Genomic DNA, 57,671 nt, shown 5'->3' with positions numbered 1-57,671 from the left:
GAGCGGAATGTGGAGGCGTGGCATGACGAATGATCAGGCCACATTCCGCGTCCGCAAAGACCACTGCCACGCAAGGACCCCCGCAACCGTTGGTGGACGGCTCGGGGGCGTGGACAGACGCCAAGAAGGAGCGCTGACGTGATCCACGGTATCGCGAGACTGTTGGTGCCGCTGCTGCGGCTGTTGTTGCCCGCCCGGGGCTGCCATCGCGCGGTCGGCGCACTACCCGCCGCAAGGCGCGAGGATGCGCCGACGCTCGTGCTTCCCCGCTTTCCCGTCCGGCAGACGGGGCCGCTGCGGGGTGAAGACGTTGCCCTGATCCGCCCGTATGTCCTCGCGCCCGAGGAACGACGGGACCGCCGGGTGCAGCGCGGGCGACGGCGCGCGCTGTGGCTCGCGTCGCACGGCGTCGACGCGGGGCCGCGTGGGATTCACGGTGTGGAGGTGATGGGTTGATGCCCGGCATGAGCGGTCCGGTGTACTTGAGGGCTCCGGTTCCGGGGCCGGATCCTGAGCCGGTTGCCGGGTGCGATGTGTGTGCGGCGTTGGCCCGGCAGTGTGCGGCGGCGCGTTCGCTCGGTGACAAGTCCAAGGTGGTCGACTGCAACGTCGAGATGCGTCGCCATCCCCACCCGAAGCGGGAGGGGCGATGACGACCGAGGTGCGCACGGAAGCTCAGTTGGCAGCGGACACCTACGGTGATCTGCAACTCGCCTTGGCTGACGCGAAGATGATGTTCCCGGAGATGACCTTCAGCGACACCGCCGAGGGAGATGTCCGGATCAACCTCGCACGCGTCGGCATCGGCACGGTCGGCGAAGCCGGCCCGTGTTCTGAAGGCGGCGCGGTCATGAGCACGGGCGTGTGGTCGCGGCTGCGGGGCCGGGTCGGGCCGGACCGGGCCGAGGAAGCGTGGAACCGGCACGTCAGGTATCGGGGGTTGTACCGGCAGCTTGATCACGTGCAGGCGGCCCTCAAGGCCCGTACCGCGTGGATGGATGAGCTGGCCGAGGGGGATCTCGCGGAGATGCTGCGTGGTCTCACCGGGTGCATCGATGCCGTTCGGGCAGCGGGCAGCGATGCCCCGGACCGACCGGAGGGCACACATTGAGGACGCGCTACCGGTTCGCGGAGTGGACGCTGATGGCCGACGGGGATTGCTCGGTGCGGTACGTCGGTGCGTGCCTGGACTGCGGCGAATTCTGCGTCGATGCCGCATCCGCCGACGAGGCTCAGGACTGGTGCCTCAAGCGCGCGGGACGCACTGGGGAAACACACTTTGAGATGCGGGCCTTGCAGTACTTCACCGCCCACCTCACCGACCCGGCGGCGGACGGCGCCCCGCCGGGCACGTAGGGCCAGGGCGGGCCGACCGTCCCGGCCCGCCCCCCGTGCCCGGTCGTACCCGCCGCGCCCCGTTCGGCGGAACTGACGGTGCGTCAGTAGCGGAACCGGGTAACGCTCGGAAATGGATCATGCATCAGGAACCCGGCCGCGTACCGGGCTTGCGCTCCTGCTGGCCGTGGCGATGGGCACCGTGCTCTGGGCCCCGGCGGCCGCGGCGACGACGGACCCCGGGGGCGGCGGGCGTACCGGTTCGGCCTGGCTGCCCTACTGGGGTGACGTCGACGCCGGCTACCGCGACGCGCTGCGGCACGCCTCCCAGCTGCACACCGTCAGCCCCTTCTGGTACGAGACCTCCTCCGACACCACCGTCACGGGGCACGAAGGCGCGGGGCGGCGCGACATCATCGACGGGCTGCACGACGCCGGGATCGATGTCGTGCCCACCGTGACCGAGACCCTCGGCGCCGAGAAGATGGCCGGCTTGATGCACGATCCCGAGCGGCGGCGGGACCATGTCGACACGCTGCTGGACCTGGTCGCGAGCCGTCCGTACGACGGGATCGACCTGGACTACGAGGCGATGGCGGTCACCGGCGACCGGGAGGCCCGCGACCGGGTGCGGACCGGGTACAACGCGCTCGTCAAGGAGCTGTGCGCACGGCTGCACGACCGTGGCAAGCAGTGCGTGGTCACGGTGCTCGCGAAGGTCCGCGGCAGCGGCCAGGCCTTCGACTACGAGCAGCTCGGCAGGTACGTCGACCGGTTCCGCATCATGGGCTATGACCTGCACTGGTCGGGCGGCGAGGCGGGCCCGCTGTCCGCCAAGGACTGGTACGAGGAATTCCTGCGCTACGCCACCGACACCGTCCCCCGGCACAAGATCGAAGTGGCCTTCCCGGGCTACGGCTGGGACTGGGTCAGCGGGGTCACCGGCCATGCGGCCCATGTGACCTGGAAGGAGGCCGAGGCGCTGCGCGAGCGGGAGGACGCGGACTACCTCTTCGACGAGCGGTCCGGCACCCCGCACTTCACCTATCGCAAGGACGGTGAGGAGCACGAGGTCTGGTACCAGGACGGGCGCGGAGTCCGCGCGCAGCTGCCGCTGCTGAGGAAGTACGGGGTGCGGGGCACCGGACTGTGGGCGCTCGGATTCGAGGACCCGGACCACTGGGCCGCACTCCGCGGAGAGTAGCCGCAGCGCCGCCCCGGACGGTGGGCCCGGAGCCGCCGTGTGCTTCGTCGCCTCCGTCCCGTGCCGTCGGGCCCGCTGCCGTTGCCGGGCTCCGGGGCTCGGCCGGCGGAGGCGTCAGGGGCGTCGCTGCGAGGTGGCGGAGACTGTTCCCTGGGGGATACCGACCGCTTAGTATGTCGCTGGCGAGGGCGCCGCTGCGCCCTTTGCCCCACCCGCGTATCCAAGGTTGTGGAGGCACCAGGTGAAGGCATGGCGCGTACACGCGAACGGCGAGCCGCATGAAGTGATGCGGCTGGAGGAGGTGCCGGACCCGCAGCCGGGACCGGGGCAGCTGCTGCTGCGGGTGCGGGCCGCCAACGTGAACTTCCCCGACGCGCTGCTGTGCCGCGGCCAGTACCAGGTGCGCCCGCCGCTGCCGTTCACCCCCGGCGTGGAGATCTGTGGCGAGGTGCTCGCCGTGGGGGAGGGGGCGGCCGGCGAGACCGGGGCACGGGTGCTGGCCCAGCCGCCGCTGCCCGACGGCGGGTTCGCCGAACTCGCGTGCGTCGACGCGGCGACGGTACGCCCGGCCCCTGAGGCCCTGGACGACGCCGAGGCCGCGGCGCTGCACATCGGCTACCAGACCGGCTGGTTCGGCCTGCACCGCCGGGCCAGGATCCAGCCGGACGAGACCCTGCTCGTGCACGCCGCGGCCGGGGGCGTCGGCAGCGCCGCCGTACAGCTCGGCAAGGCCGCGGGCGCGCGGGTCATCGGTGTCGTGGGCGGCGAGGACAAGGCCCGCACCGCCCGCGCACTGGGCTGCGACCTCGTCCTCGACCGGCGCAGTGACGACCTCGTCGCCGCCGTGAAGGAGGCCACCGGCGGCCGCGGCGCGGATGTGGTCTACGACCCGGTGGGCGGTGAGGCATACGCCCGGTCCGTCAAGTGCATCGCCTTCGAGGGCCGGATCATCGTCGTCGGGTTCGCGAGCGGTGCCATCCCCACCCCGGTCCTCAACCACGCCCTGGTGAAGAACTACGCGATCCTCGGCCTGCACTGGGCCCTGTATGCCGCCAAGGACCCGGTCGCGGTCGACGCCTGCCACGAGGAGCTCACCAAGCTCGCCGCACAGGGCGCCGTCAAGCCGCTCATCGGCGGCAGGTTCCCGCTGGAGGGCGCCGCCGAAGCCGTTCAGCGGGTCGCCGACGGCACGTCCACCGGACGGCTCGTCGTCCTGCCCGCAGCGGAGGAGACCCGATGACCGACGCCGCAGATCTGCGCCGGCGCACCGCCGAGCTGCTCGCCGCCCGGCCGCCCGCCACCACCGGCCGGCTGGCGTTCCTGCGCGCCCGCTTCGACGCCGGACTCGCCTGGGTCCACTTCCCCGAGGGCCTCGGCGGACTGGCGGCGCCACGCGCCCTGCAAGCCGTCGTGGACGCGGAGTTGGCGGCCGCCGGCGCCCCCGGCAACGACCCCGGACGCATCGGTATCGGCCTCGGTATGGCCGCACCCACCATCCTCCGGTTCGGCACCGACGAGCAGAAGCAGCGGCTGCTGCGCCCGCTGTGGACCGGCGAGGAGGTGTGGTGCCAGCTGTTCAGCGAACCCGGCGCCGGCTCCGACCTGGCGGCGCTGGCGACGCGGGCGGTACCGGACGGCGACCACTGGGTCGTGGACGGCCAGAAGGTCTGGACGTCCAGTGCACATCTGGCCCGCTGGGCGATCCTGATCGCCCGTACCGATCCCGGCCTGCCCAAACACCAGGGCATCAGCTACTTCATCTGCGATATGACCGACCCCGGTGTCGAGGTGCGCCCGCTGCGGCAGATCACCGGCGAGGCCGAGTTCAACGAGGTCTTCCTCACCGGCGTCCGGATCCCCGACACGCAGCGCCTCGGTGCGGTCGGCGAGGGCTGGGAGGTCGCCCGGACCACGCTGATGAACGAACGGGTCGCCATCGGCGGCGCCCGGATCCCGCGCGAGGGCGGCATGATCGGCGTGGCCGCCGCCGACTGGCGCGCACGGCCCGAACTGCGCACCCACGATCTGCACCAGCGGCTGCTGACACTGTGGGTGGAGGCCGAGGTTGCCCGGCTGACCGGTGAGCGGCTGCGCCAGCAGCTCTCCCAGGGCCAGCCCGGCCCGGAGGGCAGCGGGATGAAGCTGGCCTTCGCCCGGCTCGCCCAGGAAATCAGCGGCTGGGAGGTGGAGTTCCTCGCCGAGGACGGTCTGACCTACGACGACTGGACGATGCGCCGCCCCGACGGCGTCGACTTCACCGGCCGGGAGGCCGGTTACCGCTATCTGCGCGCCAAGGGCAACTCCATCGAAGGAGGCACCTCGGAGGTGCTGCTCAACATCGTCGCCGAACGTGTGCTGGGGCTGCCGCCCGAGCCGCGCACCGACAAGGACGTCGCGTGGAAGGACCTCCCCCGATGAACGACGGGACACCCCTGGCCGGCACCCCGGCCGCCGACCCCGATCTGCTGTACTCCGAGGACGAGGAAGCGCTCCGCGCCGCCGTACGGTCACTGCTCGCCGACCGCAGCGATCCGGCCACGGTGCTCGCCGGCCTGGAGTCGGACGTCGCCCACGACACCGGCCTGTGGCGCGCGCTCGCCACGGAGATCGGTGCCGCGGGGCTGCTGGTGCCCGAAAAGCTCGGCGGAGCGGGGGCGAGCGCACGCGAGGCGGCCGTGGTGCTGGAGGAGGTGGGCCGCTGTGTCGCCCCCGTCCCCTATCTGACCAGTGCGGTCATCGCGGTGACCGCACTGCTCTGCTGCGACCACGGTCAGGAGGACGTCGCGGCGGCGCTCGCCGCGCTCGCCGGGGGCCGCACCGTCGGTGTGCTCGCGGTCCCGCTGCCCACCGCTCCGGGCGGGCTGCCGGCGGCGGCCGTACGGGCCGGGGCGGACGGCGCACTGACCGGCCGGGTCACCTCGGTCGCCGACGCCACGGGCGCCCAGCTCCTCCTGGTCCCGGCCCAGGGTCCCGACGGCCCGGCCCTCTATGCGGTCGAGGCCGCGGCGGACGGCGTCCGCACCGACCCCGTCACCCCGCTCGACCTCACCCGCCCCCTCGGCCGCCTCACCTTCGACGGCGCCCGCGGCCGCTTGCTGGCCACCGGCGACCGCGCCCGCGCCGCCGTCGAACGGGCCCTGCTCACCGGTGCCGGGCTGCTCGCCTCGGAACAGCTGGGCGTCGCCGAATGGTGCCTGTCCAAAACCGTGCGCCACACGGCGCAGCGCACCCAATTCGGCCGTCCCGTCGGCTCGTTCCAGGCACTCAAGCACCGGATGGCCGCCCTCTGGCTGGAGGTGGCCTCGGCCCGCGCCGCCGCCCGTAACGCCGCCGACGCACTGGCCACCGGCAGCCCGGACGCTCCGGTGGCGGTGGCCGTTGCCCAGGCGTACTGCGCGCCGGTGGCGGTGCGTGCCGCCGAGGAGTGCATCCAGCTGCACGGCGGGATCGGCATGACCTGGGAGCACCCGGCCCATCTGTTCCTCAAGCGGGCCAAGAGCGACGAGGTCGCCCTGGGGTCGCCGGGCCGGCACCGGGAGACCCTGGCGGGGCTGGTCGCTCTCGACGCCCCGTAGGGCAGTCACGGCCGGCGGCCTCCGGTCACTCGGTGATGGCGAAGGTCCGGCTGACATCGCCGACCGTGCCGTCACCGGCGGTGGCCACCTCCAGGAAGTAGCGGGGGCCCGGCGGTACCTCGGGCAGCGTCACGAGCGCCTCACCGGTGCGGGTGGCGGGCGCCCGGGGTACCACCAGGGCCACCCGCTGCGACCGGCCGTGGCCCGTCGCGGCCCGCAGCCAGACGTCCACCTCCTCGCCCGTGCTGTTCTTCCAGGCCACCGTGAAACTGCCGTTCGCCTTGTAGTCCACACCGGGCTGTGGCGCGGTCACCTCGATCCGCCCCGACGGGGGCGAGGCGAACTCCTCGGGTTCCCCGGGGCCGGCACTGGCGGTGGTCGCGCCCAGGGCGGAGGTGGCGGCCCGCGCCGCCGAGCCCGCATGGCCGGACGTGGCGGCCATCGGACCGCCGGCCGGGGGCCGGCCCGCGCCGGAGTCGGGGTGCGACGGTGCCAGCGAGACCACCAGCATGCATCCGACGGCGGTGGTGGCGACGGCGACGGCCAGATTGGTGGCCATCGAGGTGGCCCTGCACATCGTCTCCTCGTTTCCTCGGGGGAGTGGCGAGCCGGAACATCCCCGGCACTTTGATCATCAAAAACGACGCGCGGAGCGATCACCTGGATGGACATCTCCGGCACGACAGCCCCCGGTGCACGAGGGAAAATCCCCCACTGCGGGCCGGATCGGCCCCTGCACCGGTGATGTCCTGAAAGTGCGGTTCAGGTAGCGTCGAACGCATGAAAACCGCAACGCGTCGTGCGCTGATCGGACCGGTGCTCGTGTGGGTGGCCGCACTGCTGGCCGTGGTCGCCGCCATGGCACCGGGAGCCCATGCCGCCGGCGGGCTCGACGAGGCCGCGGCAGCCCTCGAGAAGGGCCCGGTCTATGTCGATCCGCGCGCTTCGGACCAGCTCTCCTCCGCGCAGGCGGACGCGCTGGCCAAGAAAATCAAGGACGCGAACAAGCCGGTCTTCGTCGCCGTGCTGCCCCGCGCCGCCGAGTACCAGCCCAGCACGCTGCTGCGGGATCTGCGCACCAAGGTCGGCATCAGCGGCGTCTACGCCGTCGAGCTGGGCAGTGGCTTCAACGCCGGCGCCGACCCGCGGGTGATGCCGCACAGCGCGGTGCAGAACCTCGTCGGCTCGGTCAAGCGCTCCGCCTACCCGAGCGTCAACACCCGGCTGAACAGCTTCGTCGACACCGCGATCCAGTCGGCGAACGGCCAGGCTCCCGCCTCCTGGGGCAGCTCCGGCGGCTCCGGCATCAACACCGGAACGGCGATCGGTCTCGGTGTGCTGGTGGTCGTCGGCGGTGGCGGCGCGTACGCCATTGCCCGCCGCAACCGCAGCAGGCGGCTGGCGGAGGAGCGGGCCGCGCTGGAGGATCTGCGGGTCGTCGTCGACGAGGACATCACCGCCTTCGGCGAGGAGCTGGACCGGCTCGACTTCCACCCCGGTGAACCCGGCGCCGACGACGCGATGCGTGCGGACTACAGCCATGCGCTGGACGCCTACGAGGGCGCCAAGTCGGCGATGGCGGCGGCCGAGCGCCCCGGCGAGGTGCAGGCCGTGACCAAGGCCCTGGAGGACGGCCGGTTCTCGCTGGCCACGCTCGCCGCGCGCCGCGAGGGCAGGGCGCTGCCCGAGCGCCGGCTGCCCTGCTTCTTCGACCCGCGGCACGGGCCGTCCGTCGTGGACGTGACCTGGGCGCCGGCGGGCGGCGCGGAGCGCACCGTACCGGTCTGCGCGGCGGACAAGAGCCGTCTGGACGACGGCCGGGAGCCGCTGGCCCGTACGGTGCGGACCGCGAGCGGCGACCGCCCCTACTGGGACGCGGGCCCGGCCTACGGCCCCTGGGCCGGCGGCTACTTCGGCGGTGGCCTGCTGCCCGGCCTCCTGGTGGGCACGCTGCTCGGCAACATGATGATGTCGAGCGACGCCTACGGCGCCGACTTCGGCGGCCCCATGGGCGGCGACTCCTCCGGGGCCGACTTCAACCCCGATGACTTCGGCGGCGGCTTCGGTGACGGTGGCGGGTTCGACGGGGGCGGGTTCGGCGGCGGAGGCGACGGGGGCTTCGGCGGCGGCTTCTGAGCGCAGGCGCCCGCGCGGTGAGCGGTGAGCGGTGAGGGGTGAGCGGTGCGTGCTCCGCGCTCCTGAGCGGATGAGACCTCCGCGCTCCTGAGCGAGAGAGCGTTCCCCGCGCCTTCGCGCCGGGCGTTCCCCGCGCCTTCGCGCCGGGCCCCTCGCCCCTCCCCCTCAGGCGCTCAGCGGTCCGCCGCGCTCACCGCCCGCTTGGCGCCGAGGAACCGCCCGTAGCGCGGCCGCGCCGCGAAGTCCGCATAGCGCCATACGGCGGGCCGGCCGGCCTCCCGGCACAGATGCAGGACCTGGTCGGGCCCCAGGTGTACGCCCACATGCGCGCCGTACCCCGGTGGCCGGTCCGGGACCGGCCCGCCGTCGAACAGCACCAGGTCCAGCGGCCGCGGCCGGCCGGTCCGCCGGGTGGCCCGTTCGTCCGCCCAGAGTTCCGCCGAGCGCAACGGCGGTATCAGTAGGCCGAAGTGGCGGAGCACGGCATAGGCGTAGCGCTGGCAGTTGGCCCCTTCGGCCAGGTCGGCGAAGGTGTCAGGAGCACCGCCGCCGGCCGCACCGTCCGCCCCGTGCGGGGAGTGTGACGGGCATTCAGGTGTCGCCGCTCCCGGATGGCGGGCACCCGAGTAGGTCACCTTGCGCAGCGCCTCCGGCAGCTGCCGGAACGCTACCGCGCCGTAGGCGGCGGGGACTTGACGGCCGGGATCACCACTCACCCGGTCATGATGCAGGAGATCTCCCTCATGCCGCACGCTCCGGTGTCGAGCAGGCTCGACGCATCGGATCCGACGTGCACCCGACATCGCGAGGAGACCCCCGATGGAACGCCGCTTTCGCAAGGCAGCTCTCTGGGGCGCGACCGTCGCCGCCGTCCTGGCGGCCACCGGCCCGCTCGGCCCGGCGCACGCCGTACCGCGGTCCGATCCGTCTCCCCAGCCCTCGCCGCGCGCCCTGCTCGACGCGATGCGCCGGGACCTCGGGCTGACGGCGGAACAGGTGCGCACCCGGCTCGCACAGGAGGCCGATGCCCAGCGCGCCGCGGCCGCGGTACGCCGGGCGCTCGGCGTACCACCCTCCGGGATGTGGTTCGACAAGACGACCGGCAAGCTCGTCGTCGCGGTTACCGGCGCCGCCGATGCACAGCGGGTACGGGCCGCGGGGGCGGTGCCCAAGAAGGTGCCGCACAGCCATGCCGCCCTCACGGCACTGGCCGGGCAGATCAGCGGCCGGGCCGGCAGGGGCGTACCGGGCGTCACCGGATGGGGCGTGGACGAGCGCGCCAACGGCGTCGTGGTCCGTACCGACCGCAGCAGGCGCACCGCCCGGACCGACGCCTTCGAGAAGACCGTCCGCGCCCTCGGCGCGCACACGAAGGTCCCGGTCACCGTCGAGCGCGGCGACCGGACGCCGCATCAGCAGGGCGGCTCGGTGGTGGGCGGCGAGCGCTGGATGCCCGGCAACGAGGGCATCTGCTCGATCGGCTTCTCGGTGACCGGACCGGGCTCCTTCCAGGGATTTCTGACGGCCGGTCACTGCACCCTCACCGCCGACCAGACCGCGTACGGCAAGGACGGCAGCCGGATGGGAACCTCGAACCAGGGCGGCAGGCACAGCGTCAATGACCGTGAGGGCGACTTCGGGCTGGTCGGCGTGGACCAGCCGGGCTGGACCGTCAGCTCGTACGTGGCGGGCCAGGGCGGGACGCCGGTCACCGTCACCGGCTACCAGGAGGGCCTGGAGGGCATGTCGGTCTGCCACTCCGGACAGAGCAGCGGCTGGCACTGCGGGGAGATCACCCGGGTCGGCCAGACCGTGGACTACGGAAACACGGTCATCGAGGGGCTCTCGTTCACCAACGCCTGCTCGGCGCCCGGCGATTCGGGCGGCTCGTACGTCACCCAGCCCAACGCCCCGATGGCCGTCGGGGTGCACTCCGGTGGCGGCGCCGCCACCTGCGGCAACTTCGGCGGTGCCACCCTCACCATTTTCCAGCCGGTCGGTGAGGCGCTGGCCAAGTGGAACCTGCGGCTGAAGACGGGCAGCCCCTGACCGCCGACCTGCCGCGCCCGACGCCCGCCGGCTCCCCGTGCCTACGAGGGGAGCGCGGTGGCGGGGAGGCCGGCGGTGGCCCGCAGAAGTTCCGTGACTTCTTCGCCGCCGCCGGCCGCCCCGACCTCGCCGAGGACCCGAGGGTGGCCGGCCCGGCCGTCCCGAACGGGTGAATCCGTCACCCATTGTGACGCCTCCAGGCCGCCGCACACACGATGCCGATCCTAGGTTTGAGGCGTTCGGGGGCATCCGCACCCTGCCCAGGGAAAGGCCTTCGATGGACACACAGATCGCCCAGGTGAAGATCCACCCCGCCATCGGCATCGCCCGGATCGGCAACAGTGACAAGCCGCCCTTCCTGGGGCCGGAGTCACCGGACCAGCCGCCGCTGCCGGCCGGTTCCCACAAGGACGGCTCGGGGAAGATCATCCGGCAGGCCGCCCGTTTCCGGGTCTACGGCTACAACCAGGCGGGGGAGGTCGTCAGGGAGCTCAAGCTGGGCGACGAGGACGTCACCGAGATCAAGTGGTCGGTGCATCTGGCCAACAAGAAGGCCGCCTGGTACCAGTTCCACCTCCCGCTCGACATCCCCGAGGCCGCCACCCTGCCGGACACCCAGCGGCGCCGGCGCAACTTCGGCGTCAGGGGAGCGGAACGCACGAAGCTCGTCATCGACTCCGGCCTCCAGACCGTCCGCGCCTCCCGGCACGAGACCGCCACCTTCGCCGGAAAGATCATGAACCGGCCGGTCTCCCTCGGCTCCCTCGCCACGCAGACCGACGGCCGCCTGGTGGTCGTCGGCGGGGCCGGCACCTCGGCCTCCTACACCACCCCCGAAACGCCGATCTCCGGCGTCGCCAACAACGACACCTGGTACGACGACGTCTCCGACGGCCCCGTCACGGCGGAGGTCACCCTGAGGGGCATCACGAAGACCGCGACCCCGGCCTGGGCCGTGGTCGCCCCGCCGCACTACGCACCCGGGGTGAAGACCGTCCGCACCCTCTACGACCTGCTCCACGACGTATTCGTCACCGAGCACACACTGCCCGCCGAACCGCAGATTTCCTACCCGGACCACATCGAACCGATCCTGCGGCGGTTCTGCGAGCTGCAGTGGGTCAACCACGGTTTCGCCGCCCAGTTCGGCTGGGACGGCCCGCACCACTTCCTCGACCCGGCCCTGCGCAAGCGGCTCGCCGACCCGGGCGAGGCAAGCCAGGAACTCCGCCGCCAGGTCTATGTCCACATGCGCGACTACGACCGGGACGGCACCTCCCCGCTGCCCTGGCCGTGGCTCTACGGCGACGCCATGTCCAGCGGCAAGCCCACCTCCGTGCGGCAGCACATCACGCTCTCCGCCGCCCAGGACCGGATGCTGGCCCTGTGGGCCGACGGCCACTTCACCTCCGGCCCGCCCCGCACGGGCTTCCCGGCCGTCGACGAGGCGCCGCCCGCCGAACAGCCCGGACTGCTCGACCGGGCCGCGCTGGAGAACTGTGCCGCCGACGCCTTCCACCCCGGCTGCGAGGTGACCTGGCCGATGCGGCACAAGACCCTGTACTCCGAGCCGTTCCGCGTGCTGCACCGCACACCGGACAACCCGGAACGCGACTACGGCGACGTGCTCACTCTCCAGGACGCCCTGGGCAAGAACGGTCCGCTGTACGCGCAGGGACCGGGCGACCTCACCCGCTGGATGGCCGCCCCCTGGCAGTGCGACACGGCGAGCTGCCGCTCCGGCTACCAGGTACGGTCCGGGCTCGGCCCCCGCTACAGCCCCTATCTGCCCACCTTCTGGCCCGCCCAGATGCCCAACCATGTGCTCAAGCAGTCGGACTTCCGCACCGTCAACACCCCGCCCACCGGCTCCGACGACAGCGCCAGGGAGAAGGCCTTCGAGAACCGCGCGGTGTGGCTGCGCGGCCTGCAGGGCACCGACTTCAACAAGCAGCGCCGGCAGATGATCGACGACTGGTTCAAGTTCGGCATCGTCGAGCCGCACGAATACACCGTGGGTGACGCGAAGTTCCCCCGCTACCTCCAGGTGGAGTCCGAGCCCGGCTATCCGCCGGCCCCCGACCACGCCAACCTCGTCAACATCCAGGTACCCGAGGCGGGCGTGCCCCAGCTGGCCGGCGTGGCCGGCGTCTGGACCGGGGAAGTCCCGGCCGAGACTGTCGAAGCCATGCTCGTGCAGCAGGCGGTCCAGGAGGTCAAGGAGGCGACCGGCCGGGACGAGACGGCGATCGCCGCCGGATATCTGGAGAAGCTCGATCCCTTCCACGGCGCCCGGTGAGCCCCGTACCGGGCTATGACGTCGTGGTCGCGGGCGGCGGCCCGGCCGGCTGCGCCGCCGCGCTCGCCCTCGTACGGGCCGGGCGCACCGTCCTGCTCGCCGACGCCGGTACCGGCCCGCCCAAGACCGGGGAGGCGCTGGTGTCCATGGGGCGGCTGCTGCTGGCCGACCTCGGCGTCGAAGCACCGGTCCTGGGCAGCGGCCATCTGCCCTGCCACGGCAACCTGTCCGCCTGGGGCTCGGCCGCACTGCACGCCGTGGACTCCATCGGCGACCCGTACGGCCACGGCTGGCATCTCGACCGGCCGCTCTTCGACCGCCGGCTGCGCGCCGCCGCCCGCGCGGCGGGCGCCGAGGTCGCCGAGCACACCGCCGTACGGTGCCCCTCCCGCCGGCCGGACGGCACCTGGCGGCTCGCTCTGCGCGACCGCTCCGGCGGCGCGCGTACGGTCCGTTGCCGCTGGGTGGTGGACGCCACCGGACGGGGCGCCGCGATCGCCGTCCGCTCCGGCGCCCGGCGGCGCACCGGGGACCGGCTCACCGCCTTCCACCTCACTCTCGACCCGGCCCCGCAGACCACCACCGACGGCCGTTCGCTGGTCGAGTCCGACCCGGACGGCTGGTGGTACACCGCTCTGCTGCCCTCCCGGCGCCGCCTGGTCGCCTACTTCACCGACCCCGATCTGCCCGCCGCCCCGCGCGGCGCCGAGCGGTTTTGCGACCGGCTGCTGGCCACCCGGCACATCTGCCTCCGGGCCCGCCCGCACGGTCTCACCAGCCTGCGGCCGCCCCGCCGTGCCCCCGCGCACAGCGCGCATCTGGACCGGGTGCACGGCGACGGCTGGACGGCCGCCGGGGACGCGGCGGCCGCTTTCGACCCGCTCAGCTCCCAGGGCATCCTCACCGCCCTGTACACCGGGCTGAGCGCGGGCCAGGCGGTCGACGCCCGGCTGCGCGGCGACCGGGCGGCGCTGCCCGGCTATGCGGCGAAGGTCGCCACGGCCCGCGCCGCCTACCGGCACGGCCACCGTGCCGTGCACGCCCGGGAAACCCGCTGGGCCGACCGTCCCTTCTGGGCCCGGCGACAGCGGCAACGTCCGGCGCCCTGAGCCGGCTGCCCCGGACCCCGGGCAGCTGTCCGGCGCCGGTTCGATGTGCTGCCCGGGGAACCGCTGCCCGCGGACTCCCGGCCACCGACCGCCCGCACGTCCTCAACCCGGGTGGATTTCCGGCCAGTTGAGGCGTCAAGAACCGGTCTGCGGGGGCGCATCGTCCCAGGTACCGGGGAGGTGGAGGAGGCGGAATGCCACCTTCGTGACCTTGGCGGAATCAACTACCGCCTGATGCACCTGCGTTGACAGTGCACGGGGGTGGCTCCACCATGCAACGCGGCATCAGCGGGACGGGGCCTGTCTGCACCTTCCCGTCGAGGCGGACGGGACTTCGACGACGTGCCCTGACCGCCGGTTACCGCAGGTGGCAGTGGTAAAGCGTGTCCGCCCCCAGCAGAAGGAGCGCCCGTGGCCCCCTGGCCCCCTCTCCCCGGCACCCCCCTTTCCGGCTCCGGTGACCCTGGTTCGCGGCCCACCGGAGCGTCTCCCGGCGGCGAGGCCCGCACCGGGGCCGCTCCTGCCGGGCGGCCCGCCGGGTCCGCCCGCCCCGCCCCCGCCGCGCCCCCTCGCCCGGAAACCACCGGCCGTGACCTCGTCGTCGCGCTCTCCCCGTTCGAGGAGCCGGGCGAGCGGATCGTCGTGGCGGCCGAACGCGCGGGCGCGCTCGGCCTGCTGGACCTCGGCCGGGACGCCGGCGCCGCGCGGGACGCGCTCGCCCGGCTCGGACGATTACGCCATGGAGTGCGGGTACCGGTGGGGTGTCCGCTCACGCCCGCCGATCTGCCCGACGAGACCGACACCGTGCTGCTCGCCGACCCACGGGCCTACGCCGCCCCCGGGCCGCACACCGCCGGGCCGGGCGGCGCGGTCCCCGGGCCGGACGACTGGGCCGGCGGCGGACGGCGCCGCGTATGGGCCGAGATCACCACCCCCGAGGAGGCCGCGGCGGCGTGTGCCGCCGGAGCCGGCGCGCTCGTCGCCCGGGGCCACGAGTCGGGTGGCCGGGTGGGCGAACTCACCACCTGTGTCCTGCTGCAGCGCGTACTGGCCGACCCGTCCGTGACGGTTCCCGTGCTCGCCGCCGGGGGCATCGGCCCGCACACCGCCGCCGCGGCCGTCGCCGGCGGAGCGGCCGGTGTGCTCCTCGACTCCCAGCTCGCGCTGACCACCGAGGGCGAGGCCCGGCTGCCCCGGGCGGTCGCCACCGCCATCCGGGCCATGGACGGCAGCGAGACCACGCTCGTCGCGGGCCATCGGGTCCTCACCCGCCCGGACCTCGGCACCCCCGCGGCCGCCGCCGGCAGCGGGGCCGCCGGCCCAGGGGCCGACGGGGAAGAGACCGGTCCGGCCGGCATTGCCCCGCTTCTCGGCGCCCGCGACCTGCACACCCAGCTGCTCCCCATAGGCCAGGACGGCGCCTTCGCCGCCCGGCTCGCCGCGCGGCACCGCACCACCGGGGGCCTCGTACAGGCGGTACGGGCCGCGGTCGCCGACCACCTCGCCGCGGCGGCACGCACCCGGCCGCTCGCCCCGCGCCCCGGAGCCCGCCACCTCCCCGTGGCCCAGGGGCCGATGACCCGGGTCAGCGACGAGTCCGCCTTCGCCGCCGCCGTGGCCGCCGAGGGCGGACTGCCCTTCCTCGCCCTCTCCGTCATGGACGGCGAGCAGGCGCGCCGGCTGCTGGCCGAGACCGCCGAGCGCCTCGGCGAACGGCCGTGGGGCGTGGGGCTGCTCGGCTTCGCACCGCCCGGACTCCGGCGCGAACAGCTCGCCGCGGTGGCCGAGTTCGCCCCCGACTACGCCCTCATCGCCGGTGGCCGGCCCGCCCAGGCCGCACCCCTCGAAGCGGCCGGGACCCGGACCTACCTCCATGTCCCGGCGCCCGGCCTGCTGGAGCGCTACCTCGCCGAAGGCGCCCGCAGATTCGTCTTCGAAGGGCAGGAGTGCGGTGGTCACATCGGTCCCCGGGCCAGCTTCCCGCTGTGGGAGGAGCAGATCGAGCGGCTGACCGTCCACGCCCGGACGCCCGGCGGGACGGCCGAGGACCTGGACCTGCTCTTCGCGGGTGGCATCCACGACGCCCGCTCCGCCGCCATGGCGGCGGCCGCCGCGGCCCCGCTCGCCGCACTCGGCGCCCGCATCGGCGTCCTGATGGGCACCGCCTACCTCTTCACCGAGGAGGCCGTGGCCACCGGCGCGGTACTCCCCGGCTTCCAGGACACCGCGCTGGCCTGCGACCGGACCGTACTGCTGCGGACCGCCCCGGGCCATGCCACCCGCTGTGCCGAGACCGCCTACGCCGAGGAGTTCGCGGCGGCCGGACGGCGCCTCGCCGCGCAGGGCACGGACCCACGCGCCCGTTGGGAGGAACTGGAACGGCGCAACCTCGGACGACTGCGCCTCGCCAGCAAGGGCCTGCGTCACACGGACGGCGGGCGGCCCGCGCCGGTGGGTGAGCGGGAACAGCGCAGGGAAGGCCTGTACATGCTGGGCCAGGCCGCCACCGCCCGCAGCGCCACCACCACCGTCGCCGCGCTGCACACCGCCGTGACCGACGGTGCCACCGCCCGGCTCACGACGCGGGCCGAGCAGTTCAGGACCCCCGACGAGCAGCAGGAGCGACGGCAACGGGACGCGGAGCCGCTGGACATCGCCATCGTCGGCATGGCGTGCTTCTATCCCGGCGCGGCCGACACCGCGCGCTTCTGGTCCAATGTCGTCGCCGGAGTCGACTCCGTCACCGAGGTGCCCGCCGAGCGCTGGGACACCGGTATGTACCACGACCCGGACCCCGCGCGGGCGGGCGAACGCACCCCGTCACGCTGGGGTGGCTTCCTGCCCCCCATCCCCTTCGACGCCCTCGCCCACGGCATCCCCCCGGCCTCCCTCACCGGCATCGACCCGGTGCAGCTCCTCGCCCTGGAAGCGGCCGCCAAAGCCCTGGCCGATGCCGGATACGCCGACCGCGACTTCGACCGCGCCCGCACCAGCGTCGTCTTCGGCGCCGAGGCGGGCACCGAACTGGCGGGCGCCTACGGCCTGCGGGCGCTGCACCCGGCCTACCTGGGGGAGCTGCCCCCCGGCCTCGACGCCGAACTGCCCCGCCTGACCGAGGACTCCTTCCCCGGCGTGCTGGCCAATGTCATCGCCGGACGTATCGCGAGCCGCCTGGACCTGGGCGGCGCCAACTGCACCGTGGATGCCGCCTGCGCCTCCTCCCTCGCCGCGCTCGACCTGGCCTGCCGCCAACTGCGCGACCACGACAGCGATATGGCGCTGTGCGGCGGCGCCGATGTGCACAACGGCATCAACGACTACCTGATGTTCGCGTCCGTACGCGCCCTGTCGCCCACCGGCCGCTGCCGCCCCTTCGACGCGGCGGCCGACGGCATTGCGCTCGGTGAGGGCGTCGGCGCACTGGTCCTCAAGCGGCTCACGGACGCCGAGCGCGACGGCGACCGGATCTACGCGGTCATCAAGGCGGTCGGCACCTCCAGCGACGGGCGCTCCCTCGGGCTGACCGCGCCGCGGCCCGAGGGCCAGCGGCGCGCCCTGGAGCGCGCCTACCGACGTGCCGGGATCAGCCCCGCCCAGGTCGGGCTGCTCGAAGCCCACGGCACCGGCACGGTCGTCGGTGACACCGCAGAACTCGGCGTCCTCACCGAGGTGTTCGAGGCCGCCGGAGCCGCACCGGGCAGCTGCACGCTGGGCTCGGTCAAGTCGCAGATCGGGCACACCAAGTGCGCGGCCGGCCTGGCCGGGCTCATCAAGGCCGCGCGCGCCGTGCACACGGGCGTACGGCCGCCGACCCTGCATCTGACCCGGCCCGCCGCGGACACCGGCCCGGACACCGGCCCCTTCCGCTTCGACGCCGGGAGCGCCCGGCCCTGGCCGGTCCCCGCGGGGCGGCGCATCGCCGGGGTGAGCGCCTTCGGCTTCGGCGGCACCAACTACCATGCCGTGCTCGCCGGTTACGACGGTGCTCCCGAACCCGCCCAGGCCCTGACGCACTGGCCCGCCGAGCTCTTCTGCTTCCGCGGGGCCGACCGTGCCGCCGCCGTACGGGCCATGGAACGCCTCGCCGCCCGGCTGGCGGACAACGACGCCGCCGGGCGGCCGTGGCCGCTGCGCGACCTGGCCGCCGAGACCGATTCGGCGCAAGGGCCGGTCCAGGTCTGTGTGGTGGCCGACGACCTGGACGACCTCGCCGTCAAGCTGGCTGCCGCCCGCCGATTCGACGCCATCGAGGGTGTGTATCCGCGCAAGCGGGACGCCGACCCCGGCCTGGTCGCCTTCCTCTTCCCCGGCCAGGGCAGCCAACGGACCGGCATGCTCGTGGAGTTGTTCCTCGCCTTCCCCGCGCTGCGCGGCCTCCTGGACGACGCCGAACCGCAGTGGGCCGCCGCCATGTTCCCGCCCACCGCCTTCACCGCCGAGCGGCGGGCCGCTCAGCAGGCCGCCCTCACCGACACCCGCGTCGCCCAGCCGGCGCTCGGCCTCGCCTCCGCCGCCGCACACCGGCTGCTCACCACGCTCGGGGTGCGCCCCGACTGCACGGCCGGCCACTCCTACGGCGAGCTGACCGCGCTGTGGGCCGCCGGTGCCTACGACACCGGGACGCTGCTGCGGCTCAGCGCCCGCCGCGGCGAGGCGATCCTCGGCGCCGCCGGGGACGACCCCGGAGCGATGGCCGCCGTCGTGGCCACCCCGGCGCGGGTACGGGACCTGACCCACGGCGCCGGGGTCGTCGTCGCCAACCACAATGCGCCCGAACAGAGCGTCATCTCGGGGCCCACGGACGCCGTGGAAACGGCCGTGGCGGCATTGCGCACCGCCGGTGTGGAGGCGCGGCGCCTGCCGGTCGCCTGCGCCTTCCACAGCCCGCAACTCGCTGGCGCCCGCGAGGCGCTCGCCGCCGAACTGTCCGCGGTACCGGTGTCCGCCCCCGCCGTCCCGGTCTGGTCCGGCGCCACCGCGCGCCCCTACGGCCGCGAGGCGGCCGCGGTACGCGACACGCTGGCGGGCCAGGTTGCCGCACCGGTGCGCTTCGTGGACCAGATCGAGAACATGTACGCCGCCGGGGTGCGCACCTTTGTGGAGGCCGGGCCCGGCCGGGTGCTCACCGGCCTCGTCGGGCAGATCCTCGGCGGACGGCCGCACACCGCCGTGGCACTGGACGTGCCGGGCGAACCCGCACTGGCCCGGCTGCCGCATGTGCTGGCCCGGCTCGCCGCGGCCGGGGTCCCGGTCGACCCGGAGGCCCTGTTCCACGGGCGTACGGAGCCACTGCCCGCCACCGCGCCGCGCCGCCCGGGATGGCTGGTGGACGGACATCTGGTGCGCACGGCCGACGGCGCCTGCCTGCCGGGCGGGCTGCGTCCGGCGCGACGTGTGGACACCCGCCGGGGCGGTGACGGTGCGCCTCCCGAGGGCGGCGCCGTATCCGGTGACGTTGCCCGGCAGGATGCGGTGCTGGAGTATCTGCGGGCCTCGCGCGAGCTGGTCGCCGCCCAACGGGACGTGGTCCTGCGGTACTTGGGAGATGCCGCCGCGACCGCCCCGGAGCGGACCGCGCCCTCGTACGCCATGCCCTCGTACACCGAGCCTGCGTACGCCGCGCCCGCGCCCGCGCCCGCGGAGGCCGGAGCCGGGGCCCCGGCCGGCGCCGCCGTCGGGCGGACGCCCGGCACCGCCGCACGGCGTCCGGGCCCCGGTGAACTCCTCGATGCGGTGCGGGAGATCATTCACGCCCGGACCGGCTATCCGCACGAGATGCTCGACGCCGGGCTCGACCTGGAGGCCGATCTTTCGGTGGACTCCATCAAGCGCGTGGAGATCATCGGCGCGCTCGCCGACCGGATCGGACTCCCGCGGGACGCCGACGGAGCCATGGAGTCGGCGGTGGAGCAGCTCGCCCGGGTCAAGACCATCAGCGGCATCGTCGACTGGATCGCCGCCGCCCCTGCCGAGCCCGCACCGGCGGCTCCTGCTGTGCCCGAGCCCGGACCAGCGGTTCCTGCTGTGCCCGAGCCCGGACCGGCCTTCCCTTCGACCGGGTCCGGACCGGCCCTCTCCTCACCCGGGCCCGGACCGGCCCCTGCGGCCTTCCCGCCCGGACCGGCCCCGGCCACCCCCGACTCGGCCCCCGCCGCCCCGTTACCGCCCACGGAATCCGCCCCCTTGCCGCCGCCCGCCCCCGCGGACCCGCCCGCCGGGAGTGAAGCCGGCCGCGCCCCCGTGCCGCGGCGCCCCACCCGCTCTCTGGTCCAGGTCGCCCCCCTCGGCCCGCCCGCGAGCCGGCCACCCGCCGACGTGGTGGCGGGCAGCGACTTCGCGGTGGTGGAGGACGGGCAGGGGGTGGCGCTGGCGCTCACCGCCCTCCTGGAGAGCCATGGCGCACGGGTGCGTACCGTCCCTGCCGAGCGGCTGGCCGAGGTCACCGCCGACGGGGTGGGCGGACTCGTGGACCTCAGTGCGCTGCGGGCCGGACGCGGCGCCGTCCTGCCCGGCCAGTACGCGGGCCTGCGCAGCGCGCTGACCGGCGGAGCCCGGTGGCTGCTGCTGGCCACCGCGGCCGGCGGCACCTTCGGCCGGGACGCCACCGGGGACGCTCCCGACCCGCTGCCCGGCGCCGGGCTGCGCGGCTTCGCCCGTACGGCCGCCCTCGAATACCCCGGCGTCCTGATACGGGCCGTGGACATCGACCCCAAGGACCGCCCCGAACGCATCGCCGCGCACCTCCTCGCCGAACTGTGCGCCCCCGGCGAACCCGTCGTCGTCGGCCGCACCAACGGCACCCGCACCACCCTGCGCACCGTCCCCGCACCCCTGCGCCACGACCGGCCCGCCACCGGCCGGCCACCGCTCGACGCCGGCTCCGTGGTGCTGCTGACCGGCGGCGCACGCGGCATCACCGCCCGCACGGCCCGTGCCCTGGCCAGCGCCCACGGCTGCCACATCGAACTCCTGGGGCGTACCCCCCTGGACGAGACCCCCGAGGACCCGGCCCTCGCACACGCCCACGACCGCATCGCGCTGCGTGCCGCGCTCATCGCCCAAGGGCTGCGCAGACCGGCCGAGATCGAGGCGGCGGCCACCCGGGTCCTGGCCCGCCGTGAGATCACCGGCACCCTCACCGCGCTGGAACCGCTCGCGGCCTCCGTGCGCTACCACGCGGCCGATGTCACCGACGCGGCCGCCGTCCGCGCCGTGGCCCGGGACATCCGGGACCGGCACGGCCGTCTCGACGGGATCGTGCACGGCGCGGGCACCCTGGAGGACAAGCTGCTGCGGGACAAGGACCCGGCTTCCTTCGCCCGGGTCTTCGCCACCAAGGTCGACGGCGCCCGTCATCTCCTGTCGGCCGCCGGCGACGACACGCGCTTCCTCGCCCTCTTCGGCAGCGTCGCCGGGGTCTTCGGCAACCGCGGCCAGGCCGACTACGCCGCCGCCAACGACGCCCTCGACACCCTCGCCAGGGCCTGGTCGGCCCGGACGGCCGGACGCGTCCTCGCCGTCGACTGGGGGCCATGGGCGGCCGACGGCGGCGGCATGGTCACCCCGGAACTGGAGCGCGCCTACGCCCGCCGGGGCATCCCGCTCCTGGACCCCGATGCCGCGGCGGCCGCCTTCCTGGACGAACTGGCCCACGGCACCTCGGCCCAGGTCGTCCTGGCGGCGGAGGCGGAGGCGGAGGCGGCGGGCGGCGAGGTGGCGGGCGATGAGTGAGCCAGGCGCCCGGCGCACCGGCCCCCGCCCCACGGACGCGGCAATCGTCGGCATGGGGGCGCTCTTCCCCGGCGCCGGTGATCTCGCCGCCTACTGGCGCAACCTGCTGGCCGGCACGGACTGCATCTCCGACGTCCCGCCCGGCCGCTGGGACCCGGAGATCTACTACGACCCGCACGGCGCCGAAGGCCCCGCCCGCAGCGACCGCTTCTACTGCCGGCGGGGCGGCTTCCTGGACGAGCCGGCCGCCTTCGACCCCACCCGCTTCGGCATCATGCCCGCCGCCGTCCCGGGAGCCGAGCCCGATCAGCTGCTCGCCCTGCGCGCCATCGCCGATGCCATCGCCGACGCGGGCGGCCCGGAGCGACTGCCCGCCGACCGCTCCCGGATCGGTGTCATCCTCGGCCGCGGCGGCTTCATGGGCGTGGCCACCGCCCGGCTCGACCAACGGGTCCGTACGGCCCACCAGCTCGCCGCCACCCTGCGCGAACTCGCCCCGGAACTCGGCGAGTCGAAGATCGCCGCCGTACGGGAGGCCTTCCAGGCGAGCCTCGGGCCCGAACGGCCGGAGGCGTCCATCGGCCTGGTGCCCAGCTTCACCGCCGCCCGGACCGCCAACCGCCTGGACTTCCGCGGTCCCGCCTACACCCTCGACGCGGCCTGCGCGTCCTCGCTGCTGGCCGTGGCGCAGGCCGTCGATCTGCTGGCCGCCGGGCGCTGTGACCTCGTGGCCGCCGGAGCCGTGCACCACTGCCATAGCGCCACCCTGTGGAGCGTCTTCACCCAGCTGCGCGCGCTCAGCCCCACCCAGCGCATCCGCCCCTTCGACCGCCGCGCCGACGGCACCCTGCTGTCCGAGGGCACCGGCGTCGTCCTCCTCAAACGCCTGGCCGACGCCGAACGCGACGGGGACCGGGTGTACGCGGTGCTCCGCGGGGCGGGAGTGGCGGGCGACGGGCGCGCGTCGAGCCTGATGAACCCCCGCACACAGGGGCAGGTACGGGCGCTGGAGCAGGCCTGGCACGACGCCGGACTCGACCCGCGGGACCCCGCGGCGCTCGGCCTGCTGGAGGCGCACGGCACCGGGACGCCGGTCGGCGACGGCGTCGAACTGGACACGTTGGCAAGGGTGTTCGGCCCGCCTGGCGGCAACCGGGCGCCGGTCGGCCTGGGCTCGGTGAAGTCGATGCTCGGGCACACCATGCAGGCCGCCGGCATCGCCGGACTCATCAAGGCCGCCCTCGCCGTCCACCACCGGACCCTGCCGCCGACCCTGCATCTGGACGAGCCGCACCAGGGCCTGGCCCGGACCCGTATGCGTCCGGTCACCGAGGCCGAACCCTGGGACGCCGGACGCGCCCCGCTGCGGGCCGGTGTCAACGCCTTCGGCTTCGGCGGGATCAACGCCCACGTCATCCTGGAGGAAGCCCCGGGACGGCAGAGCGCGGCCGCGCCGCCCGTGCCCCGGAACTCCCCGCTGCGCATCACGGAGCCGGAGCGCACCGTACTGCTCACCGCGCGCTCTCCCGGCGAACTGGCCGGGAAATTACGGCATATGGGGGACGGGGATGCGGGCGCGGACCCGGGCGGCCCCGCGGACGACGGGCCCTGCCGCCTCGCCCTCCTCGACCCCACCCCGAAGCGCCGCGCCCTGGCCGCCAAGGTCCTCGCGCGCGGACTGGCCTGGCGGGGGCGCGGCGAGGTGTGGTTCACCCCGAGCCCCTTCTTCGGACCCCACGCCGCGGAGGCGGGCGCGCGGCTGGCCTTCGTCTTCCCGGGGCTGGAGGCGGAGCCGCCGCCGCGCGGGGACGACATCGCCGACCTGCTGTCCCTGCCCCGCCCCCCGGTCTCCGGCGGCAGCGGTCTGGTCGAACGAGCCGTCGACTCCCTCGCCGCCGGCCGGCTGCTCGCCCGCGCCCTGGCCGAACTGGGCATCGCCCCCGACCTGCTGGCCGGGCACAGTCTCGGGGAGTGGACCGCGATGGTGGTCGCCGGAATGTATCCGCACCGGGCCGTGGACACCTTCCTCGACTCGCTGCGGCCCGGGTCCCTCGCGGTACCCGACCTGGTCTACGCGGCACTGGGCTGTGGCGCCGCACAGGCGGCCGCGGCGCTGGAAGGCCTGGCGGAGGTCGCGGTCAGCCATGACAACTGCCCGCACCAGTCGGTGATCTGCGGAGCTCCGCGGCAGCTCGCCGAGGCCGTCGGCAGACTCGCCCGGCAGGGCGTACGGGCCCAGGAGATGCCCTTCCGCTCCGGCTTCCACACGCCGATGTGGGCGCCCTACCTCGACCAGGTCGGCGCCGCCTTCGACGCGCTGCCGCTCGGGGACGGACACCTCCCCGTCCCCGTATGGTCGGCCACGACCGTCGCCCCCTTCCCCCAAGAACCCTCGGAAGTACGCCAGTTGGTGCTGCGGCACCTCCTGGAACCGGTCCGCTTCCAGCAACTGACCGGACGGCTGTACGAGACGGGTGTACGCGCCTTCGTCCAGCTCGGCGCGGGCAGCCTGCCCGGCTTCATCGCCGACACCCTCCACGGTGCGGACCATCTCGCTGTCGCGGCGGCCGACTCCCGGCGCGACGGAAGGGCACAACTGCGGCGGCTGGCAGCCGCGTTGTGGGCCGAGGGGCTGCGTCCGCGCTGGGCGAGGCTGGCGCCTCCCGGCGCCGCCGCCCCGGCGGCCGCGGACGCTGCCACGGTCCCGGAAGGGGCCGGGACACCGGTCCGGCTCGACCTCGGCTCGCCGCTGGTCCGCCTCGGCGACGCGGCGCCGGTCACGGGGCTTTTCGCGGCCGCGGCTCCGGAGGGAGAGGGCGGGGGAGCGCTGCCGCACCCCCGGCAGCCCGTCGCGGAACCCGTCCGGCAGGCCCTGGACACCCTCCTCGCCGAGACCCGGGCCGCCACCCGGACGGTCGCCGCCGCGGCCGCCCGGCCACCCGCGGCGCCCGGCCCCCGCCCCGCCCCCCGGCCGTCCCCGGCCCCCGGCCCCCGCCGCACCGTCCGCCACCTCTCCCTCGCCACCCTCCCCTACGTCCGCGACCACTGCGTCTACCTCCAGCCCGACGACTGGCCCGAGCCCGCCGACCGCTTCCCCGTCGTCCCCATGACCACACTGCTGGAACTGGCCGCCGACGCCGCCCACGAGGCACGGCCCGGTCACACCGTCACCGGCTACTCCGACGTACGGGCCCTGCGCTGGCTGCCCGTCGCCCCGCCCGTCGACCTGGCCGTCACCGCCACCCCGGCCGCCGACGGCCGGGTACGGGTGAGCCTCGGCGAGCACGCCTCCGTCACCGTCCATCTCGCGGCACACCACCCGGCGCCACCACCTCCCGACGCCTCGGCACTCACATCCGGCCGGCCGGCGCCCGTCAGCGCCGAGGCCCTCTACCGGGACCGGTGGATGTTCCACGGCCCGGCGTTCGCCGGGGTCCACGAGGTCACCACGCTCGCCGCCGACGGCATCCGCGGAACGCTGCGCGCACTGCCCGCGCCCGGCGCCCTCCTGGACGCCGCGGGCCAGCTCCTCGGCCACTGGATGCAGCTGAAACTGACCGGCGACCGGCTGGTCTTCCCGGCAACCCTGGACCGCGTACGGCTCTACGGCCCCCCGCCCCGCGAGGGCGCGCTGCTGGCGGCCACCGCCCGGATCCGCGACGTACGTCCCGGCTCGGTGCGCGGGGACGTGGAACTGCGCGGCGCCGACGGCACCGTATGGGCGCGGCTGGAGGGCTGGACGTACCGGCGCTTCGGGGCCGATGAACGGGTGTGGCCCATGAAGTTCACCCCGGAGGTGTGCGGGGTCGGCGAACCCCGTCCGGGCGGCTGGTGTCTGGCCCGTCGCCGCTGGTCGGACCCGGCCTCGCAGGAGCTGGTCATGCGCCGCTACCTGGGCGCGGCCGAACGCGCCCGCTACGAACGGTGCGCGCCGCGCGCCCGAGCGGCATGGCTGCTGGGCCGGATCGCCGCCAAGGACGCGGTCCGTGAACTGCTGTGGGAGGCGGGAGCCGGGCCCCTCTTCCCGGCCGAGATCCCCGTCGGCAACGACCACCACGGCCGCCCCCGGCCCGAGGGCCCGCTCGCCGGCGGCATCCACCTCTCCCTTGCGCACAACGACCACGTCGCGGTCGCCCTCGCCCACCGGGCGGGCCCCGTCGGCATCGGCATCGAGTCCGTCACCGACGATCCGGCGGCCCTCGAACGGATCGCCCTCACCCCGGCCGAATGCCGCCTGGCGGACGGCCTCCAGGCCCGGGAGGCACCCGGCGGGGGCACCGGCCGCGCCTACTGGCTGACCGCCCTGTGGTGCGCCAAGCAGGCCGCGGCGAAGGCGGCGGGCAGCGGCCTCGGCGGCCGGCCGCTGGAGTGGGCCGTCACCCCCGCACCGGGCGGCGCGCTCCAGGTGGTCTCCCCGGACGGCCGGCGCCGTCTCGTCCATCTCGACTCCGTCCACGACCTGTCCGCGCGCCACGTCGTCGCCTGGACCGGGCCGCCGCCCGAGGAGCGGACGGGCACCGACACCCTCACTCCCACGGAGGCCACCCATGGCAGCTGACCCGCTCTCCGAGCGCACCGGGCCGATCCTGGCCGAGATCACCGACATGCTGGTGAGCGTCGTCGGCGACGAGCTGCTCGTCGTCGGCGAGATCACCCCCGCGACCACCTTCAACGACGATCTGGCGCTGGAGAGCATCGAGTTCGTCGCCCTGGCCGAGCTGCTGCAGCAGCGCTACGGCAGCTCGGTGGACCTGCTCGGCCTCCTCGCGGAGAAGGACATCGACCAGATCCTGGCCATGACGGTCGGCGAACTCGCCATCCATATCGACCGGGTCACCGCCGCCGACCAGGCCTGCGCGGGCTGAGCGCGGATGGCCCTCACCCCCGCAGGCGGGCTGCGTCTGCACACCCAGTGGCTGCCGGGCCGCGGCGACGCCACGGTCGTCTTCCTCCACGGCCTGGTGATGGACAACCTGTCCAGCTTCTACTGCACCCTGGCGGGACCGGTCTCCCGCGCCGGACACCAGGTACTCCTCTACGACCAGCGCGGGCACGGCCGCAGCGAGCGCCCGCCCGACGGCTACGACAGGGACAGCGCGCTGGCCGACCTCGCCGCCCTGCTCGGTTCCCTCGGTGTCGACCGCCGCCCGGTCCATCTGGTCGGCAACAGCTACGGCGGTGTGCTCGCCCTGCACACCGCACTCGTCCGGCCCGACCTGGTGGCCTCACTCGTGCTGATCGACGCCCAGCTGACCGGCGACTGGGTCGAGGACATGACCGACACCCTCACCGTCGCGGCCCTCGGCCTCGAACACCGCCGTCTGCCCGAGCAGCTCGCCGCGCTCGGGCGGCGCAAGGAGGCCCGGCTGACCGCCGGCGCCGACGCCCTGCTCAACCGCACCACCCTGATCGAGGACATCGCCGCGGGCCGCGCCTTCACCGCCCGCGACTTCGCCCGGCTGAGCCGCCCGGTCCTCGCCGTCTACGGAGAGCACTCCGAACTCCTGCCCGGCGCACGGGAACTGGCGCGCGCCGCCCCGGACTGTGAGCTGTGTGTCCTCCCCGGTGTCGGGCACACCGTGCTCAACGAAGCCACCGAAGGGCTGTGCGCCGCGCTGCTGGCACGGCTCGGCGCCCGGACCGGGGCGGTGACCGGATGAGAGTGCTGTTCGTCGTCCCGCCGCTGGCCGGCCATGTCAACCCCACCCTCGCCGTCGCCGCCGAACTCACCGCGCGCGGCCACCAGGTCGCCTGGACCGGTCCCGCCGCGACCCTCGCGTCCCTGCTCCCGGCCGGTTCCCTCCTGTACGCGGCGGGAGACCGGGACGCGGCCGACGGCTCGGATGTCCTGCACGGGCGCTGGCGCGATCTACGGGGTGTCGCCGCCCTCCGGTTCCTGTGGGCGGACGTCCTCATCCCGCTCGCCCGCGCGATGCTCCCCGGTGTGCACACCGCCGTCGAAGCCTTCGCGCCCGATGTGCTGGTCGCCGACCAACAGGCCCTGGCCGGGCCGCTGGTGGCGCGCCGCCACGGTCTGCCCTGGGCGACCTCGGCGACCACCTCGGCCGAGTTCACCCGGCCCTTCGAGGGTGTCCCCAAGGTGGGGGAGTGGGTGGCACAGCGCATCGCGGCGCTGCTCGCCGAATGCGGCGCGCCCAGCGGCTGGGACCCGCGCTTCTCCCCGCACCTCGTGCTGGTCTTCTCCACCCCCGCGCTCATCGGGGACGGCGGGCCGTTCGGGGACGGCGGGCCGTTCGGGGACGGGGCGAGCAGGGCGGAGCCGGCCGCCGGCGGAACCGGCGCCGCGGCCCGCCCCGCCGGATACGGATATCCGCCCCACTACGCCTTCGTCGGCCCCGCCTTCGGTGCCCGCCCGTCCGCCGGAGCCTTCCCGTGGCACCGGCTGGACCCCGGGCGCGCACGGGTGCTCGTCTCCCTCGGCACCCTCAACCGCGAGGCGGGCGCCCGCTTCTACCCCGCGGTACTGCGCGCCGCCGACGCCCTTGCGGACCGTGCGCAGCTGATCCTGGCCGCCCCCGGAGACCTCGCCGGGACCGTCCCGCACCACATGGTGCACCAGGAGTACGTCCCCCAGCCCGCCCTGCTGCCGCACCTCGACGCCGTCGTGTGCCACGGCGGCCACAACACCGTGTGCGAGGCGCTCGCCCACGGACTGCCGCTGGTCGTGGCGCCGGTCCGCGACGACCAGCCGATCGTCGCCCGGCAGGTGACCGAGGCCGGTGCGGGAGTGCGGGTGCGCTTCGGCCGGGCCCGTGCGCAGGAGCTGCACCAGGCGCTGGCCGCCGTCCTGGACGACCCGGCCCACCGCCGTGCGGCCCGCCGTATCCAGGCGTCCTTCGCCGCGGCGGGCGGCGCCCGCACCGCGGCCGACCGCTTGGAGAAGCTGCCGCCCGGCGGCACGGGCCCCGGCCCCGCCCCGACCGAGACCAAGACCGAGACCGAGGCGAAGACCGAGGCGAAGACCGAGGCGAAGACCGAGGCCAAGGCCAAGACCGAGACCAAGAGCAAGGCCAAGACCGAGACCAAGACCGAGAAGGGACCGTGAGCCGGATGACGCGAGCGCACCGTACGGGACGCCGCACGCGATGGGTGGCGGCCGCCGCCGTGACGGCCCTGGGAGCGGGCACCGTGCGCGCCCGCCGCAGGCTGGCCGCGCTGCCCGTGCTCGACCCCGGCGGACCGCACGGCGCCCCGCGCCCACCGCTCCCGGGCTGGCACCTGATCACCGCGCCCGGCGTCGTGGCCGACGACGCGACCCTGCGCGCCGCGGCCGACCACGCCGTACGCGAAGGACTGCGCGTCGTGGACCTGATCCCGGCGCGCCTGGACGCCGAGAGCACCCTCGGTCTGCTCCGGCTCCTCGACCCCGCGGCCCACCGCACCGACCGGTGCGCTCCGGGCCACGGCGCCGGGCACGCCCTGCTGGTGGCCGACGACGTCTACCGGCGGGCCGGACTCGACGCCCAAGAACCGCCGCGTTCGACGGCCGGTCTGCTCCGCCTCGTCCGCACCCTCAAGGAGTACGCACCCGACGCCACCGGCTGGGCCATCGCCCCCGGGCTGACCGTGCCGCCCCCCGACCCCGCGCGGCACGCCGAGGAGCTCCGCGCCCGCGGTCTGCCGCCGGTCCTGCTGTCCGCCGCCCGGCTCGCCGGTCTCGTCCTGCTGGTGAAGTGCCTGACCTCGGCGCCGCGTTGGGGCGCGGCGGCGACCGCCCTCTACTGGCTGCAGCTCGCCGTCGTCCTGGGCCCGGCCCGGGGACCGCGCCCCGCCGGCCTCGCCCGTGCCACGGTCTCCCGACCCCTGTGCGCCCTGTCCACCGCGCTGCGGACGCTGGCCACACCGGCCGCCGACGAGCCCGAGGACGCCGGCGCCCCGGCGCGCCGGGCCGCATACACCGCCGCACTCGCGGGTGGCACGGACCGGTTCTTCGAGCCCCGCCGCACCGACTGCCCCTGGTGCTCGGCACCCGACCCCGCCGTGCGCATCCGCACGCCCGACCTGCTCCAGGGCAAGCCCGGCCGCTTCACCCTGGAGGAGTGCCGCCAGTGCGGGCACATCTTCCAGAACCCCCGGCTCACCCAGGAGGGACTCGACTTCTACTACCGCGACTTCTACGAAGGCCTCGGCGGCGACGGCGCCGCCCTGGTCCTGGGCCGGATGAGCGACACCTACCGTGCCCGCGCCGAACTCCTGGGGCCCTTCACCACCCCCAGAGCCTGGCTCGACGTCGGCACCGCCGCGGCACACTTCTGCAACGCCGCCCGCGCCGTATGGCCCGAAACCCGCTTCGACGGACTGGACATGGGCGAAGGGGTCCACGAAGCCGCCCGCCGCGGCTGGATCGACACCGCCCACCAGGGCCAGTTCCCCGACCTCGCCGACCGGCTCGCCGGGCGCTACGACACGGTGAGCATGCACCACTACCTCGAACACACCCGGGACCCCTTCGCCGAACTCGATGCGGCCGTCAAGGTCCTGGCCCCCGGCGGCCATCTGCTCATCGAACTCCCCGACCCCACCTCCCGTGCCGGCCGGCTGCTCGGCCGCTACTGGCTGCCCTGGTTCCAGCCCCAGCACCAGCACCTCATGCCGGCCGCCAACCTCAAACAGGCCCTGGAAGCACGGGGATTCACCGTCCTCGTCGAGCAGCACGGCGCCGCGCACCAGCCGAACGGTGACTTCCTCGGCGCCGTCGCCCTCGCCGCGAACGGACTCGCCCCCGACCCGCTCGCCCCCTGGTCCACCGTCCCCGCCACCCCGGCCCGCCGCGCCGCCCGAAGCGCCGTACAGGCCATGGCGGTGCCCTGCTACGCCGCCGCGCTCGCCCTCGACGCCCTGCGCACCGCGGCGGCCCGGACCACCGACGGCGGCAACGCCTACCGGCTGCTCGCCCGTAAGGAGCTGGGATGAGTGCGGCGGACCTGGCGTACCGCACGACGGCGGACCCGCTGCTGCGCCTGCTCTCCCACGGCTTCGCGACGGCGTACGGCCGGGCGCCCGACGCGGTGTGGCGGGCCCCGTACGCCTTCCGGGTCCCCGCGTCCGCCGTCCCGTCCGGCCCGCCGTACACCGGGACGGCGCTACGGACCGACTGGTTCGCGGCGGCCGGCCACCATGTCGATGTGGCGGTCGCCCCGCGCGCCGACGGGATGCTGCGCTGCGGCTCGCTCAACCACCCGGCCGGGACTGCCGAACTCCCCCTCACCGGCCCACCCGCCCGCGCTCCCGACTGGGCGGCCCGCCCCTACGCCGTGCTGCGCGCCCTCGCCGCCGCCGGATGCGGACGCGGCGGCGCCGATCTGCAGCTGAACGTCCCCTTGCCGGACGCCGCGGGGCTGCCCGTCGCCGCACCGGTGGAGTGCGCGGTCGCGCTGGCCGTCGCGGGCGCACACGCCGGGCGGGGCGGACGCCCGCCGACCCGCGCACAGTTGGCGCGTCTGCTGTGCGCCGCGGCACCCGGCGATGACGGGCTGCGCCGGGCCGTCCTCTTCGCCCGGGGCGGCCACCTCCTCGCGGCCGACGGCAGTGCCCATCAGCCGCTGCGCGCCCCCGACGGCAGCCCGGACCCCTGTCTGCTCCTCCTGGCGGCCCGTGGCACCTTCCGTGGCGGCACGGATACGGACGCCGCCGTCCCGGCCACTGCGACGTCCACCGCGACATCCACCGCGACGCGCACCGCCTCCGCCGTGGCCACCGGTCTCGCCTCCGCGGTCCGTGAAGCCCTGCGTGCCGGTGCGTGGTCCGCCTGGTGGCCCGGCACCCGGCCGGGCCGCAGTGTGCTGCTGCTGGTGCCCCCGGACCGGCGGTCGGCCGTCCGGGCCGCCGCCTTCGAGGCCTTCCGCGGCTGCGGCCTCCCCGTGCCACGCATGCTGCGGATCACCCTCGCGGACGCGGCCCGCCGCGAGGACTGACGACCACGGCCCCGGGGCCCCGGCCCATCGCCTGCCCCATGGGCCAAGGGCGCATTCCAGGGGCCGCGGAAAGCGCCCGCGCACGGCGAAGGCCACCCCACAAGGAGGTGGCCTTCGCCGTGCCGCCCGTCGTCAGCGGGCCCCGGGTGCCGTCAGCGGCGCCGCACCAGCGGGAACGGCAGCGTCTCGCGGATCGACAGACCGGTGAGGAACATGACCAGCCGGTCCACGCCGATGCCCAGACCACCGGTCGGCGGCATCGCGTACTCCAGGGCCTGGAGGAAGTCCTCGTCCAGCTCCATGGCCTCCGGGTTGCCGCCGGCCGCCAGCAGCGACTGCGCGGTGAGCCGCCGCCGCTGCTCCACCGGGTCGGTCAGCTCCGAATAGGCGGTGCCCAGTTCGGTGCCGAACGCGACCAGGTCCCAGCGCTCGGCGAGCCGCGGGTCGCGCCGGTGCTGGCGGGTCAGCGGGGAGACATCGGTGGGGAAGTCCTTGTAGAACGTGGGAAGCTCGGTCCGCTCCTCCACCAGCCGCTCGTACATCTCCAGCACGATGTCGCCACGGCCCATCTCCGGCTTCACCGGCACCGACGAGGCGTTGCACAGCCGGCGCAGCACGTCCGGCCCGGTGTCCGCGTCGACCTCTTCGCCGAGCGCCTCGGAGATCGCGCCGTAGACGGTCTTGACCGGCCAGAGCCCGGAGATGTCGTGCTCGACCAGCCGGCCGTGCTCATCCGCCTTCCGCGCCGTGGCGCTGCCGAACGCCGCGATCGCCGCGCCCTGGATCAGCTCCCGGGTCAGGTCGAGCATCACGTCGTAGTCGGCGAAGGCCTGGTAGGCCTCCAGCATCGTGAACTCGGGGTTGTGCTTGTAGGAGATGCCCTCGTTGCGGAAGGTCCGCCCCATCTCGAAGACCTTCTCCATACCGCCCACGCACAGCCGCTTGAGGTACAGCTCCGGCGCGATCCGCAGATACAGATCGAGGTCGTAGGCGTTGATATGGGTCTGGAACGGGCGGGCGTTGGCGCCACCGTGGATCTGCTGCAGCATCGGCGTCTCGACTTCCAGGTAGCCCCGGTCGATCAGCCCCTGGCGCAGCGCCTGCACGGCCGTGCTGCGGGCCCGCAGATTGTCCCGGGCGTCCGTCGAGACGACCAGGTCCACATACCGCTGGCGGACCTTGGCCTCCGGGTCGGACAGCCCGCGCCGCTTGTCCGGCAGCGGCCGCAGGCACTTGGCCGTCAGCCGCCACTGCGTCACGAACACGGTCAGCTGACCGCGGTCGCTGCTGCCGACCTCGCCCTCCGCCTCGACATGGTCACCGAGGTCGATGTCCGAGCCGAAGCGGTCCAGCAGGTCCTTGCCGCTGCCGTCCCGGGTGAGCGCGATCTGCAGATCGCCGGACCAGTCCCGCAGCACCGCGAAGAGCACCCCGCCGTGGTCGCGGGTGAGCAGCACCCGCCCGGCGACGCTGACGGACTTGCCGGTCCGCGCCCCGGGCGTCAGATCCGGGTATGCGTCGCGGACCTGGCCCAGGGTGTGCGTGCGCTCCACGCCCACCGGATAGGGGTCGGTGCCGGCCTCCCGCAGCCGCTCCAGCTTCCGGTGGCGCACCCGCACCTGTTCGGGCAGCGCGGCCAGTTCCTGCTCGCGCAGCTCCTCCTCGGTGGCCGGACCGTTCTGCACCAGGCCGAGTTCGTCCAGCGACGGCAGTCCCGCGGTGCTCGCCGGGGCCAGCAGCCGCTTCTTGTGGCCCTTGCCCCACAGCTTGCCCAGGCTCGGTACGGCGACGAAGCCCTCGGCGATACCGGAGGCCAGACCGATGCGGGCCAGCGCGCCGGCGTCCGCGTAGCACAGGAACCGCGGATACCACTCCGGGTTGTACTTCGCGTTGGAACGGTAGAGGGCTTCCAGCTGCCACCACTTGGAGAAGAACAGCAGCAGTTTGCGCCAGAACTTCAGCACCGGCCCGGCGCCGATCCGGGCGCCCTCCTCGAAGGCGGACCGGAACACCGCGAAGTTCAGCGAGATCCGGTGTACGCCCATGGCACCGGCCTGGGCGCACAGCCTGGCCACCATGAACTCCATGACACCGTTGGGTGCGGTGCGGTCACGGCGCATGACATCCAGCGAGATGCCGTCGTTGCCCCATGGCACGAACGACAGCAGCGCGATCATGTTGCCGTCGCCGTCGAACGCCTCGGCCAGCAGACAGTCCCCGTCCTCCGGGTCGCCCAGCCGGTCCAGCGCCATCGAGAAGCCGCGTTCGGTCTCGGTGTCCCGCCAGGCGTCCGCCCGGTGGATGACTTCCTGCATCTCCTCGTCGGTCAGCGCGGAGTGGCGCCGTACGCGGAAGGTCGCGCCGGTGCGCTCGACGCGGTTGACGGCCTGGCGGGTCACCCGCATCTCCCGGCCGTCCAGATCGAAGTCCTTCACATGCAAGATCGCCTCGTCGCCGAGCTGCAGCGCACCGAGCCCGCAGCGCGCGAACGCCTTGGCGCCGCCCTCACTGGCACCCATGACGGCCGGCTGCCAGCCGTAGCGTCCGGCGACCTCCAGCCAGGCCTCGATGGCCTGCGCCCACGCCTCGCGGTCACCGACCGGGTCACCACTGGCCAGACACACACCGGCCTCGACGCGGTAGGTGACGGCGGCCTTGCCGCTGGGGGAGAAGACCACGGCCTTGTCGCGGCGGGAGGCGAAGTAGCCGAGCGAGTCCTGGCTGCCGTAGCGCTCCAGCAGCGCCCGGATCCGGCCTTCCTCGTCGCCGTGCAGCGCAGCCTCCATCCGCTGCGAACGGAACAGCGCGGCCGCGGCGTTCAGCAGTGCCAGCGCACCGAGCAGACCGAGGACGGCGCTGGTCCAGTGCGGCGGATGGCCCTCGATCAGCCGGCCGCCCACCAGCCCGCCGCAGACGCGGTTGGCGGCCCACAGCAGCCGGTTGGCGCCACCGTGCTCCAGCGTGCCGGGGGCCAGCGACACCAGTCCCCAGCCGAGCAGCACCGCCACCGTGAGCCCGCCGACCAGCACCAGGATCGCGCGCAGGAACGCGCCGCGGCGGGTGATCGCGTAGAACTCGCGGTGCGAGACGAGCAGCAGCACCAGCGCACCGGCGCACAGCAGCAGGGAGAAGGCGTACTCCCAGTACCCGGCGGCCAGGAACAGCGCGTCCGCCAGGGTGACCAGCACCATGTAGGTCACCACGAACCACAGCGCCACCTGTTTGCGAGCGGTCATCGCCGCGGCCAGGAGGAAGAGGAACACGGCATAGGCGAAGTTGGGCACCACCGGGATGGTGAGCGTGTCCAGCCAGTAGATCACCGGGTGGAGTCCGCGCCGGAGCGGCCCGATCAGCGCCATCAGGGCACAAAAGAGCCCCAACACGCTGAAGATGATGGCGAAGCCATTGGGGACGCGGCGCCGGAAGCGCCGCCACCCCGTGAGTTGATCCTGGTCCTGCACGGTGCTCATTCCGTCACACTAGGCTCTGAAAGGGCTCAGCTGCTCGACGCGCGGGCGCTGGTTCTCTGCCACGGGGATCAGCTGTCATGCCAGTCTCCGATCCCGATGGTCCTGTTGTCTTCCCCTCGTAAGGAGGGTGCGGCGACCACTACCGGGTCACCCACGTGGACCTTGCCACAAACCCGTCCCATGTCCGAGTCGGTGCAACTCCGGCCGATGGTGAAGTTCAGGTCATAGTCATCGGTGAAGTAGCGGCCGCCGCCGGAGTCCACCCCGTTGAGGGCCGCACGCAGCGTGACCCTGGTGCCCGGCTTCCACTGCTGTGCGGGATGCCAGTCCACCCGGTCCCTGCCGCTGCCGTCCTTCCCCCAGTCCCATGATCCGGTCGTGCGCCGGTCGGTGGTGACGCTCAGGCGCCGTTCGACCTCGTTCCGGTCGGTCACCGGGAAGTCGAAGGTGATCGTGAGGGGCCGGCCGGCGTCGGCCACGGCGCCCGCTGAGCCGGGACCGAGCATCAGCGTGTTCAGCCTGGCCGCCTTCGCGGTGGTCAGTGACTCCTTGGCCGCGGCGACGCCGCCCTGCGCGTTCCTGGTCCTGGCGACGACGGAGTACTTGGTGTCCGGTGCGGTTTTCGCCCTGGATATCCAGATGGTCCCGTGGTTTCCGAGCCCGCCGGGCAGCTGCTGCCCCCTGGGATCGGTGACCGTCACCTCGGTCAGCACTCCGCCCTCCGCGGACACCCGGAGCCGGTCGCCGGCCTGTACGGTCCGGGTCCCGCTCGCCGCGCCCAGTGCGACCTTCACCGGATCGCCGGGGGGTGCCGATTCCGCGGCGCCCCCGCATGCGGTGAGCGCGCCCATGCCGATCACCGGGGCCAGTGCGAGCGCGACATGCTGCGGCCGGAAGGGCCGGCGGCGTCGGGAGGGGTGCTGGCTCATGTCGGGGCTTTCCGTCTGTGGTGCGGGGGAGGCGGCGATGTCGGCCGCTAAGACGGCGGATCGCCACACTTCGTTGCAGGGAGTGATGTGATCCACGGCACAGTGGCCGGTGGGGGTGTGGTGTGAGAGGCGAACGCGGGAGCGCCGCTCGGTACTTGCGGGGATATGGGCGATTTCTTCCATACGGACCCGGCGGTCACGGGTGGGGGCGGATCCGTGGACGGGTCGCCGGGGGCTGGAGCCGCCCGCGCGGCCCGGGTGGGCGGGCGGCTCCAGCCGCGGCCGGCCGTCGGTCGCCGCGCCCTTTCGGCAGCCTCCGGTACCCCGCAGTAACCCGCAGTGATCACCCGATCGGAGCACCCGGACGAGAACCGGACATACCCTGAAATACGCCAAACTGGCCACCCCTTGCTGCCCGTTCGGGCGGCGGTTGAGGAGGTGTGCGTCCCATGGCCATTTCCATCTCGGTCGTACTGCTGCTGGTGATCCTGACCGTGATCTTCCTGCGCAGCGGCAAGCTCAAGATCTCGCACGCCCTGGTGTGCGCGCTGCTCGGTTTCTACCTGGCGAACAGCAGCCTGGCTCCGGACATCCACCAGGGCCTGTCCGGCGCCGCCGACGTGGTGAGCAGTGTGCGTCCGTGACGCCGGCGGCCTGCCGGAACCTCGTCCTCGCCACCCTCGGTTGCACGGTCACCTTCTGGGCCTGGAGCCTGCTCTCCCCGCTGGGGCACGCCTTCAAGACCGGCCTCGGCCTGACCGGACCGGAGGCGGCGGCGCTGGTGGCGGTGCCGTTGCTGGCCGGCTCACTGGGCGGGGTGCCGGTCGGCACGCTCACCGACCGCTATGGCGCCAGGGTGATGTTCCCGCTGGTCTCCGGGCTCACCGTCGTGCCGGTACTGCTCATCGCCCCCGTCAAACACTCCTTCGCCGGGATGCTCGCCGTGGGCTGTCTGCTCGGTCTGGGCGGCACCACGTTCGCCATCGCCGTTCCCCTGGTCAACGCCTGGTTCCCGCCCCGTCACCGAGGCCTGGCGCTGGGCATCGCCGGGATGGGCACGGGCGGCATCGCGCTTTCCGCCTACCTGACTCCCCGCATCCATGACTACGACGAGAACCTGCCGTATCTCGTCGTCGCCGTGGCGCTCGCCCTCGTCGCCTTCCTCGGCGCCATGATGATCAGCGACCGCCCGGACCGGCCCGTCCCGCCGGCCGCGCCCGGCACCCGGCTCGCGCGGGCCGGGCGGCTGCGGGTCGTCCGGGAACTGGCCGGGCTCTACGCGATCGGCTTCGGCGGCGTCATCGCGCTCGCCGTCTGGCTGCCCAGCCGGCTGGAGGCCTGGGCCCGCCTCGCGGGCGCCGGCGCGACGGCCAAGGCGGCCGCCATCACCCTGGTCGCCGTCGTCTGCCGGCCCCTCGGCGGCTGGTGCGCGGACCGGGTGCACCCCGCCGTCGTCACCGCCTGGGCGCTGGGCGTGGTCGGGCCCGCCGCGGTCGTCCAGGCCTTCGGCCCGGCGCCGAACCCGACGGGCACGGTCCTCTTCCTGGTCATGGCGGCCGGCCTGGGCGCGGCCGGCGGTGCGGTCTTCGCGCTGGTCGCGCGGGTGACACCGCAGTCGCAGCTCGGCAGTGTCACCGGCATAGTCGGTGCCGCCGGCGGCCTCGGCGGCTTCGTCCCGCCGCTCGTCATGGGTGCGGTCCACCGCGGCACGGGCAGCTACGCCCTCGGCTTCATGCTGCTCTCCGACCTGGCCCTGGCCGGCTGTGTCTACGCCCTGGCCCGGCTGCGCACCGCGGGCACCGGGACCACCGGGAAGGTCTGACCGGTGGCCGGGCGCCGCCGGGGAGGGCCCGGGACCCTCACCGGGAGGAGAACACCCCGACCGCATTGGCCACCGGCCGCTCCGCCCCGCCCGACGGATGATTGCGGACCGTCGCCCCGTACCTGTCGCCGGTGACCAGCGTCGAGGACCCGCCACCGTCCAGATCCATCGCGTCCCGTGCGCCCAACTGCGCCATCAGATCCGCCAGTTCGCGCACCGTCAGACCGGTCTGGCCCGGCGCCCCGTCCAGCGCCATCAGATACAGCACCCGCCCGCCGTCGCCGATCCCCGCGGAGGTGCGCACCGCCACCGCGACGGTGTCCAGCCCGGCCACCGGCTCGTCGTCCCGCACGATCGGGAAGCCGCCCACCGCGAACCGCAGGGGGACGGGCCCCCGGCCGACGAGGCGCGGGGTGAGATGCACCGGCTCGCCGATATGCAGCGTGCGCAGCTGCCGTGCTCCTTCCTCCCGGCCCACCAGCACCACACTCCCCGCGGCCACCCCGCCGGCGCCGGGCACGTCCTCCAGCGCCGTCACCCGGCCGTGCCGGACGGTCACCTCCGCGGTGTCCGTACTGCACGGCGCCGCCCGGTCGGTGTCCGTGCCACAGGTGGCGCGCACCCGCGAGGCCGGGCCCCACTGTGCGGTGTAGGCGCCGATACCGCCTACCGGCAGCGCGTACTGGTTCAGCCCGCCCAGCGGCAGCGTCCCCCTGGCGGTCAGCACCGCACCGCGCAGCGAGAGCCGGTCCAGCCGGGCCCGGTGGTCGTAGCCGACGCCGATGACGTCCTCGGTGGTCGCGCCCGGCGGCATGACCGGCCCGAACCGCTGGCCGTCGGGCACCGCGCCCTTCAGCTGCCGCCCCGAGGCCACCGCCGGGCCGACCGGGGCGCCGGTTGCCTCCACCCCCGGGTGCTGGGTCTCGGTGATATGGAAGAAGTCGCCGTTGACGGCCCCGACCGCGCCGTGGTCGGCCGCCATTCGGGACACCGGCGACCGCGCGCCGACCGCCCCCGGGTACAGCAGGTCCACCGCGACCCGGGGATCGGCCAGATCGACCGTCAGCAGATGGCCGTGCACGAGGCCGCGTGGCACCGTCATCCGGAATTCGCCGTATGCCACACCCGGCGCCACCGCCCTGGCGTGGAAGCGACGGAGCGTGCTGCTTGCGGCGGTGGCCGACGCCCCGCCGGCCAGCACTCCCCACGCCACCAGCACCGTCAGCACTGCGCGCACTCGACCGAATCGCCGCTTCACGATCCCCCCTGACGTCGTGCCGACTGTCCCAGGTGCCGGAGACGTTCACTATGGCCCGGAGATGTCATGAATCCGTACACCCGCAGAACGGCCGTCGTGTCGCCGGGAGCGGCAGGGCGCACGCCGTGTCATCCGGCGCTGTGCCAGGAGGCATCGGTGACCAGCTGCAGATAGCGGGCCCAGTCCCAGAATTCTCCGGGGTCGGTGTGGTCGGTGCCGGGAACCTCCACATGGCCGATGATGTGCTCGCGGTCCTTGGGGATCCGGTAGCGGTCGCAGATGGCGGCGGTGAGCCGGGCGGACTGTTCGTAGAGCGGGTCGGTGAACCACGTCGGGTCGTCGATCCAGCCCTCGTGCTCGATGCCGATGCTGCGGGTGTTGTAGTCCCAGTTCCCGGCGTGCCAGGCGACGTTCCGCTCGCTGACGCACCGGGCGAGAGAGCCGTCGGCGGACCGTACGACATAGTGTGCGGCCGCCTTGTGCCGGGGGTCCTGGAAGAGCTTGAGGGTGTCCGCATAGGTCTCCTGGGTCACATGCACCACGACCATCTCGATCGGATACTGCGTCGGCCGGTTGGCGGCGGTGTAGTTGGACGGGCTTGCCGGAACCCCGTGGACAGGGGGGTAGGCGGCGCCGCGCGGCGCCCGCGGGGAGGGAGCGGCACCGGCGCCGGTGTCGGCCGCGGCAAGGGGAGCGAGTGTGGCGGACGCCGCGAGCGCGGCCGCACCGGTGAGCAGACGCCGGCGGGCCGGGCGACGGGGGGCGGGCTCCATGTGAACTCCTGACAAGGACCGAGGGGGAGTGGTCGCGTACATGTCACGCACACATGCGGTGCGTTCATGATGCGCAACAGAGCACGCCCTGCCAAGGGAATGGCCGCTTTGCCAATGGCTGGACCAAAGGCGGAACGGCGCAGGTCAGGAGGGAGCGAGATACCTGATCGGACGTCACCCGGGTGCCGCGCCCCCCGGCCCCGACGGCCGGTCCTGAGCACGGCACCCGGGCAGATCCCCCAGGTCAGTGACCGATCTCTACGTCCTCCAGGATGCCCAGCGCGTCCGGTACCAGCACGGCCGCCGAATAGTAGGCGCTGACCAGGTAATTGATGACGGCCTGGTCATTGATGCCCATGAAGCGGACCGACAGGCCGGGGCGGTACTCGTCCGGGATGCCGGTCTGGTGCAGCCCGACCACGCCCTGGTTCTCCTCGCCGACCCGCAGCGCCAGGATCGAGCTGGTCTGGTCCGGGGTGACCGGGATCTTGTTGCACGGCAGCAGGGGGATGCCCCGCCAGGCGCGGACCGCCGTGCCCTCGAACTCCGCGGTGGTGGGGTAGATCCCCCGGGCGTTCCACTCCCGCCCGATCGCCGCGATGGTGCGCGGATGCGCCAGCAGGAACTGGGTCTTCCGGCGCCGGGAGATCAGCTCGTCCAGGTCATCGGGGGTCGGCGGCCCGCTGCGGGTGTGGATGCGCTGCTTGAGGTCGGCGTTGTGCAGCAGCCCGAACCCGGGGTTGTTGAGCATCTCGTGTTCCTGGCGCTCGCGCAGCGCCTCCACGGTCAGCCGCAGCTGCTGGTCCAGCTGGTTCATCGGGTCGTTGTAGAGGTCGGCGACCCGTGAGTGCACCTTCAACACGGTCTGGGCGACGCTGAGTTCGTACTCCCGCGGCGCCAGGTCGTAGTCGGCGAAGGTGCCCGGCAGGGCCGGCTCGCCGACATGGCCGGCGGCCAGCTCGATGGCCGCCTCGCCGTGCTTGTTCTGCGCCGGCACCAACGCCGCCCGGAACTCCTCCAGATGGCCGCTCAGCGACTCCGACCGGCCCAGTACCTCTTCGAGGTCGCTGCGGTACAGGGTCAGCGCGGTCACCCGGGTCACCGCCCGTACGGAGTGCTCCCACTCCGCGTCCGGTGTCAGCAGCGCCGCGGCACCGAGGGCGTCACCGTCGGCCAGCACCCCCAGCACCGTGTCCTCGCCGTACTTGCCGGCGCCGATGCGGTCGAGCTTGCCGTGGGCGATCAGGATGACCCGGTCCGTGGGTGCGCCCGCCCGCGCCAGCACATCGCCGGGCGCGAACTCCCGCTGGACGAAGCGCTCCGCCAGCGCCTCCAGGGTTGCGGGGTCGGTGTAGCCGCGCAGCGGCGCCAGCTCCCGCAACTCCGCAGGAATCACCCGGACTTCGGAGCCGGTCGAGGTGAAGTCCACCCGGCCGTCGCCGAGGGTGTGGGTAAGGCGGCGGTTGACGCGGTACGTACCGCCGGAGACCTGCGTCCAGGGCAGGATGCGCAGCAGCCAGCGGGAGGAGATCCCCTGCATCTGCGGCACGGTCTTGGTCGTGGTCGCCAGCTTGCGGGCGGCCGTGGTGTCCAGGCTGGACCGGCTCTGCTCGATCGCGGAGGGCTGCGGGCCGGACGTCGGATCCACCGATGTGGTCATGAAGAAGGCTCACCTGTTCTGTCGGTGCTGTGCGTGCGGTGCTGTGTGTGCAGTGCCTGCACATGCGTACGGTCGGCGCGGCCGGGCGGCGAGAAGGGGCCGCTCCTCGGGCGCGCCGGTTGCTGCCCGTGGGCCGTTCAGTGGCCGATCTGTACGTCGTCGAGAACGCCCAGCGCATCGGGCACGAGAATGGCCGCCGAATAATAGGCGCTGACGAGATATTTGATGACGGCCCGGTCGTCGAGACCCATGTAGCGCACCGAGAGGCTCGGCTCGTATTCATCAGGAATTCCGGTCTGGTGCAGGCCGACGACGCCCTGCTTTTCCTCACCGGTACGCAACAGCAGAATCGAACTCGTCCGCTCCGGTGTCACCGGAATCTTGTTGCACGGGAAAATCGGCACCCCACGCCAGGAAGGCAGTGAATGCCCCATGAAATCGACCGCGGTCGGATACAGTCCGCGGGCACTGCACTCCCGGCCGATCGCGGCGATCGTGAGGGGATGGGCGAGCAGGAAGCCCGGGTCCTTCCAGACCGTCGCCAGCAGGTCGTCGAGGTCGTCGGGGGTGGGCGGGCCGGTGCGGGTGCGGATGCGCTGCTTGAGGTCGGCGTGGTGCAGCAGTCCGAACCCGGGATTGTTGAGCATCTCGTGTTCCTGGCGCTCGCGCAGCGCCTGGACGGTCAGCTTCAGCTGCTCCTCGACCTGGTTCATCGGGTCGCTGTAGAGGTCGCCGACCCGGCTGTGGGTGCGCAACACCGTCTGGGCGACGCTGAGTTCGTACTCCCGCGGCGCCAGGTCGTAGTCGACGAAGGTGCCCGGCAGGGCCGGCTCGCCATGGTGGCCCGAGGTGACGGAGACCGCCGATTCCCCACTGGCGTTCGTGGGCTGAGCGGAGTCCTGCCGGGCCGCCGTCAGATGCTCGCGCAGGCCGGGGGAGCGGTCGAGGACCTCCTGTGCGGCCTGCCGGGGCAGCGCCATCACGGTCACCCGGGTCACCGTGCGATAGCTGAACTGCCAGGTGTCCTCGGGGTCGGTGAGCGGTGCGTCCCCGAGGTGGTCGCCGCCGGCCAGCGCTTCGAGCACCGCCTCCTCGCCGTATTTGCCGGTGCCGATACGGTCCACCCGGCCGTGCGCGATCAGCACCAGCCGGTCGCCCGGCTCGCCGGCTTCGGCGATCAGCTCACCGGGTGCGTATTCCTGCTGGGTGAACCGCTCGCCGAGCGCGGCCAGTACCTCGGTATCGGTGAATTCCCGCAGCGCGGGCAGCTCGCGCAGCTCCTCGGGAATGATCGAGACATCGCCGCCGCGGATATCGAAATCGATGCGCCCGTCGCCCAGGGTGTAGGTCAGCCGGCGGTTCACCCGGTAGGTGCCGCCGGACACCTGCACCCAGGGCAGCAGCCGCAGCAGCCAGCGCGAAGTGATGCCCTGCATCTGCGGTGCGGTCTTGGTGGTCGTCGCCAAATTCCGCGCGGCGGTGGTACTCAGACTGGAATTCTGGGCATCTTCCGCGCTGCCGTGCAGCGATTCGTCGGCAATCGTCACCATGCCACCTATCTCTTCGAAGAGTGCGTTGCGGAACGCCGCGGAACCCCCTGTTCACGGCAGCTCCGCGGCAACCCGCCGAACCGAAGATAGTGGTGCTGTTTTTATCGGCACAATCGCTCGATGGGGTGGCATGGAATTCTCGTTCCATGGAAAGGTTTAGCGGGTTCAATTCCGGGGAGAGTGTGCCGGGGCGCAGGAGTGGAGGGGATCGTTCAGTACGGCTTGGAGCGCCGCGTGCGCCGCCCCGAGCAGCGGTCCGTCCGCGCCCAGCCGGGACACCGTCACCACCGGCCCGCCGGCCCGCCCGGAGTCCGCCGCGACCGCCGTCCGCAGTGCCAACTCCCGCTCCATGGACGGCAGGATCCAGGGCGCCAGCCCGGCCAGCGCGCCCCCGAGGACCACCGCCCGCGGATCGAGCAGATTCACCGCCCCGGCCAGCGCGATACCGAGTGCCGTGCCCGCCTCGTGCAGCGCCCGCACGACAGCCGTGTCCCCGTCGGCGGCCCGGTGCGCCAGCAGGCCGATACGGGCACCCGGCCCCCGATGGGCGGCCGCCGCCCGCCCGGGAGTCAGGCCGCCCGCGCGCAGCACGGCCTCTTCCCCCGCGTACCGCTCCAGACAGCCCCGCCCGCCGCAGTCGCACGCCGGGCCGTCCGGATACACCGGCACATGTCCCAGCTCCCCCGCGAACCCCCGTGCCCCCCGCAGTAGTTGACCGTCCACGACGACCGCGGCACCGATACCGACCTCGGCCGACACATGCACGAAGTCCGGGGGCGGGGCCGGCCGGCCGTCGCCCCCGCCCAGCCGCAGTTCGGCCAGCGCACCGAGGTTCGCCTCGTTCTCGACGGTGAGCGGAAGGACGAAGGAACCGTCCGCCGGGGCCGTGGCCCCGGCGAGCCCCGGTGCCAGATCGGCCGCCCGCCAGCCGAGGTTGGGGGCGTGCACCACGGTCGTCGAACCACGGGCCACCAGACCGGGCACGGCCACCGCCAGCCCGGCCGGCCGCAGCCCCTCGCCGGCGATCGTTTCGGTCACCTCCGCGAGCAGCACGGACAGCCGCCGCAGCACGGGTCCGGGAGCGCTGTGCCGGTTCGCCGCACCGGCCGCCACCCGGGCCCGGACCCGCCCGCGCAGATCGACCGCGCACACCGCCAGATGGTCGACGCCTATCTCGGCCCCGATTCCCGCCGGGCCGCGGTCGCTGACCGCCAGTTCGCTGCCCGGCCGGCCCCGTCCGCCGGTCGCCGCCCGCCCCGTCTCGACCAGCAGCCCGGCCCGCAGCAGCTCATCGGCCAGGGGAGCCACGCCCGCCCGGGTCAGCCCGATCCGTGCCGCGACCGCCGGCCGGGAGAGCGGCCCCTGTGCGGCCACGGTCTGCAACACCCGGGCCAGATTGCGCCGCCGGATGCCGTGCTGGGTATCGCCGCCGGGCGCGGTCACGGGTTTCTCCTCGGGCCGGGGGCGGGGGCGTGGATCTCGTCGGGCGGACGGCTGCGGGGCTGCGGTCACCGTCGCAGCAGCGCCCCGCCGTCGGCGAGTGTCGACGCCAGCCGGTCCCACGCGGCGATGTCCCGCGGCAGCGCCTCGTACTCCGCGCCGCGCGCCGTGCCCCAGCGGCGGGCCACCGCCGCCGGGTCCTCCTCCAGCAGCAGCCCGGCCGCCTGTGCCGCCGCGCCGAGCGCCACCAGCTCCTGTGCCTCGGGCACCACCACCGGGCGGCCCGACAGCCGGCGCACGGTCTCCCGCCAGGCCCGGCCCTTCGCCCCGCCGCCGATCAGCAGCAGCGGCGTACCGGGCGCGGCATCCGCGTCCAGCACCCGGTCCAGGGCCTGCAGCAGCGCGAACACCGCGCCGTCGTAGGCGGCCTGGAGCAGCTGACCGGCGGTGGTGTCGTGCCGCAGCCCGTGGACCAGGCCCGAGGCGCCCGGCAGATTCGGGGTCCGCTCGCCGTCGAGGAACGGCAGCATCACCACACCGCCGCCCTCCTCCACGGCCTCCCGGTCGCGCCCCAGCAGCGCCGCCACCCGGTCCACGGCCAGCGTGCAGTTCAGGGTGCAGGCCAGCGGCAGCCAGTCGCCGCGGGCGTCGGCGAAGCCCGCCACGGTGCCGGCCGGATCGGCGGGCCGGTGGGTGGAGACCGCATAGACCGTCCCCGAGGTTCCCAGGCTCAGCACCGGCTGCCCGGGGCGCAGGCCCAGCCCGAGGGCGGCCGCCATGTTGTCCCCGGTCCCCGCGGCCACCAACGCGCCATGGGGGAGCGGCAGATCACCGGCGTGCACGCTCCCGGCGGCCTCACCCGGGAGCGCCACCCGCGGCAGCGCCTCGGGGGACAGCCCGACGTGCGCCAGGATCTCCGGGTCGTAGGACTCGGTGGCCGAGGCCCACCAGCCCGTCCCGGACGCATCGCCGCGATCGGTGACGGACTCGCCGGTCAGGCGCTGGGTGAGGTAGTCGTGCGGCAGCCGTACCGCGGCGGTGGCGGCGGCAGCGGCCGGCTCGTTCTCCCGCAGCCAGGCCCACTTGGCCACCGTGAACGCCGGCCCCGGTACGCTCCCCACCCGCTGGGCCCAGGCCCGTGCACCCCCGAGTTCCGCGATCAGCCGCTCGCTCTGGGGCGCCGGCCGTACGTCGTTCCACAGCATGGCCGGGCGTACCGGCTCACCGGCCGCGTCCAGCGCGACCAGCCCGTGCTGCTGACCGCCGACGGACAGCGCCGAGGCCTGCCGTGCCGCATCGCCGCACTGCGCCAGCGCCTCGCCCAGCGCCCGCCACCACTGCCCGGGGTCGCTCTCCTTGCCGTCGCCGTCGCTGACCGTGTGCGGGGCCTGGCCCCGGGCGACGACCACACCGGTCGCCGCATCCACGACCAGCGCCTTGGTGGACTGGGTCGAGCTGTCCACCCCGACGACCAGCGGTCCCGCTGACTGCGCGCCCATCGTGCACTCTCCCTCGGCGGCCGTACTCCATGGTCTCGGTCCAGGGGGTTCCCCGGTGTGCTGCCGCATATTAGTTTGGCCGCGGCGGAATTTGTAAAGCGCGTTGACGAAATGACCGAGGGAGTCGCGATGAGCGAACGCGGTGGGCGGGTCGCCCCGGATGAACGCCGGGGGAGGACCCTCGCGGGGTGTGCGCCCTGCACGTACGAGGCAGGGGAAAGCGGGGGGCCGGCATGAGCCATCAGCCCGTTCCCGAGGACAAGTTCAGCTTCGGCCTGTGGACCGTCGGCTGGCAGGGCCGTGATCCCTTCGGCGACGCCACCCGCCGGGCCCTGGACCCCGTCGAATCCGTCCACCGCCTCGCCGGCCTCGGCGCGTACGGCGTCACCTTCCACGACGACGACCTGATCCCCTTCGGTGCCGGGGACAACGAGCGCGAGACGGCCGTCAGACGCTTCCGGAAGGCACTGGACACCACCGGCCTGGTCGTCCCGATGGCGACCACCAACCTCTTCACCCACCCCGTCTTCAAGGACGGCGCCTTCACCGCCAACGACCGCGGCATCCGCCGCTACGCGCTGCGCAAGACGCTCCGCAACATCGACCTCGCCGCCGAACTGGGCGCCCGCACCTATGTGGCCTGGGGCGGACGGGAAGGCGCGGAATCCGGCGCGGCGAAGGACGTACGGGCCGCCCTGGACCGGATGAAGGAGGCCTTCGACCTGCTCGGCCAGTATGTCGTCGAGCAGGGGTACGACCTGCGGTTCGCCATCGAGCCCAAGCCCAACGAGCCGCGCGGCGACATCCTGCTGCCCACCGTCGGCCACGCCCTCGCCTTCATCGAGCGGCTGGAGCGCCCCGCGCTCTACGGCGTCAACCCCGAGGTCGGCCACGAGCAGATGGCCGGGCTGAACTTCCCGCACGGCATCGCCCAGGCGCTGTGGGCCGGCAAGCTCTTCCATATCGACCTCAACGGCCAGAGCGGGATCAAGTACGACCAGGACCTGCGCTTCGGCGCGGGCGATCTGCGGTCCGCGTTCTGGCTGGTCGACCTGCTGGAGACGGCCGGCTACGACGGGCCGCGGCACTTCGACTTCAAGCCGCCGCGCACCGAGGACCTGGACGGCGTCTGGACCTCGGCGGCCGGCTGTATGCGCAACTATCTGATCCTCAGGGAGCGTGCCGCGGCCTTCCGGGCCGACCCGGCCGTCCAGGACGCGCTGCACGCCGCGCGCCTGGACCAGCTCGGCCGGCCCACCGCCGAGGACGGCCTGGCCGGACTGCTCGCCGACGGCACCGCCTACGAGACCTTCGACATCGAGGCGGCGGCCGCCCGCGGGATGGCCTTCGAGCATCTGGACCAGCTGGCACTGGAGCACCTGCTGGGGACCGTCTGACAGCCTCCGGCGGAACCCGGGCGGCCGCTAGCCGAACAGCTCGCGCAGAAAGGCGATTTCGGCCGCCCGCTGCTCGCCGCCGCCCCCCCTCGTGGGCGTTGAACCGCCACACCTTCAGCTCCTTCCCGCCCGCGTAGTGGTGGTAGGCGGCGAAGCCGGTGGACGGCGGCACCACGTCGTCGCGCAGCGCCGTACCGAAGAGCGCGGGGGCGGTGGCACGGGCCGCGAAGTTCAGGCCTCCCAGCCGTAGGGCGGCTTCACTCGCCGACCTCGGTGGCAGCCGGATCCAGCACCCGTGCCAGGAAGGTCCGGGTCCGCTCGTGCTGCGGGGCGCCCACCACCTGCTCCGGAGTGCCCTCCTCGACGATCACCCCGCCGTCCATGAACACCACCCGGTCGGCGACCTCCCGCGCAAAGCTCATCTCATGCGTGACGACGAGCATCGTCATGCCTTCCCGCGCCAGCGCCCGCATCACCGCCAGCACATCGCCGACCAGCTCCGGGTCCAGCGCCGAGGTCGGCTCGTCGAAGAGCATCAGTTCCGGGTCCATGGACAGTGCACGGGCGATGGCCACCCGCTGCTGCTGCCCGCCCGACAACTGCGCGGGGTAGGCAGCCGCCTTGTCGCTCAGCCCGACCCGTTCGAGAGTGGCGCGGGCGATCCGCTCCGCCTCACCGCGGTCGCGGCGCAGCACCCGCCGCTGGGCGATCGTCAGATTCTCCAGCGCCGTCAGATGCGGAAAGAGGTGGAAGGCCTGGAAGACCATCCCGATCCGCCGGCGGACCCGGTCGATGTCCACGTCCGGGTCGGTCACCTCGGTACCGGCCACGATGACCCGTCCCGCGCTCGGCTCCTCCAGCAGATTCACACAACGCAACAGGGTCGACTTCCCCGACCCCGAGGGCCCGATGACACACACCACCTCACCGCGCGCCACCGAGAAGTCGATCCCGCGCAGCACCTCCAGCGCGCCGAACGCCTTGCGCAGGCCCTGGACATCGATGGCCTTCGGGTCTGCCGTCTTTGGTGCCGTCCGGTCGGTCGTCACGCCGCTCACCTGGCCTTCGCCGTACGGGCCTCCAGCCGACGGACCAGCTGGCCGAGCGGGAGGGTGATCACGAGGTAGAGCAGCCCGGCGATCAGGATCGGGGTCAGGCTCTTGTGCTCATTGAGGGCGTCCCGGCCGAAGTTGGCCAGCTCGAACTGGCCCAGGGACAGCCCCAGCAGATACACCAGCGAGGAATCCTTGGTCAGCAGGATCAGTTCATTGGTCAGCGGCGGCAGCACGATACGGAATGCCTGCGGAATGACGATCGAGACCATCGCCCGGCCGTGCGACATCCCCAGTGAACGCGCCGCCTCCGTCTGCCCCTTGGGGACGGCCTGAATTCCGGCCCGGATGGTCTCCGCCATATATGCCGCGCCCACCAGCCCGAGCGACAGCATCACCGTGACGTTCATATCGAGCGCGACCTCGAAGGCCAGCGGCACACCGAAGCCGAGCGCGATGAACACCAGCAGACAGGGGATCCCGCGGAAGAACTCGATATAGGTGACCGCGATCCAGCGGTAGGGCGGCACCGACGAGAGCCGCATCAGCGCGAGCACCAGACCGAGCGCCAGACCGAAGCCGAAGCCGAGCAGGGTGTAGAGGACGGTGTTGACCAGTGCCGTGGTGACGATGTCCGGGAACAGCGCCTTCGCGACCCCGACATCGAAGAACGCCATCCGCAGCTGGTGCCAGTCGGCGACCAGCGCGAAGACCACCACGGCGACGACCAGGACGCCGTACTGCACGCCACGGATCACCCGGGCGCGCTGTCGTCTGGACAGAGACATGACGGGCGGCCTCAGCTCTTCGGAGTGGTGCCGAACCACTTCTTGTAGATCCGGTCGTAACTCCCGTCGGATTTCGCCTTCTTGATGACCGCGTTGATCTTCTTGCGCAGCGCGTCGTTGCCGGTGCGTACGCCGATGCCGTAGTGCTCACCGGTATTGAATTCCGCAGTGACCTCGGTGTCGGGATTCTGCTTCACATAGTCGAGGAGCACACCGTTGTCATTGATGCCGGCATCGACCTGTCCGGACTTCACGGCGGTGAGCAGCAGCCCCAGATCCTCGAACTCCACCAGCTCGACGCCCTTGCCGTGCTTCTTGGCGAAGATCCCGCCGGTGGTGGCCTTCTGGTATCCGAGCTTCTTGCCCTTGAGGTCCTCGACCTTCTTGTAGGGCTTGCCCTGCTTCGTCAGCAGCGCCTGGGTGGCGTTGAAGTAAGGGTCGGAGAAATCCATCACCTTGTCCCGCTCGGGCGTGATCGTCATGCCGGCGGCGGCCAGATCGCAGGTGCGGATGGTGAAGTCCTGGCCGGTCTCGATCCCTTCGAAAGGGGTATTGACGATCTCCTGCTTGACCCCCAGATCCTTGGCGACCAGGTCCACCAGGTCCACATCGAACCCGACGACCTTGCCGTCCTTCTTCACCTGGAACGGCGCGTACGGAAGGTGGGTGCAGGTCTTCAGCGTCCCGGAGGAGACCAGCTCCAGGCCGCCGGCCCCCTTCTTCCCGTCGGACGTGATGCTGCTGCACCCCGCCAGAACGGCGACGGCCGCGGTAATGGCTATGACAGGCAAAGCGGAGCGAGCGGACACAGGCCCTCCAGGGGCAGGATGAACACCAACCAAGCCGTGCGTGCTGCGATGTGGCTGCATCCTGCCACCGGCCCGGGGCGCTGTCGCCGCCGCGTCGGTTGCGTCTGTGTAACGCCTTCGGCCCGCGTCCGGCCGACGGGGCCCGCTCCCGGGCCGCCCCTCAGCGGCCGAGCCCGCCCGCCAGCTCGGCAATGGCGTCCGGGCCCACCCGGCAGCAGCCGCCGATGAGCCGGGCGCCGTCCGCGGCCCAGCCGGCGACCCGGTCCGTGCTGAACGTCGGGCTGCCGCACCAGGCCCGCGCCCCGGCGTCCCAGCTCTCCCCGCTGTTGGGGTAGACCACCACCGGCTTGCCGGTGATCTGCGCCGCCGGCCGCACGGCCCGGTCCGCATCCTCCGGCGCGCAGCAGTTCACCCCCACCGCGATCACCTCGTCCGCGTCCGCCGCCACCGCGAACGCCTCCGCCAGCGGCTGCCCGGCCCGGGTGCGGTCACCCATGACGCTGTACGACAGATACGCCGGCACACCCAGTCCGCGCACCGCCCGCAGCAGCGCACGGGCCTCCTCGACGTCCGGCACCGTCTCCAGCGCCAGCACATCGGGCCGCGCCGCGGCCAGCGCCTCGAGCCGCGGCCGGTGGAACCGCTCCAGCTCGTCCACCGACAGGCCGTAGCGGCCGCGGTACTCGGAGCCGTCCGCCCGCATCGCCCCGTACGGCCCCGCCGAAGCCGCCACATACAGCGGTCCGGCAACCCCGCCGGCCGACGCCCGCCCGGCCGCCTCGCGGGCCAGCGTCACGCTCCGGCCGAGCAGTGCCGCGGCCTGCTCCTCGCCGATGCCGCGCCGCGCGAACCCCTCGAACGTCGCCTGATAGCTGGACGTGATCGCGACCTGCGCCCCGGCCTCGAAGTACGCCAGATGCGCCCGCACCACCGCCTCCGGCTCCTCGGCCAGCAGCCGGGCCGACCACAGCGCGTCGCTGAGGTCGTGCCCGGCCGCCTCCAGCTGGTTGGACAGCCCGCCGTCGAGGACGACCGGCCCCGCGGCGAGGGCGTCGGCGAGCGGCGGGGACGTGCTGATCATGGTGTAAAGCCTCTCCGTGCTGCGGGACGCGTGGGTGCTCACTCCTCACCCGGATCGTAACGCCCGCCGTTGACAGAGCCCCTGGCCGGAGCGGTGCGCAGGGCACGGCGCAGCCGGATGGGGAGGAGGGTGCCAGGGGCGTCGCGGCGGGCCGCCCGGCCCGGGGGCAGCGGCCCACCCCGGCGGCGAACGGAACCTGCGCGGCAGACTCGGACGCGTCGGGCCGTGCGGCCGGATGCCGCCACAGCCCGGCGTCCCGCAGCACCGGCAGCACCCCCTCCCCGAACCAGTACGCCTCCTTGACATGAGGGTGCCCGGAGAGGATGAACTCCTCGATGCCCAGCCGCTGGTACTCCACGATCCGCTCCGCCCCAGGTCAGATAGACATCGGCGGCGCGGGCCACGCGGCCGCGAGCCTGCCGGTGGCCCGTGCCAGCGCCTGCGGCCCCGGTGTCCACTCCTCCTCCAGAACCGCGAGCCCGGCCGTGCCGCCCTGTTCCCAGGCCCGTACGGCCGGCGCCAGCCCCCGCGCATCACGCCCCGAACCGGCCGCCAGCCGCGCCGATATGACGTCCCCGGGGCCGGCCGCCGCCAGCCGCACCGCGTCCTGGCCGGGAGTCAGCACGGGCGGCAGCGGACTGTCCGGGTGCCGGGCGCAGAGCGCATCCGCCAGCAACTGCTGGGCACGCGCCGCCGCGTCCTCGATCAGGAACTCCAGCGCGGCCACGTCCACCCCGGGTGCGGGCGGGGTGCCGCCACCGAGCGCCGGCGGGGCACCCGCCGCGGCAACCGGCGGCGGTGCCGCGGGCAGCGGCGGCAGAATGTCCCGCGCCGCGTACGCCTCGGCCGCCGGTACTCCCGTGCCGGAGCACGCCGCCGCCCCGTCCTCGGCCGTCGGCCCCGCCGCCCGCGCCGCACTGCGGCTCTGCAACTCGTCGAGCAGTGCTTGCTCGCCCCGGCCACGCACCAGCAGCAGCACGAAGGGATCCTCGTCCAGCAGCCGCGCCAGCTGATAGCACAGCGCGGCCGAATGCGCGCAGTGGTCCCAGGCGCCGCAGCTGCAGGCCGGCTCCACGTCACCGATCCCCGGCAGCAGTTCGATCCCGGCGGCGGCCGCGTCCTCCACCAGGGCCGGTGGCATGTCCCGGTCCAGCAGCGCCGCGATATGCCCGGCCCGGTCCGCGACCAGATCCAGGAAGCGGTCCCAGTCGGCCGCGCCCAACTGCTGCAGCAGGACATCGGACCGGTGCCACGTATGGTCGCGGTCCTGGACGACCGCGGTGATCCGCCCGGGGCGCACGGACACTGCGCCGACCGCACCGGCCCGCGCATGCCGCCGCCCGAGCTTCAGCTGCTCGCCGTCCAGCGCGGTGTCCTCCAGCGCCTTGAGCCACGCCTGCCCCCACCAACTGCGCGCGAAGGCCCGCCCGCGCGCCGCGGGCAGCGCAGCGAACGTCCGCTCACCGGCCGCCGCGTCCCCCTCCTCCGGATACTCCGCACCCTCCCGGTCCGGGTACTCCGAAGCCTCCCGGTCCGGGTACTCCGAAGCCTCCCGGTCCGGGTACTCCGAAGCCTCCCGGTCCGGGTACTCCGCACCCGCCCCGTGCGGATCCATCGACGCTTCCCCTCCGCGCATGTTCATCGCTCACTCCCTCGCAGTACGACCAGGTCCGCCAGCTCGGCGTCGGTGAGTTCGGTCAGCGCGGCCTCGCCGGACCCCAGAACCGCATCGGCCGACTGCTGCTTACGGGACAGCATTTCGGCGATCCGGTCCTCGATCGTGCCCTCCGTGATGATCCGGTGGACCTGCACCGGCCGGGTCTGTCCGATGCGGTACGCGCGGTCGGTGGCCTGTGCCTCGACGGCCGGATTCCACCACCGGTCGAAGTGCACGACGTGCGTCGCGCGGGTGAGGTTCAAACCCGTACCCGCCGCCTTCAACGACAGCAGGAACACCGGCGCCGCGCCGTCCTGGAAACGCTGCACCATCTCCTCGCGCCGGGCCACCGGTGTACCGCCGTGCAAGAACTGCGTGGGCACCCCGCGCGCCGCAAGATGGGCCTCCAGCAGCCGTGCCATCTGCACATACTGCGTGAACACCAGCACGCCCGCGCCCTCGGCCAGGAGGGCGTCCAGCAGCTCGTCCAGCAGCTCGACCTTCCCCGAACGCCCCGCAATGCGCACCGTTCCATCCACCCGGCCCCCGTCCGCCGGGGCGCCTTCCTTCAAGTACTGCGCAGGGTGGTTGCAGATCTGCTTGAGCGAGGTGAGCAGCTTGACCACCAGCCCGCGGCGGGCGAACCCGTCCGTCCCGGCGATCTCGTCGAGCCCCTCGCGCACCACGGCCTCGTACAGCCCGGCCTGTTCCTCGGTCAGTGCCACCGCACGGTCGCACTGCGCGCAACGCGGCGCTGGCCGCTCTTGCTGCCGATCTCCCCAGCCCGATCCTCGCCGACGTGACCGGGATGCACCGCCACACCGCGCTCCGCTGGGTCGCCTACGCCCGACGAGACTGGGCCGAGTACCTCGCAGCCCGGGCGGCAGATGACTCGCCATCGAGGCGGTTGCCCAAATGATGTTGCGGCTGTCCGGCGTGTCCTGGAGCCTCTCAGGCTGGAGGTGGTCTCAGTGACCGAAATCAGGGTCTCCCTGTCCGTGCGCGATCTCGCCCACGAGGACCTGCCCTCGTGCGCCTGGTCGGGCTCCGCCATGCACGTGAGGCAGATTGCCGAGCAGTTGCGGCGGGCTGACCTCGGCCAGGTCGACTACCTGGCCGTTTGCGGACCCGCAGACGTGCCGGTGGCGATCGGCGGCGTCGACTACATGCTCAAGAGTGGTGCTGGCACGCTCTGGCAGCTCGGTGTCCATCCAGCGCTTCAGTCGTGCGGCGTAGGCACCTTGCTGATCAGCTCCGCAGAGGCCCGAATCACAGCCCGTGGTCTGGCGGTGGCCGAACTGGGCGTCGAGGAGAGCAACGCCAGAGCCCGAGCTCTCTACGAGCGATTGGGCTACCGGCCCTACGGCCGCGAGCTGGACTCCTGGGATGTGGAGACAGAAGAGGGTTCGGTCAAGCGGTACGAAACCATGTGCACGTTGATGCGCAAGGACCTCGCATAGCCAGGATCCCCAGCAATCCGAGCGGACATCGGCGGTTGCAGCAGCGAAGCAACGGTACGGAAGACGGGGAATAGTGCACGGTCGGAATAACCCCCTCCCGCCAGTAGTGCTCGCGATGCGCTCGGGCTGCTGTTCTGATCCCGAAGACGGGCAAGGGCGACACCTGATGCGCATCCAGTCCGAAGACGTCGACGAGTCTCTCGACGACGAGGACGAGCTGGAGGACGATCTTGACGACGAGCCGCATCTCCTGATCCGCAGCCGGCACTTCAAGACCGCCACCGACCCGGACACCGGCAACTACCTCCCCAGCGGAGCCGAACGAGCCGTCCGCTGGGTCGCCATCGCCCCGGTCGTCAACGCGATCAGAGTCCTCGAACGACTCGTCCCCGAGGGCGACCTGCTCTTCGGCGCATCCGTCCACAACCGGACCCACCCCAACACACGGACCGGCTCGCTGATCGCCGACACCATTCGGACTCGGATCGAGGACTTCGTGACCTGGGCCAACGCGGAAACCGACACCCACGACCTTCCAGGAGAAGTGATCCCACCCGACCCGCACGGCAGGATCGGACTGGGACGCTTCCGCCGAAGCCTTGCCTGGCACATCGCACGCCGACCAGGAGGACTGGTCGCCCTCGCCATCCAGTACGGGCACATGCGCACCGTGCTGAACACCGACGAGTCGGGCCGCTACGGCAGCCGCAGCTGCTCCGGCATCCACCAGCTCGTCGACATCGAGACCGCCCTGGCCACCGCTGATGCCGCCGCCGACCTGGCTGAGCGATTCGAAGCCGGCGAAGGCATCTCCGGTCCCGCAGCCCGCCGCGCTCTCCTCCAAGCCACCACCGGCCCCATGTTTCAAGGCGGCCTGGTCAAACGAGACTTCCCCGTCAAACACACACTGGCCCGCCGCCACCTGGCCCGGGACGGCAGCGTGCTCTACGACAACCCCCGAGCCCTCCTGCTCTGCCTGTTCAGGAGCGACAGAGCTCCCTGCCAGGAGGACGGCCGACTCTCCGAGCCCATCCTTGACCGCTGCGTCCCGAACTGCGGAAACATTGTCCGAACCGACCGGCAAGCAATCGCGCTCCGCGAACGGGCCCAGCAGTTGGAGATTGAAGCCGACCACGTTCCCGGTCCGCTGGCAGACCGCGGTCTCGCGGCAGCCCAGCAGTTCCGCGACCAAGCCGACGAACACGACCGCACCCGCTTCACTATTGAGGACATCACGGCATGAGCCCGGCACCCGACGAACGCGACCGCATTCGCGCCGCCATGGACCGCATCCTCGACGGCACACCTGAACGCTCCAACGGAGCGCTCACCATCGTCGCCCTCGCTATCGAGGCCGATGTTCCCCGCAACGCCCTGACCCAGCGGCACACCGACCTCAAGAACAAGTTCTACGACCGAGTCAGGGCCCGGGGCGGAACTCCGGATGCCGAAGTCCGGCTCCGCAGAAAGATCTCCGACCTCAAGACCACCATCGCTAACAAGAACAAGGAGATCGTCCGGCTTCGCGACGATGTCCAGGGATTCCTGGCGGAGATCACGCGACTGACCCTGGAGAACGAGGAGTTGCGGGACGTGCTCAGCGGGCGCCCGAGCAACGTCACTCCGCTGCGGGCGGGACCAGGTAGCCGGTGAACGGTAGCGTGAGACACTATCCCGCACTGCGAATCCACTACAGCCTGGTGGTCGCCTACCCGTCCGAGGCGAACCCCTCGGACGGGTAGAGCAGGTCGCAGACTCCGTCGGTCTCAGTCTGCAGGGACCTGGTAGCTGGCTCCCTCGTTGGACGACGCACGCCGGAAGGCAGGACATCAGGCTGAGCAGGGAGGCCAGGGCTACACCAGTGCGTACGTTGACGGCGTGTTGGGGCACTTGTGCGCCCGCGGCGACCACGCGGGCGCCGCGCCATCATGCGGGCTGGGTGGTGATGGTGCACAGGCGCTTGGTGGCCCGGGTCAGGGCCACGTACAGATCCCTCTCCCCGCCGGGGCGGGCCGTGATGATCTCCTCGGGGTTCAGGACGACGACCCCGTCGAACTCGAGGCCACGTGCTTCGGACGCGGGCACGATGCGTGCGTGGTCGGCGATGCCGTGAGCCGTCAACTGGCTCACCCGGGTGTCCGCGCAGATCACTCCCAGGAGTTCGTCCGGCTGCGCGGTGCTCTGGGCGCGCAGTTCCTCCACGACGGCGGTGACCAAGCCGTCCCCATGTGTGGTCACGGTGCGCGGGCTCTCACCGCTGCGCAGTGACCGTGTGGGCCGCTGGTCCGGAGCGATCCGCGCGAGCAGGTCCCGGACGCTCTCCAGGATCTCCTGCGTGGTGCGGTAACTGATCGTCAGGTCGTGCAGTCTGAACCGCGTCCCGACATGCGGGCTCAGGGCTTCCTTCCAGTCGCGTGCCGTCGTGGCCGGGCCCGACTGGGCGAAGTCACCCACCAGCGTCATCGCCCTCGCCGGGCAGTGGCGGACGATCATCCGCCACTGCATAGCGGTCAGTTCCTGCGCCTCGTCGACGACGACGTGCCCGTACGTCCGCTCGGGCGGGCCGTCGACCAGGCTCGCCGCCTCGTCCAGCAACGGCACGTCCGCATCGGTCCACGGGGCGTCCGGGACACGCAGGAGAAGGGACCGCTCCTGCGGGGTAAGGGTCGGCAGGCGCTCGGCCAGGGCGTCGGCATCCGTCAGCAGTGCCTTCACGAGGTCGCCGGGTACCAGTCTCGGCCACAGCGCCTCGACCGCCCGGTCGACACCGGCGTCGTCGAGGAGATCGGCCCCGATGGCGTCCAGGTCCAGCTCGTGGACCGGACCCGGGTCGGCGGCGCCCTCGGCACGGCGCTGGGCGACCCCTGTGAACCGGTCGAGGTTCAGGCCCGTCATCTGCTCGGCATCGGCGTCGATCTGCTCCAGGAGGTCGCCCATGTCCCGTTGCATCGCGTCGCTGACGGCGTCGACCAGGAGTTCCTTGAACGCCTGGCGCGCGGGGTTGTGGCCGGATGCGGCCGCCAGGGCGGCGGCGCGTGCAGTGGCGACCTCCTTCTCGGACAGGTGGACCAGTTCCTGCCCGACCCGGACGGTGAAGTCACCGGCGGGGGCCTGGTGGTCTCGCAGCAGGCCGGCCAGGGCGTCGGCGAGGTCCAGGCCGCCCTTGAGGCGCGCCGTGTCGAACGGGTCCACCGCGTCCGGGGACACTCCGGCCAGTTCCTGACAGGTCGCCAGATCGACGTCGTTCTCCCCGAGCGAGGGAAGGACCTGGGAGATGTAGTCGAGGAAACGGGCGTTGGGGCCCACCACGAGGACGCCTTCCTCCGCGGCGCGCGGGAACGCGTACAGGACGTAGGCCGCCCGGTGCAGGGCGACCACCGTCTTGCCGGTGCCGGGCCCGCCCTGCACCACGGTCACCCCGCGGTGGGCGGAGCGGACGATCTCGTCCTGCTCGGCCTGCAGCGTCGCGACGGCCGTGTGCATCCTGCCCGTACGCCGTGCCGACAGAGCCTCGGTCAACGGGCCGTCCCCCACGACGTCTTCGTCGGTCGGGGCGGTCCCGTCGAGCAGTTCGTCGCTCACCGAGACGACCGTGCGCTCCTCGAGGCGCAGGTGCCGGCGCCGCCGCAGATCCATCGGGTGGACCGGTGTCG

Annotated in this window: 41 protein-coding genes and 3 pseudogenes (1 of these 44 running past the window's edge); 25 read left to right on the top strand and 19 right to left on the bottom strand. The window is 73.3% G+C overall.

Annotation, left to right across the window (positions count from 1 at the left end; all coding sequences use genetic code 11):
* The first annotated feature begins 138 nt into the window (after positions 1–138).
* The 7 genes from ACWGJY_RS08330 (at position 139) to ACWGJY_RS08300 (ending at position 6,114) form a co-directional block, all read left to right on the top strand.
* Positions 139–456: a hypothetical protein gene (locus tag ACWGJY_RS08330; protein ID WP_453259984.1), complete on the top strand. Its 318-nt coding sequence runs from the start codon at positions 139–141 to the stop codon at positions 454–456.
* 193 nt (positions 457–649) lie between these two features.
* Positions 650–1,111 carry a hypothetical protein gene (locus ACWGJY_RS08325; RefSeq protein ID WP_453259983.1) on the top strand — a complete coding sequence of 154 codons (462 nt, stop codon included), beginning with the start codon at positions 650–652 and terminating at the stop codon, positions 1,109–1,111.
* The gene (locus ACWGJY_RS08320) at positions 1,108–1,356 is read left to right on the top strand and encodes a DUF7848 domain-containing protein (RefSeq protein WP_453259982.1); all 249 of its coding nucleotides are present in this window, start codon (positions 1,108–1,110) and stop codon (positions 1,354–1,356) included. Before ACWGJY_RS08325 ends, ACWGJY_RS08320 begins: the two co-directional genes overlap by 4 nt.
* A gap of 112 nt (positions 1,357–1,468) precedes the next feature.
* Positions 1,469–2,539 carry a glycosyl hydrolase family 18 protein gene (locus ACWGJY_RS08315; protein WP_453259981.1) on the top strand — a complete coding sequence of 357 codons (1,071 nt, stop codon included), beginning with the start codon at positions 1,469–1,471 and terminating at the stop codon, positions 2,537–2,539.
* A 241-nt stretch (positions 2,540–2,780) separates the two neighbouring features.
* Positions 2,781–3,779, top strand: coding sequence for an NADPH:quinone oxidoreductase family protein (locus ACWGJY_RS08310; protein ID WP_453259980.1), 999 nt, complete (start codon positions 2,781–2,783; stop codon positions 3,777–3,779).
* Complete coding sequence (locus ACWGJY_RS08305) at positions 3,776–4,957, top strand: acyl-CoA dehydrogenase family protein (protein WP_453259979.1); 1,182 nt, start codon at positions 3,776–3,778, stop codon at positions 4,955–4,957. The genes ACWGJY_RS08310 and ACWGJY_RS08305 overlap by 4 nt, the downstream gene beginning before the upstream one ends.
* A complete protein-coding gene (locus ACWGJY_RS08300; protein ID WP_453259978.1) occupies positions 4,954–6,114 on the top strand; it encodes an acyl-CoA dehydrogenase family protein in 1,161 nt (386 codons plus the stop codon). The genes ACWGJY_RS08305 and ACWGJY_RS08300 overlap by 4 nt, the downstream gene beginning before the upstream one ends.
* 25 nt (positions 6,115–6,139) lie before the next feature.
* On the opposite strand, the gene ACWGJY_RS08295 is transcribed toward ACWGJY_RS08300, so the two are convergent.
* On the bottom strand, positions 6,140–6,691 hold the full coding sequence (locus ACWGJY_RS08295) for a hypothetical protein (protein ID WP_453259977.1): 552 nt from the start codon (positions 6,689–6,691) through the stop codon (positions 6,140–6,142).
* A gap of 203 nt (positions 6,692–6,894) precedes the next feature.
* Between ACWGJY_RS08295 and ACWGJY_RS08290 the strand changes: the two genes are divergently transcribed.
* Entirely contained in the window at positions 6,895–8,250 is a 1,356-nt protein-coding gene (locus tag ACWGJY_RS08290) for a hypothetical protein (RefSeq protein ID WP_453259976.1), read from the top strand.
* 173 nt (positions 8,251–8,423) lie between these two features.
* On the opposite strand, the gene ACWGJY_RS08285 is transcribed toward ACWGJY_RS08290, so the two are convergent.
* Entirely contained in the window at positions 8,424–8,966 is a 543-nt protein-coding gene (locus ACWGJY_RS08285; RefSeq protein ID WP_453259975.1) for a cell wall hydrolase, read from the bottom strand.
* Between the two features lie 103 nt (positions 8,967–9,069).
* Between ACWGJY_RS08285 and ACWGJY_RS08280 the strand changes: the two genes are divergently transcribed.
* The 11 genes from ACWGJY_RS08280 to ACWGJY_RS08230 all read left to right on the top strand — a co-directional run bounded on the left by ACWGJY_RS08280 (position 9,070) and on the right by ACWGJY_RS08230 (position 31,373).
* Positions 9,070–10,299 (top strand): S1 family peptidase, encoded by a 1,230-nt coding sequence (locus tag ACWGJY_RS08280; RefSeq protein WP_453259974.1) that lies wholly within the window; start codon positions 9,070–9,072, stop codon positions 10,297–10,299.
* Positions 10,266–10,472, top strand: coding sequence for a hypothetical protein (locus ACWGJY_RS08275; RefSeq protein WP_453259973.1), 207 nt, complete (start codon positions 10,266–10,268; stop codon positions 10,470–10,472). Before ACWGJY_RS08280 ends, ACWGJY_RS08275 begins: the two co-directional genes overlap by 34 nt.
* A gap of 104 nt (positions 10,473–10,576) precedes the next feature.
* Positions 10,577–12,598, top strand: a complete 2,022-nt coding sequence (locus tag ACWGJY_RS08270) for a LodA/GoxA family CTQ-dependent oxidase (protein ID WP_453259972.1) — start codon at positions 10,577–10,579, stop codon at positions 12,596–12,598.
* Entirely contained in the window at positions 12,595–13,707 is a 1,113-nt protein-coding gene (locus ACWGJY_RS08265; RefSeq protein WP_453259971.1) for an NAD(P)/FAD-dependent oxidoreductase, read from the top strand. The genes ACWGJY_RS08270 and ACWGJY_RS08265 overlap by 4 nt, the downstream gene beginning before the upstream one ends.
* Before the next feature lie 411 nt (positions 13,708–14,118).
* Entirely contained in the window at positions 14,119–21,438 is a 7,320-nt protein-coding gene (locus tag ACWGJY_RS08260; protein ID WP_453259970.1) for an SDR family NAD(P)-dependent oxidoreductase, read from the top strand.
* Positions 21,431–25,996: a beta-ketoacyl synthase N-terminal-like domain-containing protein gene (locus ACWGJY_RS08255; protein WP_453259969.1), complete on the top strand. Its 4,566-nt coding sequence runs from the start codon at positions 21,431–21,433 to the stop codon at positions 25,994–25,996. Before ACWGJY_RS08260 ends, ACWGJY_RS08255 begins: the two co-directional genes overlap by 8 nt.
* The gene (locus ACWGJY_RS08250) at positions 25,986–26,303 is read left to right on the top strand and encodes a phosphopantetheine-binding protein (protein WP_453259968.1); all 318 of its coding nucleotides are present in this window, start codon (positions 25,986–25,988) and stop codon (positions 26,301–26,303) included. The genes ACWGJY_RS08255 and ACWGJY_RS08250 overlap by 11 nt, the downstream gene beginning before the upstream one ends.
* Before the next feature lie 6 nt (positions 26,304–26,309).
* A complete protein-coding gene (locus ACWGJY_RS08245) occupies positions 26,310–27,098 on the top strand; it encodes an alpha/beta fold hydrolase (protein WP_453259967.1) in 789 nt (262 codons plus the stop codon).
* Complete coding sequence (locus ACWGJY_RS08240) at positions 27,095–28,504, top strand: glycosyltransferase (RefSeq protein WP_453259966.1); 1,410 nt, start codon at positions 27,095–27,097, stop codon at positions 28,502–28,504. The genes ACWGJY_RS08245 and ACWGJY_RS08240 overlap by 4 nt, the downstream gene beginning before the upstream one ends.
* 5 nt (positions 28,505–28,509) lie before the next feature.
* Positions 28,510–30,372, top strand: coding sequence for a class I SAM-dependent methyltransferase (locus ACWGJY_RS08235; RefSeq protein ID WP_453259965.1), 1,863 nt, complete (start codon positions 28,510–28,512; stop codon positions 30,370–30,372).
* The gene (locus ACWGJY_RS08230) at positions 30,369–31,373 is read left to right on the top strand and encodes a galactokinase (RefSeq protein ID WP_453259964.1); all 1,005 of its coding nucleotides are present in this window, start codon (positions 30,369–30,371) and stop codon (positions 31,371–31,373) included. Before ACWGJY_RS08235 ends, ACWGJY_RS08230 begins: the two co-directional genes overlap by 4 nt.
* A gap of 152 nt (positions 31,374–31,525) precedes the next feature.
* On the opposite strand, the gene lysX is transcribed toward ACWGJY_RS08230, so the two are convergent.
* The gene (gene lysX, locus ACWGJY_RS08225; RefSeq protein ID WP_453259963.1) at positions 31,526–34,843 is read right to left on the bottom strand and encodes a bifunctional lysylphosphatidylglycerol synthetase/lysine--tRNA ligase LysX; all 3,318 of its coding nucleotides are present in this window, start codon (positions 34,841–34,843) and stop codon (positions 31,526–31,528) included.
* A gap of 68 nt (positions 34,844–34,911) precedes the next feature.
* Positions 34,912–35,772 carry an Ig-like domain-containing protein gene (locus ACWGJY_RS08220; RefSeq protein WP_453259962.1) on the bottom strand — a complete coding sequence of 287 codons (861 nt, stop codon included), beginning with the start codon at positions 35,770–35,772 and terminating at the stop codon, positions 34,912–34,914.
* Between the two features lie 449 nt (positions 35,773–36,221).
* On the opposite strand from ACWGJY_RS08220, the gene ACWGJY_RS08215 reads away from it, so the two are divergent.
* Positions 36,222–36,416, top strand: coding sequence for a hypothetical protein (locus tag ACWGJY_RS08215; protein WP_030088015.1), 195 nt, complete (start codon positions 36,222–36,224; stop codon positions 36,414–36,416).
* A complete protein-coding gene (locus tag ACWGJY_RS08210) occupies positions 36,413–37,594 on the top strand; it encodes an MFS transporter (protein ID WP_453259961.1) in 1,182 nt (393 codons plus the stop codon). The genes ACWGJY_RS08215 and ACWGJY_RS08210 overlap by 4 nt, the downstream gene beginning before the upstream one ends.
* A 37-nt stretch (positions 37,595–37,631) precedes the next feature.
* Here ACWGJY_RS08210 and ACWGJY_RS08205 read toward each other — a convergent pair whose 3' ends face one another.
* The 6 genes from ACWGJY_RS08205 to xylB all read right to left on the bottom strand — a co-directional run bounded on the left by ACWGJY_RS08205 (position 37,632) and on the right by xylB (position 45,774).
* Positions 37,632–38,831, bottom strand: coding sequence for a phosphodiester glycosidase family protein (locus ACWGJY_RS08205; RefSeq protein WP_453259998.1), 1,200 nt, complete (start codon positions 38,829–38,831; stop codon positions 37,632–37,634).
* A 149-nt stretch (positions 38,832–38,980) separates the two neighbouring features.
* Positions 38,981–39,625, bottom strand: coding sequence for an N-acetylmuramoyl-L-alanine amidase (locus ACWGJY_RS08200; RefSeq protein WP_453259960.1), 645 nt, complete (start codon positions 39,623–39,625; stop codon positions 38,981–38,983).
* A gap of 244 nt (positions 39,626–39,869) precedes the next feature.
* Positions 39,870–41,285: a family 2B encapsulin nanocompartment shell protein gene (locus ACWGJY_RS08195; protein ID WP_453259959.1), complete on the bottom strand. Its 1,416-nt coding sequence runs from the start codon at positions 41,283–41,285 to the stop codon at positions 39,870–39,872.
* A gap of 137 nt (positions 41,286–41,422) precedes the next feature.
* Positions 41,423–42,835: a family 2B encapsulin nanocompartment shell protein gene (locus ACWGJY_RS08190; RefSeq protein ID WP_453259958.1), complete on the bottom strand. Its 1,413-nt coding sequence runs from the start codon at positions 42,833–42,835 to the stop codon at positions 41,423–41,425.
* Between the two features lie 165 nt (positions 42,836–43,000).
* Positions 43,001–44,278, bottom strand: coding sequence for an ROK family protein (locus tag ACWGJY_RS08185; RefSeq protein ID WP_453259957.1), 1,278 nt, complete (start codon positions 44,276–44,278; stop codon positions 43,001–43,003).
* A gap of 65 nt (positions 44,279–44,343) precedes the next feature.
* On the bottom strand, positions 44,344–45,774 hold the full coding sequence (gene xylB / locus ACWGJY_RS08180) for a xylulokinase (RefSeq protein ID WP_453259956.1): 1,431 nt from the start codon (positions 45,772–45,774) through the stop codon (positions 44,344–44,346).
* A 233-nt stretch (positions 45,775–46,007) separates the two neighbouring features.
* On the opposite strand from xylB, the gene xylA reads away from it, so the two are divergent.
* Positions 46,008–47,171 carry a xylose isomerase gene (xylA, locus tag ACWGJY_RS08175; protein WP_453259955.1) on the top strand — a complete coding sequence of 388 codons (1,164 nt, stop codon included), beginning with the start codon at positions 46,008–46,010 and terminating at the stop codon, positions 47,169–47,171.
* 142 nt (positions 47,172–47,313) lie between these two features.
* On the opposite strand, the pseudogene ACWGJY_RS08170 reads toward xylA, so the two are convergent.
* The 8 genes and pseudogenes from ACWGJY_RS08170 to ACWGJY_RS08135 all read right to left on the bottom strand — a co-directional run.
* Positions 47,314–47,358: pseudogene (locus ACWGJY_RS08170) on the bottom strand (hypothetical protein); the annotation flags it as partial.
* Positions 47,359–47,428: 70 nt separating this feature from the next.
* The gene (locus tag ACWGJY_RS08165; protein WP_453259954.1) at positions 47,429–48,229 is read right to left on the bottom strand and encodes an amino acid ABC transporter ATP-binding protein; all 801 of its coding nucleotides are present in this window, start codon (positions 48,227–48,229) and stop codon (positions 47,429–47,431) included.
* Positions 48,226–49,011: an amino acid ABC transporter permease gene (locus ACWGJY_RS08160; RefSeq protein ID WP_453259953.1), complete on the bottom strand. Its 786-nt coding sequence runs from the start codon at positions 49,009–49,011 to the stop codon at positions 48,226–48,228. Before ACWGJY_RS08160 ends, ACWGJY_RS08165 begins: the two co-directional genes overlap by 4 nt.
* Positions 49,012–49,022: 11 nt before the next feature.
* Positions 49,023–49,820 (bottom strand): basic amino acid ABC transporter substrate-binding protein, encoded by a 798-nt coding sequence (locus ACWGJY_RS08155; RefSeq protein ID WP_453259952.1) that lies wholly within the window; start codon positions 49,818–49,820, stop codon positions 49,023–49,025.
* 160 nt (positions 49,821–49,980) lie between these two features.
* Positions 49,981–50,901, bottom strand: a complete 921-nt coding sequence (gene mmuM, locus ACWGJY_RS08150) for a homocysteine S-methyltransferase (protein ID WP_453259951.1) — start codon at positions 50,899–50,901, stop codon at positions 49,981–49,983.
* 181 nt (positions 50,902–51,082) lie between these two features.
* A pseudogene (locus ACWGJY_RS08145) lies at positions 51,083–51,271 on the bottom strand (LLM class flavin-dependent oxidoreductase); the annotation flags it as partial.
* A gap of 6 nt (positions 51,272–51,277) precedes the next feature.
* Positions 51,278–52,543, bottom strand: a complete 1,266-nt coding sequence (locus ACWGJY_RS08140) for an SWIM zinc finger family protein (RefSeq protein ID WP_453259950.1) — start codon at positions 52,541–52,543, stop codon at positions 51,278–51,280.
* Positions 52,540–53,505: pseudogene (locus ACWGJY_RS08135) on the bottom strand (DEAD/DEAH box helicase); the annotation flags it as partial. The pseudogene ACWGJY_RS08135 and the gene ACWGJY_RS08140, both read right to left, overlap by 4 nt.
* Positions 53,506–53,529: 24 nt before the next feature.
* On the opposite strand from ACWGJY_RS08135, the gene ACWGJY_RS08130 reads away from it, so the two are divergent.
* The 3 genes from ACWGJY_RS08130 (at position 53,530) to ACWGJY_RS08120 (ending at position 55,671) form a co-directional block, all read left to right on the top strand.
* Positions 53,530–54,018 (top strand): GNAT family N-acetyltransferase, encoded by a 489-nt coding sequence (locus tag ACWGJY_RS08130; protein ID WP_453259949.1) that lies wholly within the window; start codon positions 53,530–53,532, stop codon positions 54,016–54,018.
* Positions 54,019–54,184: 166 nt separating this feature from the next.
* The gene (locus ACWGJY_RS08125) at positions 54,185–55,261 is read left to right on the top strand and encodes a hypothetical protein (protein WP_453259948.1); all 1,077 of its coding nucleotides are present in this window, start codon (positions 54,185–54,187) and stop codon (positions 55,259–55,261) included.
* Positions 55,258–55,671 carry a hypothetical protein gene (locus ACWGJY_RS08120; RefSeq protein ID WP_453259947.1) on the top strand — a complete coding sequence of 138 codons (414 nt, stop codon included), beginning with the start codon at positions 55,258–55,260 and terminating at the stop codon, positions 55,669–55,671. Before ACWGJY_RS08125 ends, ACWGJY_RS08120 begins: the two co-directional genes overlap by 4 nt.
* A 273-nt stretch (positions 55,672–55,944) precedes the next feature.
* Here ACWGJY_RS08120 and ACWGJY_RS08115 read toward each other — a convergent pair whose 3' ends face one another.
* Positions 55,945–57,671, bottom strand: the 3' portion of a protein-coding gene (locus tag ACWGJY_RS08115; RefSeq protein ID WP_453259946.1) for a HelD family protein. It continues 301 nt past the right edge of the window; only the last 1,727 of its 2,028 coding nucleotides appear in the window; the start codon falls outside the window, past its right edge; the stop codon is at positions 55,945–55,947.

The organism is Streptomyces sp. NPDC054765, assembly GCF_053612065.1.
This window is presented reverse-complemented; position numbering and strand designations above follow the sequence as displayed.

Excerpts from the sequence above, each read along its gene's own strand:
- ACWGJY_RS08325 (WP_453259983.1), top strand. The coding sequence starts at position 650 with ATGACGACCGAGGTGCGCACGGAAGCTCAGTTGGCAGCGGACACCTAC.
- ACWGJY_RS08315 (WP_453259981.1), top strand. The coding sequence starts at position 1,469 with ATGGATCATGCATCAGGAACCCGGCCGCGTACCGGGCTTGCGCTCCTG.
- ACWGJY_RS08305 (WP_453259979.1), top strand. The coding sequence starts at position 3,776 with ATGACCGACGCCGCAGATCTGCGCCGGCGCACCGCCGAGCTGCTCGCC.
- ACWGJY_RS08300 (WP_453259978.1), top strand. The coding sequence starts at position 4,954 with ATGAACGACGGGACACCCCTGGCCGGCACCCCGGCCGCCGACCCCGAT.
- ACWGJY_RS08295 (WP_453259977.1), bottom strand. The coding sequence starts at position 6,691 with ATGTGCAGGGCCACCTCGATGGCCACCAATCTGGCCGTCGCCGTCGCC.
- ACWGJY_RS08290 (WP_453259976.1), top strand. The coding sequence starts at position 6,895 with ATGAAAACCGCAACGCGTCGTGCGCTGATCGGACCGGTGCTCGTGTGG.
- ACWGJY_RS08280 (WP_453259974.1), top strand. The coding sequence starts at position 9,070 with ATGGAACGCCGCTTTCGCAAGGCAGCTCTCTGGGGCGCGACCGTCGCC.
- ACWGJY_RS08270 (WP_453259972.1), top strand. The coding sequence starts at position 10,577 with ATGGACACACAGATCGCCCAGGTGAAGATCCACCCCGCCATCGGCATC.
- ACWGJY_RS08255 (WP_453259969.1), top strand. The coding sequence starts at position 21,431 with ATGAGTGAGCCAGGCGCCCGGCGCACCGGCCCCCGCCCCACGGACGCG.
- ACWGJY_RS08250 (WP_453259968.1), top strand. The coding sequence starts at position 25,986 with ATGGCAGCTGACCCGCTCTCCGAGCGCACCGGGCCGATCCTGGCCGAG.
- ACWGJY_RS08245 (WP_453259967.1), top strand. The coding sequence starts at position 26,310 with ATGGCCCTCACCCCCGCAGGCGGGCTGCGTCTGCACACCCAGTGGCTG.
- ACWGJY_RS08240 (WP_453259966.1), top strand. The coding sequence starts at position 27,095 with ATGAGAGTGCTGTTCGTCGTCCCGCCGCTGGCCGGCCATGTCAACCCC.
- ACWGJY_RS08235 (WP_453259965.1), top strand. The coding sequence starts at position 28,510 with ATGACGCGAGCGCACCGTACGGGACGCCGCACGCGATGGGTGGCGGCC.
- ACWGJY_RS08230 (WP_453259964.1), top strand. The coding sequence starts at position 30,369 with ATGAGTGCGGCGGACCTGGCGTACCGCACGACGGCGGACCCGCTGCTG.
- lysX (WP_453259963.1), bottom strand. The coding sequence starts at position 34,843 with ATGAGCACCGTGCAGGACCAGGATCAACTCACGGGGTGGCGGCGCTTC.
- ACWGJY_RS08220 (WP_453259962.1), bottom strand. The coding sequence starts at position 35,772 with ATGAGCCAGCACCCCTCCCGACGCCGCCGGCCCTTCCGGCCGCAGCAT.
- ACWGJY_RS08215 (WP_030088015.1), top strand. The coding sequence starts at position 36,222 with ATGGCCATTTCCATCTCGGTCGTACTGCTGCTGGTGATCCTGACCGTG.
- ACWGJY_RS08200 (WP_453259960.1), bottom strand. The coding sequence starts at position 39,625 with ATGGAGCCCGCCCCCCGTCGCCCGGCCCGCCGGCGTCTGCTCACCGGT.
- ACWGJY_RS08195 (WP_453259959.1), bottom strand. The coding sequence starts at position 41,285 with ATGACCACATCGGTGGATCCGACGTCCGGCCCGCAGCCCTCCGCGATC.
- ACWGJY_RS08190 (WP_453259958.1), bottom strand. The coding sequence starts at position 42,835 with ATGGTGACGATTGCCGACGAATCGCTGCACGGCAGCGCGGAAGATGCC.
- xylB (WP_453259956.1), bottom strand. The coding sequence starts at position 45,774 with ATGGGCGCGCAGTCAGCGGGACCGCTGGTCGTCGGGGTGGACAGCTCG.
- xylA (WP_453259955.1), top strand. The coding sequence starts at position 46,008 with ATGAGCCATCAGCCCGTTCCCGAGGACAAGTTCAGCTTCGGCCTGTGG.
- ACWGJY_RS08160 (WP_453259953.1), bottom strand. The coding sequence starts at position 49,011 with ATGTCTCTGTCCAGACGACAGCGCGCCCGGGTGATCCGTGGCGTGCAG.
- mmuM (WP_453259951.1), bottom strand. The coding sequence starts at position 50,901 with ATGATCAGCACGTCCCCGCCGCTCGCCGACGCCCTCGCCGCGGGGCCG.
- ACWGJY_RS08140 (WP_453259950.1), bottom strand. The coding sequence starts at position 52,543 with ATGAACATGCGCGGAGGGGAAGCGTCGATGGATCCGCACGGGGCGGGT.
- ACWGJY_RS08125 (WP_453259948.1), top strand. The coding sequence starts at position 54,185 with ATGCGCATCCAGTCCGAAGACGTCGACGAGTCTCTCGACGACGAGGAC.
- ACWGJY_RS08120 (WP_453259947.1), top strand. The coding sequence starts at position 55,258 with ATGAGCCCGGCACCCGACGAACGCGACCGCATTCGCGCCGCCATGGAC.